This is a genomic window from Luteibacter yeojuensis, from assembly GCF_000964085.1.
GTDB classification, from domain to species: domain Bacteria; phylum Pseudomonadota; class Gammaproteobacteria; order Xanthomonadales; family Rhodanobacteraceae; genus Luteibacter; species Luteibacter yeojuensis_A.
In genome coordinates this window covers 1-48,400 of sequence record NZ_JZRB01000031.1, presented here as the reverse complement: position 1 = coordinate 48,400, position 48,400 = coordinate 1, and the positions used below count along the sequence as shown (strand labels likewise).

47 protein-coding genes and 1 tRNA gene are annotated in these 48,400 nt (G+C 67.2%); 29 read left to right on the top strand and 19 right to left on the bottom strand.

What is annotated here, in order from left to right:
- The first annotated feature begins 170 nt into the window (after nt 1-170).
- Nucleotides 171-2,753, top strand: coding sequence for an ATP-dependent chaperone ClpB (clpB, locus tag VI08_RS14885; RefSeq protein WP_045830388.1), 2,583 nt, complete (start codon nt 171-173; stop codon nt 2,751-2,753).
- Between the two features lie 56 nt (nt 2,754-2,809).
- Here the strand turns inward: clpB and VI08_RS14880 are convergent, their stop codons facing one another.
- Complete coding sequence (locus VI08_RS14880) at nt 2,810-5,236, bottom strand: TonB-dependent receptor plug domain-containing protein (protein WP_045830400.1); 2,427 nt, start codon at nt 5,234-5,236, stop codon at nt 2,810-2,812.
- Nucleotides 5,237-5,628: 392 nt separating this feature from the next.
- Between VI08_RS14880 and VI08_RS14875 the strand changes: the two genes are divergently transcribed.
- From VI08_RS14875 to queC, 18 genes are all read left to right on the top strand, one after another.
- Nucleotides 5,629-5,934 carry an FmdB family zinc ribbon protein gene (locus VI08_RS14875; protein ID WP_045830387.1) on the top strand — a complete coding sequence of 102 codons (306 nt, stop codon included), beginning with the start codon at nt 5,629-5,631 and terminating at the stop codon, nt 5,932-5,934.
- A gap of 97 nt (nt 5,935-6,031) precedes the next feature.
- Entirely contained in the window at nt 6,032-6,574 is a 543-nt protein-coding gene (locus VI08_RS14870; protein ID WP_232309562.1) for a DUF3011 domain-containing protein, read from the top strand.
- Nucleotides 6,575-6,682: 108 nt separating this feature from the next.
- Nucleotides 6,683-8,455 (top strand): aspartate--tRNA ligase, encoded by a 1,773-nt coding sequence (aspS, locus tag VI08_RS14865; RefSeq protein WP_045830386.1) that lies wholly within the window; start codon nt 6,683-6,685, stop codon nt 8,453-8,455.
- 28 nt (nt 8,456-8,483) lie between these two features.
- A complete protein-coding gene (locus VI08_RS14860) occupies nt 8,484-9,110 on the top strand; it encodes an esterase/lipase family protein (RefSeq protein ID WP_045830398.1) in 627 nt (208 codons plus the stop codon).
- Between the two features lie 40 nt (nt 9,111-9,150).
- Nucleotides 9,151-9,897 (top strand): YebC/PmpR family DNA-binding transcriptional regulator, encoded by a 747-nt coding sequence (locus VI08_RS14855; protein WP_045830385.1) that lies wholly within the window; start codon nt 9,151-9,153, stop codon nt 9,895-9,897.
- A gap of 16 nt (nt 9,898-9,913) precedes the next feature.
- Nucleotides 9,914-10,435, top strand: a complete 522-nt coding sequence (gene ruvC, locus VI08_RS14850) for a crossover junction endodeoxyribonuclease RuvC (protein WP_045830384.1) — start codon at nt 9,914-9,916, stop codon at nt 10,433-10,435.
- Entirely contained in the window at nt 10,432-11,028 is a 597-nt protein-coding gene (gene ruvA / locus VI08_RS14845; RefSeq protein WP_045830383.1) for a Holliday junction branch migration protein RuvA, read from the top strand. The genes ruvC and ruvA overlap by 4 nt, the downstream gene beginning before the upstream one ends.
- 8 nt (nt 11,029-11,036) lie before the next feature.
- A complete protein-coding gene (locus VI08_RS14840; RefSeq protein ID WP_157006811.1) occupies nt 11,037-12,929 on the top strand; it encodes a potassium transporter Kup in 1,893 nt (630 codons plus the stop codon).
- A gap of 127 nt (nt 12,930-13,056) precedes the next feature.
- Complete coding sequence (gene ruvB, locus VI08_RS14835) at nt 13,057-14,097, top strand: Holliday junction branch migration DNA helicase RuvB (protein WP_045830397.1); 1,041 nt, start codon at nt 13,057-13,059, stop codon at nt 14,095-14,097.
- Nucleotides 14,094-14,498, top strand: a complete 405-nt coding sequence (gene ybgC / locus VI08_RS14830) for a tol-pal system-associated acyl-CoA thioesterase (RefSeq protein WP_045830381.1) — start codon at nt 14,094-14,096, stop codon at nt 14,496-14,498. The genes ruvB and ybgC overlap by 4 nt, the downstream gene beginning before the upstream one ends.
- Nucleotides 14,499-14,540: 42 nt before the next feature.
- The gene (gene tolQ, locus VI08_RS14825; protein ID WP_045830380.1) at nt 14,541-15,224 is read left to right on the top strand and encodes a protein TolQ; all 684 of its coding nucleotides are present in this window, start codon (nt 14,541-14,543) and stop codon (nt 15,222-15,224) included.
- 9 nt (nt 15,225-15,233) lie between these two features.
- Nucleotides 15,234-15,683 carry a protein TolR gene (gene tolR / locus VI08_RS14820; RefSeq protein ID WP_045830379.1) on the top strand — a complete coding sequence of 150 codons (450 nt, stop codon included), beginning with the start codon at nt 15,234-15,236 and terminating at the stop codon, nt 15,681-15,683.
- A complete protein-coding gene (locus tag VI08_RS14815) occupies nt 15,670-16,608 on the top strand; it encodes a cell envelope integrity protein TolA (RefSeq protein ID WP_045830378.1) in 939 nt (312 codons plus the stop codon). The genes tolR and VI08_RS14815 overlap by 14 nt, the downstream gene beginning before the upstream one ends.
- A 127-nt stretch (nt 16,609-16,735) precedes the next feature.
- Nucleotides 16,736-18,052 (top strand): Tol-Pal system beta propeller repeat protein TolB, encoded by a 1,317-nt coding sequence (gene tolB / locus VI08_RS14810; protein ID WP_045830377.1) that lies wholly within the window; start codon nt 16,736-16,738, stop codon nt 18,050-18,052.
- Nucleotides 18,053-18,304: 252 nt separating this feature from the next.
- Entirely contained in the window at nt 18,305-18,814 is a 510-nt protein-coding gene (gene pal / locus VI08_RS14805) for a peptidoglycan-associated lipoprotein Pal (protein WP_045830376.1), read from the top strand.
- The gene (gene ybgF, locus VI08_RS14800) at nt 18,814-19,674 is read left to right on the top strand and encodes a tol-pal system protein YbgF (RefSeq protein WP_198148961.1); all 861 of its coding nucleotides are present in this window, start codon (nt 18,814-18,816) and stop codon (nt 19,672-19,674) included. Before pal ends, ybgF begins: the two co-directional genes overlap by 1 nt.
- Before the next feature lie 4 nt (nt 19,675-19,678).
- On the top strand, nt 19,679-20,371 hold the full coding sequence (queE, locus tag VI08_RS14795) for a 7-carboxy-7-deazaguanine synthase QueE (protein WP_045830375.1): 693 nt from the start codon (nt 19,679-19,681) through the stop codon (nt 20,369-20,371).
- Nucleotides 20,372-20,387: 16 nt separating this feature from the next.
- Entirely contained in the window at nt 20,388-21,071 is a 684-nt protein-coding gene (gene queC / locus VI08_RS14790; protein WP_045830374.1) for a 7-cyano-7-deazaguanine synthase QueC, read from the top strand.
- Between the two features lie 41 nt (nt 21,072-21,112).
- On the opposite strand, the gene VI08_RS14785 is transcribed toward queC, so the two are convergent.
- The 11 genes from VI08_RS14785 to VI08_RS14735 form a co-directional block, all read right to left on the bottom strand.
- The gene (locus VI08_RS14785) at nt 21,113-21,355 is read right to left on the bottom strand and encodes a hypothetical protein (protein ID WP_045830373.1); all 243 of its coding nucleotides are present in this window, start codon (nt 21,353-21,355) and stop codon (nt 21,113-21,115) included.
- 110 nt (nt 21,356-21,465) lie between these two features.
- Nucleotides 21,466-22,410 carry a lipid II-degrading bacteriocin gene (locus tag VI08_RS20995; RefSeq protein ID WP_052697982.1) on the bottom strand — a complete coding sequence of 315 codons (945 nt, stop codon included), beginning with the start codon at nt 22,408-22,410 and terminating at the stop codon, nt 21,466-21,468.
- Between the two features lie 152 nt (nt 22,411-22,562).
- Nucleotides 22,563-22,916: a hypothetical protein gene (locus VI08_RS14775; protein ID WP_052697981.1), complete on the bottom strand. Its 354-nt coding sequence runs from the start codon at nt 22,914-22,916 to the stop codon at nt 22,563-22,565.
- Nucleotides 22,917-23,141: 225 nt separating this feature from the next.
- Nucleotides 23,142-23,217, bottom strand: a tRNA-Lys gene (locus VI08_RS14770).
- Between the two features lie 60 nt (nt 23,218-23,277).
- Nucleotides 23,278-24,222: a VTT domain-containing protein gene (locus tag VI08_RS14765; RefSeq protein WP_045830393.1), complete on the bottom strand. Its 945-nt coding sequence runs from the start codon at nt 24,220-24,222 to the stop codon at nt 23,278-23,280.
- 82 nt (nt 24,223-24,304) lie between these two features.
- A complete protein-coding gene (locus VI08_RS20990) occupies nt 24,305-25,693 on the bottom strand; it encodes a sensor histidine kinase (protein ID WP_084621541.1) in 1,389 nt (462 codons plus the stop codon).
- 108 nt (nt 25,694-25,801) lie between these two features.
- Nucleotides 25,802-26,758, bottom strand: coding sequence for a phosphate/phosphite/phosphonate ABC transporter substrate-binding protein (gene phnD / locus VI08_RS14755; protein WP_232309561.1), 957 nt, complete (start codon nt 26,756-26,758; stop codon nt 25,802-25,804).
- A 174-nt stretch (nt 26,759-26,932) separates the two neighbouring features.
- A complete protein-coding gene (locus tag VI08_RS14750; protein ID WP_045830372.1) occupies nt 26,933-27,619 on the bottom strand; it encodes a LuxR C-terminal-related transcriptional regulator in 687 nt (228 codons plus the stop codon).
- An 87-nt stretch (nt 27,620-27,706) separates the two neighbouring features.
- On the bottom strand, nt 27,707-29,614 hold the full coding sequence (locus tag VI08_RS14745) for an ATP-binding response regulator (protein ID WP_045830371.1): 1,908 nt from the start codon (nt 29,612-29,614) through the stop codon (nt 27,707-27,709).
- A 99-nt stretch (nt 29,615-29,713) separates the two neighbouring features.
- Nucleotides 29,714-30,271 carry a nucleoside deaminase gene (locus tag VI08_RS14740; RefSeq protein WP_045830370.1) on the bottom strand — a complete coding sequence of 186 codons (558 nt, stop codon included), beginning with the start codon at nt 30,269-30,271 and terminating at the stop codon, nt 29,714-29,716.
- Entirely contained in the window at nt 30,271-31,998 is a 1,728-nt protein-coding gene (locus VI08_RS14735; RefSeq protein ID WP_045830369.1) for a glutamine--tRNA ligase/YqeY domain fusion protein, read from the bottom strand. The genes VI08_RS14740 and VI08_RS14735 overlap by 1 nt, the downstream gene beginning before the upstream one ends.
- A 101-nt stretch (nt 31,999-32,099) precedes the next feature.
- Here VI08_RS14735 and VI08_RS14730 point away from each other — a divergent pair, with 101 nt between their 5' ends.
- Nucleotides 32,100-32,369: a DUF2007 domain-containing protein gene (locus VI08_RS14730; RefSeq protein WP_045830368.1), complete on the top strand. Its 270-nt coding sequence runs from the start codon at nt 32,100-32,102 to the stop codon at nt 32,367-32,369.
- A gap of 26 nt (nt 32,370-32,395) precedes the next feature.
- Complete coding sequence (locus VI08_RS14725; protein ID WP_045830367.1) at nt 32,396-32,914, top strand: adenine phosphoribosyltransferase; 519 nt, start codon at nt 32,396-32,398, stop codon at nt 32,912-32,914.
- Here VI08_RS14725 and VI08_RS14720 read toward each other — a convergent pair.
- Together VI08_RS14720 and oxyR are read right to left on the bottom strand one after the other, a co-directional pair.
- Nucleotides 32,908-33,519: a hypothetical protein gene (locus tag VI08_RS14720; RefSeq protein ID WP_045830366.1), complete on the bottom strand. Its 612-nt coding sequence runs from the start codon at nt 33,517-33,519 to the stop codon at nt 32,908-32,910. The two genes, VI08_RS14725 and VI08_RS14720, sit on opposite strands and share 7 nt — an antisense overlap.
- A gap of 12 nt (nt 33,520-33,531) precedes the next feature.
- Nucleotides 33,532-34,494: a DNA-binding transcriptional regulator OxyR gene (gene oxyR / locus VI08_RS14715; protein ID WP_045830365.1), complete on the bottom strand. Its 963-nt coding sequence runs from the start codon at nt 34,492-34,494 to the stop codon at nt 33,532-33,534.
- A gap of 159 nt (nt 34,495-34,653) precedes the next feature.
- On the opposite strand from oxyR, the gene VI08_RS14710 reads away from it, so the two are divergent.
- The 4 genes from VI08_RS14710 (at nt 34,654) to VI08_RS14695 (ending at nt 39,377) form a co-directional block, all read left to right on the top strand.
- The gene (locus VI08_RS14710; protein WP_045830364.1) at nt 34,654-35,202 is read left to right on the top strand and encodes a peroxiredoxin; all 549 of its coding nucleotides are present in this window, start codon (nt 34,654-34,656) and stop codon (nt 35,200-35,202) included.
- A gap of 298 nt (nt 35,203-35,500) precedes the next feature.
- Nucleotides 35,501-36,043: a carboxymuconolactone decarboxylase family protein gene (locus VI08_RS14705; RefSeq protein ID WP_045830363.1), complete on the top strand. Its 543-nt coding sequence runs from the start codon at nt 35,501-35,503 to the stop codon at nt 36,041-36,043.
- A gap of 198 nt (nt 36,044-36,241) precedes the next feature.
- The gene (locus VI08_RS14700) at nt 36,242-36,601 is read left to right on the top strand and encodes a DUF1428 domain-containing protein (protein WP_045830362.1); all 360 of its coding nucleotides are present in this window, start codon (nt 36,242-36,244) and stop codon (nt 36,599-36,601) included.
- A gap of 97 nt (nt 36,602-36,698) precedes the next feature.
- A complete protein-coding gene (locus VI08_RS14695; protein ID WP_045830361.1) occupies nt 36,699-39,377 on the top strand; it encodes a M1 family metallopeptidase in 2,679 nt (892 codons plus the stop codon).
- A 99-nt stretch (nt 39,378-39,476) separates the two neighbouring features.
- Here the strand turns inward: VI08_RS14695 and VI08_RS14690 are convergent, their stop codons facing one another.
- Entirely contained in the window at nt 39,477-39,890 is a 414-nt protein-coding gene (locus VI08_RS14690; RefSeq protein ID WP_052697978.1) for a DUF4879 domain-containing protein, read from the bottom strand.
- 247 nt (nt 39,891-40,137) lie between these two features.
- Here VI08_RS14690 and VI08_RS14685 point away from each other — a divergent pair, with 247 nt between their 5' ends.
- Together VI08_RS14685 and VI08_RS14680 are read left to right on the top strand one after the other, a co-directional pair.
- Complete coding sequence (locus VI08_RS14685; protein WP_045830360.1) at nt 40,138-40,548, top strand: hypothetical protein; 411 nt, start codon at nt 40,138-40,140, stop codon at nt 40,546-40,548.
- Between the two features lie 35 nt (nt 40,549-40,583).
- Nucleotides 40,584-41,576 carry a LacI family DNA-binding transcriptional regulator gene (locus VI08_RS14680; protein WP_045830359.1) on the top strand — a complete coding sequence of 331 codons (993 nt, stop codon included), beginning with the start codon at nt 40,584-40,586 and terminating at the stop codon, nt 41,574-41,576.
- Between the two features lie 108 nt (nt 41,577-41,684).
- Here VI08_RS14680 and VI08_RS14675 read toward each other — a convergent pair whose 3' ends face one another.
- Nucleotides 41,685-42,800 carry a Gfo/Idh/MocA family protein gene (locus VI08_RS14675; protein ID WP_045830358.1) on the bottom strand — a complete coding sequence of 372 codons (1,116 nt, stop codon included), beginning with the start codon at nt 42,798-42,800 and terminating at the stop codon, nt 41,685-41,687.
- Nucleotides 42,801-42,929: 129 nt separating this feature from the next.
- Here VI08_RS14675 and VI08_RS14670 point away from each other — a divergent pair, with 129 nt between their 5' ends.
- Nucleotides 42,930-43,811 carry a phytanoyl-CoA dioxygenase family protein gene (locus VI08_RS14670; protein WP_084621539.1) on the top strand — a complete coding sequence of 294 codons (882 nt, stop codon included), beginning with the start codon at nt 42,930-42,932 and terminating at the stop codon, nt 43,809-43,811.
- Nucleotides 43,812-43,860: 49 nt separating this feature from the next.
- Here VI08_RS14670 and VI08_RS14665 read toward each other — a convergent pair whose 3' ends face one another.
- The gene (locus VI08_RS14665) at nt 43,861-44,700 is read right to left on the bottom strand and encodes an alpha/beta hydrolase (protein WP_045830357.1); all 840 of its coding nucleotides are present in this window, start codon (nt 44,698-44,700) and stop codon (nt 43,861-43,863) included.
- A 41-nt stretch (nt 44,701-44,741) separates the two neighbouring features.
- Nucleotides 44,742-45,596, bottom strand: a complete 855-nt coding sequence (locus VI08_RS14660; RefSeq protein WP_045830356.1) for an alpha/beta hydrolase — start codon at nt 45,594-45,596, stop codon at nt 44,742-44,744.
- A 39-nt stretch (nt 45,597-45,635) separates the two neighbouring features.
- On the opposite strand from VI08_RS14660, the gene prmC reads away from it, so the two are divergent.
- Nucleotides 45,636-46,457 (top strand): peptide chain release factor N(5)-glutamine methyltransferase, encoded by an 822-nt coding sequence (gene prmC, locus VI08_RS14655; protein ID WP_045830355.1) that lies wholly within the window; start codon nt 45,636-45,638, stop codon nt 46,455-46,457.
- On the opposite strand, the gene dxs is transcribed toward prmC, so the two are convergent.
- Nucleotides 46,444-48,339 carry a 1-deoxy-D-xylulose-5-phosphate synthase gene (gene dxs / locus VI08_RS14650; protein WP_045830354.1) on the bottom strand — a complete coding sequence of 632 codons (1,896 nt, stop codon included), beginning with the start codon at nt 48,337-48,339 and terminating at the stop codon, nt 46,444-46,446. The two genes, prmC and dxs, sit on opposite strands and share 14 nt — an antisense overlap.
- Nucleotides 48,340-48,400: the final 61 nt, after the last annotated feature.

Sequence of the window (48,400 nt, the reverse complement as noted above, 5' to 3'; positions counted from 1 at the left end):
GGTGGGGTGGGTGGGTTGAGGATGGCGGGTTGGGCGTGAAAAGGGGATGGGGGTGCGCCTCCACACCCCCTTCCCCGTTGAAGGCGCATGCTCTCACCCGCATCTGTGACACCAGAGGCGGCTGCGGGGAGGGCCCGGGGCACGCCAAAACCTTTGGGAGACACCTTTCGATGCGAACGGACAAACTCACGTCGCGTTTCCAGCAGGCGCTGGCCGACGCCCAGTCGCTGGCCGTGGGCCGCGACAACAACATCCTCGAACCCGCGCACGTCATGCTGGCGTTGCTCGACCAGCAGGGCGGCAGCACCGGCCCGTTGCTCACGCAGGCGCAGGTGAACGTGCCCGCGCTGCGCCAGCGCGTGGCCGAGATGGTCGACCGCCTGCCGCGCGTCAGTGGGCAGGAAGGCAGCATCAGCGTCGGCAACGACCTCAACCGCGTGCTCAACCTCACCGACAAGCTGGCCCAGCAGCGTGGCGACCAGTTCATCGCCAGCGAGCTGTTCGTGCTCGCGGCGCTGGACGATCGCGGCGAGCTCGGCGGTGCGCTGAAGGGCGCGGGCGCCACGAAAGAGCGGCTCGAAGCCGCCATCGACAAGCTGCGCGGCGGCGAGAAGGTGCAGTCGGAGAACGCCGAGGAACAGCGCCAGGCGCTGGAGAAATACACCATCGACCTCACCGAGCGCGCCGAGAGCGGCAAGCTCGACCCGGTGATCGGCCGCGACGAGGAGATCCGCCGCACCATCCAGGTGCTGCAGCGGCGCACGAAGAACAACCCCGTGCTGATCGGCGAGCCCGGCGTGGGCAAGACGGCCATCGTCGAGGGCCTGGCGCAGCGCATCGTCAATGGCGAAGTGCCCGAGGGCCTGCGCGACAAGCGCGTGCTGTCGCTCGACATGGGCGCGCTCATCGCGGGTGCCAAGTTCCGCGGCGAGTTCGAGGAGCGGCTGAAGGCGGTGCTCAACGACCTGTCGAAGCAGGAGGGGCGCGTCATCCTCTTCATCGACGAGCTGCACACCATGGTCGGGGCGGGCAAGGCCGATGGCGCCATGGATGCCGGCAACATGCTCAAGCCGGCGCTGGCGCGCGGCGAGCTGCACTGCATCGGCGCCACCACGCTCGACGAGTACCGCAAGTACGTGGAAAAGGACGCCGCGCTGGAGCGCCGCTTCCAGAAGGTGTTCGTGGGCGAGCCCAGCGTGGAAGACACCATCGCCATCCTGCGCGGCCTGAAGGAGCGCTATGCCGTGCACCACGGCGTGGAGATCACCGACCCGGCCATCGTCGCCGCGGCCACGCTGTCGTCGCGCTACATCCCCGATCGCCAGCTGCCCGACAAGGCTATCGACCTGATGGACGAGGCCGCATCGCGCATCCGCATGGAGATCGACTCCAAGCCCGAGGAGCTCGACCGCCTGGAGCGCCGCCTCATCCAGCTCAAGATCCAGCGCGAGATGCTGAAGAAGGAGCAGGACGACGAATCGAAGCAGCGCCTGGCCACGCTCGAAGCCGACATCGAGAAGCTGGACCGCGAGTTCTCCGACCTCAACGAGGTGTGGAAGTCGGAGAAGGCCACGCTGCAGGGTGCCACGAAGATCAAGGAACAGATCGAGGCCGCGCGCCTCGAGCTCGAGGCCGCGCAGCGCCGCCAGGATTTCGCGAAGATGAGCGAAATCCAGTACGGCCGCCTGCCTGCGCTGGAGCAGCAGCTCACCGCCGCGCAGCAGGCCGAGCACCAGGATTTCACCTTGCTGCAGGATCGCGTCACGGCCGAGGAGATCGCCGAGGTGGTGGCGCGCTGGACGGGCATCCCGGTCAACAAGATGCTCGAAGGCGAACGCGAGAAACTGCTGCACATGGAAGACGCGCTGCATGGGCGCGTCGTCGGCCAGGACGAGGCCGTGCGCGCGGTCTCCGACGCCATCCGCCGCGCGCGGGCCGGCTTGTCGGACCCGAACCGCCCCTATGGTTCGTTCCTGTTCCTTGGCCCCACGGGCGTGGGCAAGACCGAGCTGTGCAAGGCGCTGGCCGATTTCCTTTTCGATACGCAGGACGCCATGGTGCGCATCGACATGAGCGAGTTCATGGAGAAGCACTCCGTGAGCCGCCTGGTCGGCGCGCCCCCGGGCTACGTGGGTTACGAAGAGGGTGGCTACCTCACCGAGGCCGTCCGCCGCCGGCCGTACAGCGTCATCCTGCTCGACGAGGTGGAGAAGGCGCACCCGGATGTGTTCAACATCCTGTTGCAGGTGCTCGACGATGGCCGCCTCACCGATGGCCAGGGCCGCACCGTCGATTTCCGCAACACCGTCATCGTCATGACCTCGAACCTCGGTTCGAACCTGATCCAGGAGCAGGCCGGCGATAGCGAAGCGGATTACATGCAGATGAAGGCCTCGGTGCTCGGCGTGGTGCAGGCGCATTTCCGCCCCGAGTTCATCAACCGCCTCGACGACCTGGTGGTGTTCCGCCCGCTCGACAAGAAACAGATCCGCAGCATCGCGCGCATCCAGCTCAACAACCTGGCGAAGCGGCTGGGCGAGCGCCAGCTGGGGCTGGAACTCTCCGACGCCGCGCTCGACCTGCTCGGCAGCGCGGGTTTCGATCCGGTCTACGGTGCCCGCCCGCTCAAGCGCGCGATCCAGGTGCAACTGGAGAACCCGCTGGCGCAGGCGATCCTGCGCGGCGAGTTTTCGCCGGGGCAGGTGATCCATGTGGATTCGGATGGGAATCACTTGAGGTTTGCGGCAGCTTAGGCGCATCGCGCGCGAGCGCGCTCCCACATGTAGGAGCGCGCTTGCGCGCGATGGGTTCAGAACTTGAACCCCACCTTGGCGTAGTAATACCGCCCGTTGAACCCAAACGGCGACAGCGCCGAATACTGCAGCCCGCTGAAATAGTCCTCGCCCGCATCGGTCGGGCTCACGCGCGTCGGGTACTGGTTGGTGACGTTGTCGACGCCCAGCGTGAAGGTCCACTGTTCGAGCGCGTAGCCCACCGAGGTGTTGACGATCCAGCGCGCCGAAAAGGTCTGGTCGGTTTCCGGTGTCGTGGTTACGCGGGTCACCGCGCCGTAGCGCGTGACGTCGGCGTGGGCGTTGAAGCCCGACAGCGACCAGTCGCCGCCCACCACGTATTTCGTGCGTGGCGTGGCTTTCGTCAGCAGGCCCTGGCTAGCGCGGCCGAACATCTCGATGGGGCCCGAGGCGTTGGCCTGGAGGATGGGTGGCGTGCCGGCCACGTCCAGGATTTTCACCTTGTTGTAGTTCGCGCTGGCCATGAGGTTGAACTGGCCGGCATCCGTGGTGGGGATGCGGTAGTTCAGCACCAGGTCGGCGCCTCGCGTGCGCGTGGTGGCGGCGTTGGCGAAGTACTGCACGGCGGTCACCTGCTGCCCGGGCACCACGCTGTTGAAATACGCGGCCAGTACCGGGTCGGTCAGGCTGATGGTGTCGGAGTAGAGGATCTGGTGCCAGATGCGGATCTGGTAGATATCCAGCGTGGCGCTGAGGTCGGTGATGGGCTCCCACACCGCGCCGACGCCGTAGTTCGCCGATTTCTCGGGTTTGAGTGCCTTGGCGCCCAGCGCGACGGCGGCGGGGTCGGAGGTGCGGTACGTGCCGGTCTGCGCCAGCTGGCCCGTGCTCGGGTCGATGATCGTCACCACCGACTGGTAGTTCTGCTGCGCGAGCGACGGGGCGCGGAAGCCGTTCGACAGCGTGCCGCGCAGCGCGAACGTGGGCGTGAACTGGTAGCGCGCCGAGAGCTTGCCCGAGCGCGTGGAGCCCGCGTCGCTGTAATGCTCGTAGCGGCCCGCCACGCCGGCCGAGAACTTGTCGGTCACGTCGGTTTCCAGGTCGATGTACGCCGCCTCGCTATGCCGCGTGAAGCTGCCCGCGGCCGATGGCGACAGGCCGGGGAAAACCTGCGCGCCACCCGCGTATGGCGTATCGGTACCGGGGATGAGCGTGGCCTGGTTGAAGTAGTACGAATCCGGGTCACCCGCGTCGATCTGGTATTTCTCGCGGCGGTATTCCGCGCCGAACGCGAGGGTCAGCGGGTTGGGTAGCCAGCCGACGCTGAAGTCCTTGCCGATGTCGATGTTGGCCAGCGCCTGCGAGTTCTTGAACGTGCCCGCGTTGAAGTAGGTGGGCGACGCGCCGGTGGTGTAGTAGAGGTTGGTGTTGATGCTGTTGCCCACGTCGAACACCAGCGAGTTGATGCCGTAGTTGCCCGAGGCATCCCAGCGCCAGCCGCCGTCGGTCACGCCTTTCACGCCGAGGATCGCGGTGCTGTCGTTCGTGTGGTTGATGATCTGCGGCAGGAAGCCGTCGGGGTACACCTCGGGCACGTTGCGCGCGTTGGTGGCGCCGCGGTAGTAACCGTTCGAGGTGACGTCGCGGCGGCTCAGCGCCAGCACGCCGTAGAGGTCGACGTTGTGCGCCACCGCGTACTGGAAGTTCGTCAGCGCCTGGTAGGTCTTCACCGCCGGGTCGCCGTAGCGCTGGTGCGCGACGTTGCCGTCGGCGGCCTCTTCGGGCGTGAACAGGCTCACCGGCGAGGCGCGGTTCGTGTTCATCGAGTTCTGGTAGTTCCACGCCACGCGCAGCCAGCCCTTCGCGTCATCGCCCTTGCCACCCAGGTCGATGCCCATGGAGCCGTCGATGCCGTTGGTGTCGCCGTCGCCCTTGTCCATCGTGCCGCCATTGACGGTGATGCTGTTGCCGCCCTTCGCGGCGCCGTGCTTCAGCACGATGTTGATGACGCCGGCGATGGCATCGGAGCCGTACTGGGCGGCGGCGCCATCGCGCAGCACCTCGATGTGGTCGATGGCCGAGATGGGGATCGAGTTGAGGTCGGCTGGCGCGGAGCCGCGGCCCACCGAGGGGTTGTAATTCACCAGCGCGGAGGTGTGGTACCGCTTGCCGTCCACCAGCACCAGCGTGGCGTCGGGCGAGAGGCCGCGCAGGCTGGCGGGGCGGATCGCGTCGTTGCCGTCGTTGATGGCGGGGCGGGGGAAGTCCAGGGAGGGCAGCAGGCGGCCCAGCGCCGTGGCCAGTTCCGTGCTGCCCGTGGAGGTGAGGTCCTTCGGCGTCAGCACGTCGATGGGTGCCAGCGAGCTGGCTTCGGTGCGGTTCGTGGCGCGCGTGCCCGTTACCACCACCTGGTCGAGCTGGCGGGCGTCGGTCTTGTCAGGTGGTGGCGCGGCGTCCTGCGCGTAGCCGGGTGTGACGATCATCAGCCCGAGGGCGGGCAGCCAGAGGCTGGCGGGCTTGCGTCGGAGGGTCGTGCCTTTCGTCATCGATGGGTCCCCAGGGCGAGCTATGGCTCGCGGGGCGCGGCACACCCCGCGGCACGGCCGGCGGCCGTGCTGGGGATGACGCTAGGCGTGTTTTTTGCGGTGCGTCAATGCGACAGTTTCTTTTGGGCCGCCTTGGGGCAAGTAGGCCTCGCGGAAGCCTTTGAAATAAGGATTGGCACGAAAATGGCTAATTCGGCCTATTTTGGTGCATTGCGAAAATCGTCCGTCCTCGCGTGCGCACGGGGCAGGGTGCCTGCCTTCGCGCGTGGCATTGAAAACCAGCGCGTGGCGCCGATAATGCCCGCCTTGCGCACCACGAAAACCATGCCATGCCCATCTACGAATTCCAGTGCCAGGCCTGCGGCCATCGCTTCGACCGGCTGCAGAAGATGTCCGACCCCGACCCCGAGGTGTGCCCGAACTGCGGCGAGCCGCGGGTGGGCCGGCTGCTGAGCGCCCCGCAGTTCCGCCTCGCCGGCGGTGGCTGGTACGAGACCGACTTCAAGAAGGACGGCGACAAGAAGCGCAACCTCGTCGAGGGCTCCACCGGGGCGCCCGCGCCCGCCCCGGCGGCGTCCCCGTCCCCCGCGCCGGCCCCTGCTCCTGCACCGGCGCCCACCAGCAAGCCGGACTGAAAACGGCGGCAACGTTTTCCTGCGCCCCGTTCAATCAGCGTTGCGACTCCTTTCGCTAGTTTTTGCGCCACCCCACACATCGAAAGGACACACCGCCATGAAACGGCTTATCGGCTTGATCGCGATGCTCACGCTTGGCGCGGGCATCTTCATGGCGGCCCCGCGCGTGGCCCAGGCCCAGCGTGGCGGCGATACCGTCAACTGCTACAGCGACAACGGCCGCCGCTCGTACTGCCGCGTGCCGTGGCGCGATGCGCGCCTTGTCCGCCAGGATTCGAAGACCGACTGCGTCCGTGGGCGCACCTGGGACATGGATCGCGGCGGCCTGTGGGTCGACGACGGCTGCCGCGGCATCTTCCAGGAGGCCGGTGGCTGGGGTGGCGGTGGCCGCCCGGGCTGGGGCGATGACCGCCCGGGTTATGGCGGCGGCCGCCCGGGCTACGGTGGCGGCGGCCAGATCGTCAGCTGCGATTCGAACGACAACAAGCGCGTCTACTGCCGCTGGCCGATCGGCCGCGGTGCCCGCCTGGTGGAGCAGACCTCGAAGAGCGATTGCCGCGAGGGCTACAGCTACGGGTTCACGCGGGATGGCATCTGGGCCGACCGTGGGTGCCGGGGTAAGTTTGATATTGGCAGGTAATACCGGGCTATCGCGCGCAAGCGCGCTCCCACAAGGGCTTTGCGGGCCCCGGCTCGTGCTACGATCCGGGGTCTTTTCTTTTGCATTGCACCGCGGAGCCCCAAGCGCATGCGCACCCATTTTTGCGGCCTCATCGACGAGTCCCTGGTCGGCCAGGAAGTCACCCTGTGTGGCTGGGTCAACACCTTGCGCCTGCAGAGCCACGTGGCCTTCATCGACCTGCGCGACCACGAGGGCCTGGCCCAGGTGGTGGTGGAGCGTGAAAACGCCGCCGCGTTCGCCACCGCCGGCGAGCTGGGTTACGAGTACGTGCTGCGCGTCACGGGCCAGGTCCGCAAGCGCCTGTCGGTCAACGACAAGCTGAAGACGGGCACCGTCGAGCTGCTGGCCGACAAGGTCGAAGTCCTCAACGCCGCGCGCGACCTGCCGTTCGCGCTGCACGAGAACCCGAACGAGGACATGCGGATGGCCTACCGCTACCTCGACATGCGCCGCCCCGAGATGCAGAAGATGATGCGCACGCGCACCGCCCTGGTCCGCGAGCTGCGCCGCTACCTCGATACCGCGGGCTTCCAGGACATCGAGACGCCCATCCTCACCAAGGCCACGCCGGAAGGCGCGCGCGATTACCTGGTGCCCAGCCGCGTGCACCCGGGCCAGTTCTACGCGCTGCCGCAGTCGCCGCAGCTGTTCAAGCAGATCCTGATGATGGCCGGCTTCGATCGCTACTACCAGATCGCGCGCTGCTTCCGCGACGAGGACCTGCGTGCCGACCGCCAGCCGGAATTCACCCAGCTCGACCTCGAGTTCGCGTTCGTCGAAGAGCGCGACGTGCAGGATTTCGTCGAGAACCTCATCCGCCATGTGTTCCGCGAAGTGCGCGGCGTCGAGCTCGATGCCCGCTTCCCGCGCATGACATACGAAGAGGCCATGCGCCGCTTCGGCTCCGACAAGCCCGACCTGCGCAACCCGATGGAGCTCACCGACATCGCCGAGGCGGTGAAGCACGTGGAGTTCAAGGTGTTCGCCGACCCGGCCAACGACCCGGCCGGCCGCGTGGCCGCCCTGCGCGTGCCGGGTGCCGCTGATCTGTCGCGCAAGGAGATCGACGGCCTCACCGAGTATGCGGGCCGTTACGGCGCCAAGGGCCTCGCATGGCTCAAGGTCGATGACCTGGCCAAGGGCCGCGAGGGCATCACTTCGCCGGTGGCCAAGTTCCTCGACGACGCCGCGCTCGGCAAGGTGCTCGAACTCACGGGCGCCGCCAGTGGCGACATCGTGTTCTTCGGCGCGGGCCGCTGGAAGGTCGTCACCGATTTCATGGGCGCCCTGCGCCTGAAGCTCGGCCGCGACCGCGGCCTGGTGGAAAACAGCTGGAAGCCGCTGTGGGTCACCGACTTCCCCATGTTCGAATGGGACGAGGAAGAAGGCCGCTTCGTGGCGCTGCACCACCCGTTCACCGCGCCGAACATCGACGATATCGCCGACCTGCGCGCCAATGCGGCCGTGGCGCTCAGCCGTGGCTACGACATGGTGCTCAACGGCAACGAGATCGGTGGCGGCTCCATCCGTATCCACCGGCCGGAAATGCAAAGCGCCGTGTTCGAGCTGCTCGGCATCGGCCCCGACGAGGCCGAGGCCAAGTTCGGCTTCCTGCTCAAGGCGCTGCGCCTCGGCGCGCCGCCCCACGGCGGCCTGGCCTTCGGCATCGACCGCATCGCGGCCCTCATGGCGGGCACCGAATCCATCCGCGACGTCATCGCGTTCCCCAAGACCACCAGCGCGCAAGACCTGATGACCGACGCCCCGTCGCCGGTCTCGGCCCCGCAGCTGAAGGAACTGCATGTCCGCGTCGATGCCGCGGAGCCGTTGAAGTCCTGATCCCGCCGCCGGCCAGCCGATGAATGCCATGCCCACCGACGTCATTCTTCTCCACGGCCTGTGGATGAAGGGTTTCGCCATGGCCATGCTCAACCGCCGGCTGCGCGAGGAGGGCTTCCGGGTCCACCAGTTCGAGTACATGAGCGTGGTGGCACCGCCCGAGCAGGCCATCGCCCGGCTGCGCAAGCGCATCCGCGGCCTGGCGCCGGGGCCGGTGCATGTCGTGGGCCACAGCCTGGGCGGCATCCTGGCCCTGCTGGCCTGCCAGGACCTCGACGAGCCGGGCGGGCGCATCGTCTGCCTGGGTTCCCCGTTGAACGGCAGCAGCGCCGCCCGCGGCCTCACCCACCATTGGGGCGGCGACGTGCTGCTAGGCCGCTCGCGCGAGCTGCTCTCGCACGGGCTCGACCACTGGGAAGGCCCGCGCGAGGTCGGCATGATCGCCGGGCGCCAGCAGGTGGGCCTGGGCGCGCTGGTGGGCGACGTGGGCTCCGAGCACGACGGCTCGGTGGGTGTCGAGGAAACCCGCCTGCCGGGCCTCACCGCCCACTGCATCCTCGAAACCAGCCACACCGGCATGCTCGTCTCCGCCGACGTGGCGCGCCAGGCCGCGTATTTCCTGCGGGAAGGGCGCTTCGATACCCCGCTCGTGTAGAATCCCGCCCCTGTCCATCCGGTAGCACCAGGAAACGCACATGGGTAGAGGCCCGTCCATCGAAGGTCGCAAGAATGCCGAAGACGCCAAGCGCGCCAAGGTGTTCACCAAGCTGATCCGCGAAATCACCATCGCCACCCGTGGCGGCGTGCCCGACCCCAACGGCAACCCGCGCCTGCGCGCCGCCGTCGACAAGGCCCTGGCCGCCAACATGACCAAGGACACCATCGAGCGCGCCATCAAGCGCGGCTCGGGTGCCGATGGCGGCGCCGACATGCACGAGATCCGCTACGAGGGCTACGGCCCGGCGGGCACGGCGCTCATCATCGATTGCGTCACCGACAACCAGACCCGCACCGTGGCCGACGTGCGCGCGGCGCTCAACAAGCTCGGTGGCAACATGGGCACCACCAACTCGGTGGCGTTCCAGTTCACGCGCGTGGGCCAGGTGGTGGTCCACACCGGCGGCGATGCCGACGTGGAGGCGAAGCTCGAGGAAGCCGCCATCGAGAACAACGCCGAGGATATCGTGATCGAGAACGGCATCGGCACGGTGCTGCTCGCGGCCGACCCCATCGCGGTTGAGGATATGCGCAAGGCCCTGGCCGGCGCCGGTTTCGACATCGACGGTTCCGACGTGGTCATGCGCCCGAACGGCCCGCTGGTCACGCCCACGGGCGAGGCCCTGGAGCAGTTCGAGAAGCTCCTCGAGCGCCTCAACGGCCTCGACGACGTCGACGAGGTCTACCACAACGCGGTGCTCCCGCAGGAAGCCGGCGGCGAGTAAAGCTCGCCACCACGCCATGACACGCATCCTCGGCATCGATCCGGGCAGCCAGCGCACGGGTGTCGGGGTCATCGACGTCGGCGACAACGGCGCCCTGGCCCACGTGTGGCACGGGGCGCTCGTCATCGGCGGCGAGGCCACGTTCCCGTTGCGGCTGAAACGCATCTTTGACGAGCTGTGCGCCATCATTGGCGCGCACGGTCCGGCCGAAGCCGCGATCGAGCGCGTGTTCATGGCGCGCAACGCCGATTCCGCCCTGAAGCTGGGGCAGGCGCGCGGGGCCGCCGTGTGTGCCGTGGTCAGCCAGGGAATCGTCGTGCACGAATACGCAGCGACCGAGGTCAAGCAGGCGGTGGTCGGTACCGGCCGCGCCGACAAGGCCCAGGTCCAGCACATGATCGGGATGATCCTCGGCCTCAAGGGGCCGCTGCAGGCCGACGCGGCCGACGCGCTGGCGATCGCCATCGCCCATGCGCACACCCGGTCCAGTATCGAACGCGTGGGTATCCCGCGCACGGCATGGAGACGTCGCCGATGATCGGCCGCCTGCGTGGCACCCTCGTGAGCAAGCAGCCCCCGTCCCTCCTCGTCGAGGTGGGTGGCGTGGGCTATGACGTCGACGCGCCCATGTCGACCATCTACGACCTGCCCGCCACGGGCCAGGAAGTCACCCTGCTCACCCATTACGCGGTGCGCGAGGATGGCGTCTCGCTCTATGGTTTCCTCCGTGAAACCGAGCGGGCCATGTTCCGCAACCTGCTCAAGGTGAGCGGCATCGGCGCGAAGATCGCGCTGGCCGTGCTCTCCGGCGTCTCCACCGAGGAACTCTCGCGCCTGGTCCACGGCGGCGACGTGGTGGCGCTGACCAAGATCCCCGGCATCGGCAAGAAAACGGCCGAGCGCATGGTGGTCGAGCTGCGCGACCGCGTGGACGCCACCGGCGTGCGCCTGCCAGCCGCCGCCGCGGGCATCGCGGCACCGGTCGATCCGGTGGGCGAGGCCACGGTGGCCCTGCAACAACTCGGCTACAAGCCGCCCGAGGCCACGCGCCTCGTCAACAAGGTGGCCGCCGATGGCGATACCGCCGAAGCCATCATCCGCAAGGCGCTCCGCGCCGCGCTGGGAAGCTGACCATGGGCATGTCCCACGCTGAAGAACTGCGCAACGCGCACGGCAAGAAACTCGCGGCACTGGCGCTGGGCGCCATCGGCGTCGTGTTCGGCGACATCGGCACGAGCCCGCTCTACACCATGAAGGAAACCCTGGGCACGCACGGCATGACGCCGCAGCCCGCGGCCGTGCTGGGCGTGCTCTCGCTCATCTTCTGGTCGCTGCTCATGGTGATCTCGCTGAAATACGTCACCTTCGTGATGCGCGCGGACAACAAGGGCGAAGGCGGCATCATGGCGCTCATGGCGCTGGCCCAGCGCAGCGTCAGCGGTTCGCCACGCGCGCGCTGGGTGCTCGCGGCCATCGGCATCTTTGGTGCCTCGCTGTTCTACGGCGATGGCGTCATCACCCCGGCCATGTCGGTGCTCTCGGCGGTGGAGGGCCTGGAAGTGGCCGCGCCCGAGCTCGATACCTACGTGCTGCCCATCTGCCTGGTCATCCTGTTCGTGCTGTTCGCCATCCAGCGCCATGGCACCGATATCGTCGGCAAGGCGTTCGCCCCGGTCATGGTGGTGTGGTTCCTCGTGCTGGCATGGCTGGGCGTCCGCCAGATCGTGCAGCACCCGCAGGTGCTGTGGGCGCTCAACCCGAAGTACGCCGTGTCGTTCTTCATGGAGCACGGCAAGCAGGCGTTCATCGCCCTCGGTGGCGTGGTGCTGGCGCTCACGGGTGGCGAGGCGCTCTACGCCGACATGGGCCACTTCGGCAAGAAGCCCATCCGCTTCGCGTGGTTCTTCTTCGTGCTGCCGGCCCTGCTCATCAACTACTTCGGCCAGGGCGCGCTGCTGCTGCACGACCAGAGCGCCATCGAGAACCCGTTCTACAAGCTGGTGCCGGAAAACCTGCTTTACCCGATGATCGCGCTGTCCACCGCCGCGGCCGTCATCGCGTCGCAGGCGGTCATCTCGGGCGCGTTCTCGATGACCCGCGAGGCCATGTCGCTGGGCTACTCGCCGCGCATGGCGGTGGTGCACACCTCGCGCGAGATGTCGGGCCAGATCTTCGTGCCGTGGATCAACCGCCTGCTGCTGGTGCTGGTGTTCCTCGCCGTGCTGGGCTTCCGTTCCTCCAACAACCTGGGTGCGGCCTACGGCATCGCCGTGACCGGCACCATGACCATGACCACCCTGCTGGCGCTGGTCGTCGCCCGGCGCCGCTGGAACTGGCATTGGTCGGCGGTCATCACCGTGGGCATCATCTTCCTGGTCACCGACCTGTCGTTCTTCGGCGCCAACGCGCTGAAGATCGCCCACGGCGGCTGGTTCCCGCTGGTGCTCGGCGTCGTCATCTTCACCATGATGACCACGTGGCGCCGGGGCAGGGACCTGGTCGTCCGCGAAATCAAGCAGAGCGGCCTGGCGCTGGAGCCCTTCGTGGCCAACATCGCCGACCACCCGCCGCTGATCGTGCCGGGCACTGCGGTGTTCCTCACCGCCAACCAGAACGCCGTGCCGCACGCCATGCTGCACAACCTCAAGCACAACAAGGTGCTGCACGAGCGCAACGTGCTGCTCACCGTCGAGATGCTCGAGACCCCGGTGGCGGATTACGAAGAACGCATGGAAGTCATCGAGTACGGCAACGGCTTCTTCGGCCTGCAGCTGCGCTACGGTTTCGCCGAGGACCCCAACATCCCGCAGTCGCTATCCCGCGCCAGCAGCCGCGGCCTCGATTTCGACATGATGGACACCACGTTCTTCCTCTCGCGCGAAAACATCGTCGCCGACGCCCGCCGCCCCGGCATGGCCCTGTGGCGCGACAAGCTGTTCGCGTTCCTGGCCCGCAACGCGCTACCCGCCACGGCGTTCTTCCAGATCCCGGGCAATCGCCTGATCGAGCTGGGTGCCCAGGTAGAGATCTGACGGGGTAAATCGTGAAGGGTGAAGGGTGAAGCGCAAATCGCGCTTACTTGCCATTCGCAGGCCACGCAGTGGCCGACTGACAGGGCGCGGAGCGCCCGACTGACGGACGCATGCCATAATGCCCGCCATGTCCGAGCACCGCATCATTTCCTCCGCCGCCGCCATGGACGACGAGGCGCTGGAAGCCAGCATCCGCCCCAAGCGCCTTGCCGAGTACCTCGGCCAGCAGGCGGTGCGCGAGCAGATGGCCATCTATATCGAGGCGGCGCGCCGCCGTGGTGGTGCGCTCGACCACGTGTTGATCTTCGGGCCCCCGGGCCTGGGCAAGACCACGCTTTCGCACGTCATCGCCAACGAGCTGGGGGTGAACGTCCGTTCCACCTCGGGCCCGGTGCTCGAGCGCGCCGGCGACCTGGCCGCGCTGCTTACCAACCTCGAGGCCAACGACGTCCTGTTCGTGGACGAGATCCACCGCCTCTCGCCCGTGGTCGAGGAAGTGCTTTACCCGGCGATGGAGGATTTCCAGATCGACATCATGATCGGCGAGGGCCCCGCGGCCCGCTCGATCAAGCTCGACCTGCCCCCATTCACGCTGATTGGCGCCACCACCCGCGCCGGCCTGCTCACGGGCCCGCTGCGCGACCGCTTCGGCATCATCCAGCGCCTGGAGTTCTACAGCGTGGACGAGCTGGCGGCCATCGTGCGCCGCGCGGCGCGCATCTTCGGCATCGAGTGCGAGGTCGAGGGCGCGCTGGAGATCGCGCGCCGGTCCCGCGGCACCCCGCGTATCGCCAACCGCCTGCTGCGCCGCGTGCGCGATTACGCCGACGTGCGTGGCGATGGCCGCATCACCCACGAGGTGGCCCGTGCCGCCACCGACATGCTGAAGGTGGATGCCGAGGGCTTCGACGACCTCGACCGCCGCCTGCTCGGCATCATCATCGAGAACTTCGACGGTGGCCCGGTCGGTGTCGAATCGCTTGCGGCCGCCCTCAGCGAGGATCGCGGCACGCTCGAGGACGTGGTGGAGCCCTACCTCATCCAGCAGGGCTTCCTGGTCCGCACGGCGCGGGGCCGCATGGCCTCGGCCAAGGCCTGGCGGCACCTGGGGCTTACCCCGCCGCCGCGGCAGGCGGCCACGCCCGATCTCTTTTCGGACACCCCATGAGCGTCTTTTCGTGGCCGGTCCGCATTTATTGGGAAGATACCGACGCCGGCGGCGTGGTGTACCACGCCAACTACGTGCGCTTCATGGAGCGGGCCCGCACCGAGTGGCTGCGGGCCCAGGGCATCGACCAGCTGTCCCTGCGCCAGTCTACGGGCCTGGGCTTCGTCGTCCGGGACATGACCCTCGACTTCCTGCGCCCGGCCCGTCTGGATGATGAACTAACGGTGACCCTGGCCGTCAAAGAGCGGCGTTCAGCAAGTATGCTGTTCGGTCAGGAGATCGTGCGCGGGGACACGACGCTGGTGCGCGCCACGGTGCGCGCGGCGTGCGTCGACCTCGACTCGATGCGACCGGCCCAGATCCCCCCAGGTCTGTTCCGCCCCGAATCCCCCCTTACCTAATTCTTTAAAAGCCAACAGATACCTGGCGGAGAGCTGCAAGCGATGAACGGTGGACTCAACATTTTCAAGCTGGTGACGGAAGCCAGCCTGCCCGTGCAGCTCGTCATGCTGCTCCTGCTGGCGTTTTCCTTCATGTCGTGGGTCATCATCTTCCGCAAGTACGGCCAGCTGAAAGAAGCCCACACCAACGCCGAGACCTTCGAGGACCGCTTCTGGTCCGGTGGCGACCTCGCCGCCCTGTTCCGCGAAGTGGGCAACCGCGAGGGCCAGCACGGCATCGAGAACATCTTCGAGGCCGGTTTCCGCGAGTTCGCCCGCCAGCGCCAGCGCCGCGTGGCCGATGGCGACCGCATCATGGAGGGCACCGAGCGCGCCATGCGCGTGGCCGGTACCCGCGAGATCGGCAAGCTCGAGCAGAACCTCGAGTTCCTGGCCAACGTCGGCTCCATCAGCCCTTATATCGGCCTGTTCGGCACCGTGTGGGGCATCATGGGCGCCTTCCAGGGCCTCGGCGAAATGAAGGACGTCACCATTTCGGTCGTGGCCCCGCACATCTCCGAGGCGCTCATCGCCACGGCCATGGGCCTGTTCGCCGCCATCCCGGCCGTGTGGGCCTACAACCGCTTCGCCACCCGCGTCGAGCGCGTCGCGTCGCGCTACGAGGTATTCCAGGAAGAATTCTCCTCGGTGCTGCAGCGCCAGATCCACGCCGACGACGTCGCCTGAGCCGTCGCCATGGCCACCCGCAACGTCTACCGCCGCCACAAGCGGAAGCTGAAATCCGAGATCAACGTCGTGCCGTACATCGACGTCATGCTCGTGCTGCTCATCATCTTCATGGTCACCACGCCCATGATGAACCTCGGCGTCGACATCCAGCTGCCGCAGACCAACGCCAAGTCCTTGAAGGATAAGAAAGACCCCATCGTCGTCTCCGTCGACGAGCAGGGCCAGGTCTACCTCACGGCCAACGGCGCCAAGCGCGAGCAGGTGAGCATCGACGACTTCAAGAGGAAGATCACGGCGTTCCACGACGCCAACCCCGAGCTGCAGGTGCTGCTCGCGGGCGACGACCGCGTGGGCTACGGCAAGGTGTACCAGATCCTCCCGATCCTCCAGGAAGCGGGCATCTCCAAGATTGGCCTCATGAGCCAGCCGCAGTCCGCACAGAATGGAAAACCGTAACGGTACGCCCCGCGCGGTCGTCCTGGCCGCGCTTCTCCACCTGGGCATCGTGGCCTTCCTGGCCATCGCGGTGATCCCCTGCTCGGACTACGAAAAGTGGGCCGACGCCCTCGGCGTGCCCGCGGAATGGAACCCGATGAAGTGCCCGGCGCCCATCCAGCTCCCCGGCGAGGTCATCGAGGCGACGCTCGTGGGCCCCACGGGTGCCCCGCCACCGAAGTCGACCAAGGCAAAGCCGGTGCCGGATACCGTGCCGCCGCCGCCGGTCACGCCGCCACCGACCCCGCCCCAGGAAAAGGTCCCGGTCCCGACCTTGCCGCCGCCGCCCAAGCAGCCTGACCTGAAAGACCAGCAACAGGTCGTGGATGATGCCGTGCAGAAGGCCGAGGACGCCAAGCAGCTGCAGGAAGAAAAGCAGCGCCAGCGCCAGGCCGAACTCGACGCCCAGCAGCAGGAGAAGAAGAAAGAGCAGCAGAAGAAGATCGACGACATCTTCAAGCAGCTCGACGCGGCGTCCCAGAACACGAAGAAGGCCGATTCGGCGAAGAAGCAGGCCGAGCAGCAACTCAAGGATCTGCAGAACGCAAAGGACGACGGCCGTGAAAACCTGCCGTTCGCCGAGAAGCCGCAGACCGGCCAGAACGGCAAGGACGACAGCAAGAAGGCCGCCTATATCGCCGCGATCCAGAACGCGGTGACGCAGAACTGGTTGCGCCCGGAGAATATTGGCAACGGCGCCTGTATCGTCCACGTGGTACAGATCCCGGGCGGCCAGGTGCTGAGCGCCAAGGTCGATTCCAGTTGCCCGTTCGACGGCCCGGGCCGGGCATCGCTGGAAAACGCGGTACTGCGCGCCCAGCCGCTTCCGTACCAGGGCTTCGAGGACGTCTTCGAGCGAAACCTCACCTTCACGTTCAGGCCGTAATGATGTTCCAGCCCCCATGGCCGCCATGCGCCACGGGGGTGGTTCAGATGCGGGTCATTCAGGTTCACCGGGGCCCGCTTACCATGCGGGCGCCACTCCATTTCCACAGGTCGCAATGAATCAGCCCATGCGCAAGACGATCCTTCGCTTCGCCGCCGCCCTCGTGGCGATAGCCGCCCTCGTGGCCGGCCCAGCCGCCGCCCAGTCGCTCAACGTGGAGATCGCCAAGGGCGTGGCCACGGCAACCCCCATCGCAGTGGTGCCGTTCGCCCAGGCCGGCGGGGCCCCGCTGCCCACCGACGTCGCCGACGTCATCCGCGCCGATTTCAACCGCTCGGGCAAGTTCCGGTCGCTGGAAAAGAACGATATCGTCGAGACCCCGTCGCAGGGCTCGGACATCAAGTTCGCCACCTGGCGCCTGCTGAAGCAGGATTACCTCACCATCGGCCGCATCAGCGATGCCGGCGGTGGCATGGTCAAGGTGGAATACGAGCTGTGGGACGTGAACCGCCAGCAGAGCCTGCTGGCCCAGTCGTTCACGGCCCCCACGGGTGACCTGCGTGGCGTGGCCCACCAGATCGCCGACCAGATCTACGAAAAGATCACCGGCGTCCGCGGTGCCTTCTGGACCCGCATCGCCTATGTCACGGCCGTGGGTACGGGCAACAACACCACGTATTCGCTCATCGTGGCCGATTCGGATGGCTTCAACCCGCAGGTGGTGGCCCGCTCCCGCGAGTCGCTGCTCTCGCCGGCCTGGTCGCCGGATGGCAGCAAGCTGGCCTACGTCTCGTTCGAAAGCGGCAATTCGGCCGTGTATGTGCAGAACATCTCCACCGGCTCGCGTAGCCTCGTGGCCTCGCACCCCAAGGGCATCAACTCTGCCCCGGCCTGGTCGCCGGACGGCAGCAAGCTCGCGGTGAGCCTGTCCTACGTGGGTAACCCGGAGATTTTCGTCATCGACGTCGGCAGCCGCACCGAAACCCGGGTGACCAACAACTTCGCGATCGATACGGAACCCACCTTCACCCCGGATGGCCAGAGCATCATTTTCACCTCCGACCGCTCCGGCAAGCCCCAGCTCTACCAGACCTCGGTCTCGGGTGGGAACGCCCAGCGCCTCACGTTCCAGGGCGGCTTCAACGCCAGCGCCTCGGTCAGCTTCGATGGCAAGCAGATTGCGATGGTGCAGGGCAACGGGAACGTGTATCGTATCGCTATCATGGACCGCAGTCTGGGCGGGCAGGTGCGTTTCGTTTCCCCGGGTAACGTGGACGATTCGCCCAGCTTCGCGCCCAACGCCAGCATGCTGCTTTATGCCGCATCGCAGGGTACGCGTGGCGTCCTGTATGCGGTTTCGGCGGACGGCCTTGTGCGCCAGCGTCTCGTCCTTTCGGACGGCGACGTGCGCGAGCCGTCCTGGGGACCGTACCGACAGCGTTGATGGCGCGCCCGTCAGGGCTGCGACATCGACAACGTCCCGGGAGGGCGCGGCTGGTCCGCGCCTTTCCTGCGGGCGAATGAATGAAGGAACTCCCGGCGGTTCGCCCACAAGCGGCTGACGGAGCGAAGGCGTAGGGTGCGGGACAGCGCCCCGTCAACGTGGAAGCAAGTAGAAAAACAGCCGGACAACCGGCGGTGTCTGTCCCGAAACCGTAAAACGACTGTCGGAACTCAACTGTTGAAGGAACGTCCCATGAATAAGACCGTTACCGTCACCCTGGCTGCGCTGCTCTGCGTTGGCGCCGCCGCGTGCTCGAAGAAGAACACCAAGCCGGCTCCCATGCCGGAACAGCAGCCGGTCGCCCAGACCCAGGCCCCGATGAACGATGGCAAGTACAAGCCGGAAGACCTCGACACCGACGCGTGCCTGCGTCAGCGCGTCGTGTACTTCGACTTCGACAAGAACGACGTGAAGCCGGAATTCCAGCAGATCATCGCTTGCCACGCCAAGTACCTGCAGGATCGTCCGCAGTCGGCCATGACCCTCGAGGGTAACACCGACGAGCGCGGCACCCGCGAGTACAACCTGGGCCTCGGCGAGCGCCGTGGCAATGCCGTCTCCAGCGCCCTCCAGGCCGCTGGCGGTTCGGCTGGCCAGGTCAACGTCACCTCGTACGGCAAGGAAAAGCCGACGTGCAAAGAGCACAACGAAGACTGCTGGGCCAAGAACCGTCGCGTTGAGATCGTCTACACCGCGAAGTAATGAAGAAGTCTCTGGCTAACAGCTACATGGCCAGGCTTGGCGTGGCGGGCGCAATCGCGTCCGCCACGCTTTTTGCGTTTACGGCCAGCGCCCAGGATCGCCTCAGCCTCGCCGACCGCGTCGCGCGGCTCGAGCAGCAGAACCAGGCCAACTCCGGCACCACGCAACTGGTGAACCAGGTCAACGACCTGCAGCAGCAGGTGGCCCAGCTCCAGGGCCAGATCGAAGAGCTGCAGCACCAGAACCAGCAACTCCAGGATTCCCAGAAGGCACAGTACGCAGATGTCGATTCGCGCCTGGGCCGTCTCGAAAAGGGTGGCGCGCCCGCCGGGCAGCCCACCGCGGCCGCCGGCGGCGGCCAGCCCCCGGCGCCTGCCGCCGCGAACACCCCGGCGCCCCCGCAGCAGGCCGCCGCGGGCCCCGCGCCCGCCGGCACGGCCGCCGGTGGTGGCAACCCGGGCGCCGCGTCCCCGGCCGAGCAGGCCGCGTACGATGCCGCCTTCAAGTCACTGCGCGGCGGCGACTACGTCACGGCCAGCCGTGGCTTCCGCGACTTCCTCGTGAAGTACCCGGATAGCGCGCTGGCGCCCAACGCCTATTACTGGCTGGGCGAGTCGTACTACGTCACCATGAACTACCAGGTGGCCATCGAGGCCTTCCAGCGGCTGGTCAAGAATTTCCCGCAGAGCGACAAGGTCTCCGACGGCCTGCTCAAGGTGGGTTACTGCCAGATCGAACTGAAGCAGCAGGACGCGGCCATCGCCACCCTGAAGCAGGTTTCCGCCAAGTATCCCGGCACGAAGGCCGCTGGCCTCGCACAGGAACGCCTGCGCCGCCTGCAGCGCCAGACGGCCAACTAAGCGTATGAACGGCAACACCGCAACGCCGGCGGATGTTTCGCCGGCCGCCCCCGTCCGGGAACGCCTGCGGATCACCGAGATCTTCCACTCCGTGCAGGGCGAGGCCGATGCCATCGGCTGGCCCACGGTGTTCGTGCGCCTCACCGGCTGCCCGCTGCGCTGCGTGTGGTGCGATACCGAATATTCCTTCCACGGTGGCCAGTGGCACGACATCGACGCCATCGTGGCCGAGGTGGCCAGCCACGGCGCGAAGCACGTCTGCGTCACGGGCGGCGAGCCCCTGTCGCAGAAGCGCTGCCATATCCTGCTGCGCAAGCTGTGCGATGCCGGCCACGAGGTCTCGCTGGAAACCTCCGGCGCGCTCGATGTCTCGCAGGTCGATCCGCGCGTCCGCAAGGTCATGGACCTGAAGGCGCCGGATTCGGGCGAAAGCGCCCGCAACCTCTGGAGCAACCTCGACCACCTGCTGCCGCATGACCAGGTGAAGTTCGTGATCGCCAGCCGCGGCGATTTCGAATGGTCGCGCGATGTCGTGCGCGAGCACGGCCTGGCCGAAAAATCGATGGTGCTGTTCTCCCCGGTGTGGGGCAAGGTCGAGCCGCGCGCGCTCGCCGAATGGATCCTCGCCGAACGCCTGCCGGTGCGCTTCCAGCTGCAGCTGCACAAGCTGCTGTGGAACGACGCCCAGGGCCACTGATACCCAAGGTACCCGCATGAACGCTCCGAACCCCACCCCCAAGGCCGTCATCCTCGTTTCGGGCGGCATGGATTCCGCCGTGACGATCGCCATGGCGCGCGAACAGGGCTTCGAGGTCTATGCGCTCAGCGTGGCCTATGGCCAGCGCCACAGCTCCGAACTGGAGGCCTCCGAGCGCGTCTCGAAGCTGCTGGGCGCCGTGGCGCACAAGACCGTGCACGTTGACCTGCGCAGCATCGGCGGCTCGGCCCTCACCGCCGATATCGACGTGCCGGAGGATGGCGGCGAAGGCATCCCCGTCACCTACGTGCCCGCGCGCAACACGATCATGCTGTCGATCGCGCTGGGTTGGGCCGAAGTGCTCGGCTCGAACGACATCTTCTGCGGCGTCAACGCCGTGGACTACTCCGGCTACCCCGATTGCCGCCCGGCCTTCATCGAGGCCTTTGAAACGCTGGCAAATGTAGCGACGAAGGCCGGCGTGGAAGGCGCGGGCATCCGCATCCACGCGCCGCTGATGAAGATGGGCAAGGGCGATATCGTGACCGAAGGCGTGCGCCTGGGCGTGGATTTCGCGGAGACGGTCAGCTGCTACCAGGCCGACGCGCAAGGCCGCGCCTGCGGCCACTGCGATGCCTGCCGCCTGCGCGCGGAGGGCTTCGCCAAGGCAGGCGTGCCGGACGTTACGCGCTACGTCTGAGGTCGCGGGGCGGCTGCCAGCCCGGTGCGCTGGCAACCCTTTCAATGCTTGATCGAAGAACTCGGCGGGACAGGCACGCCGGTCAATTCCGTGTAACCCTCGCAATCCACCAGCGCGTTGTAGTCGCGGGTGCCCTCAACACGGAAGGGGAATGTCCAGAGCCCGCTTGCCTTGCCAAGCGACACGGGCCCGATGGCGATGACGTCATCGGCGGTCAGTGCGCCCGGGTTTTTGGTGCCGAACTCGTTCTTTCGTCGAAGATGGTTGAGGACGTGCTGCCTCACGTCCGCAGGTGTCCACGCCCTGCATTCCGCCGTAACCGGCGGGGTCGGGTGGCATCCACCGAGAAGCCATGCCAACACGACGATGGTGGCACGCGCGAGCACATGGACCTTCACCACCGCACCCCCGAGCCCTCGACAGCCTGCTCGCCGACGAATTCGATATCGTAATCTTTGTACCCGAGTGTGTTCCCGATTCCTGCGAGAAAGCTCGTAAGGGCCTCCTGTGCAAAAGGACGATTGCCAGCGCCTGCGTCGTAGGTGTCAGGCGCGAGCGTAAAACTGCCGTTGAACTGATAGCTATGGTCCGCTCGGATCTCCAGTTTGCCGGTTACCCATCCCTTGACACGCCCGATCAATCCAGCGGCCCAGACGTCCTGAATTCCGTGATCAAACGTGTTGTGCTCGAATGGGCCCGAAATCTCGTAGAGGCCGGGGCCATTCAGCGCATTCTGAAGAATGTCTTGCACCGGTTCGAAGTCGCGCGGAACGAGGTGCAGCCCCAGCGAAGCAATGCGGACGCGGCGCGACTTTCCGCCACCCGCAACCCAATAGTAGATGCCCGCAATGGACATCAAGGGCGTGCCCCAGAAGTCGAATGCAGGGTTCTTGATTTCAACTGGTGCGTTGCCAGCGCGTGTAACGTAAAGACCCGCAAGATGGGTGATGGCCAAGCGCCCGTTCGGAGCGAGTAGGCCGGCCTCGTTGGCGGCGATAGGCCGGTTGTACCCTTCCCCGAGGACAACCTGGAGGTTGTTCCAGATGAAGAGTTGGCCGAGTGCGAAGTGGCCGTCTCGTGCGCTGAGTCCTTCGAAGAAAGCGGTGAGGGTGCCGAGCGGATCACCGCGCAGTGCCGCCTCGAAGACCTTCTCGCCGTTGGTCATCGCACATTTTCCGTAGAACTCGTGGTTCATGGGCGGCAGCCCGGCCATGCTGGGAGGCATGATCGGCCCAGGTTGGACTCGGGTGCCGTTGTACGCCGCGTTGTTTCCAAGCCCGTAGAAAGGATCACTGGTGTAGCCGAAGACCGGCACAGGAGCGAGTGGGGTGACCGACATGGCGCATCTCCTTGGTTCGTGAACGAAGGTGAGATGCTAGGTTTTGCGTAGTGGCGCCAGAAGCGGCGAAGGACTACACGCCCTGACGGTGCAATGCAGCGCGCTGTGTAGTCCTTCGATGACGTGCCGGATGTGACCCGGTACGCCTGACGTTAAAGGCCGGCGGACTGCAGCCCCGCGAACAACTGCCCGCGGCTAAGCCAGCCGAGTAGGCCGACGAGCGCGCAGACGGCACCACTGAGCACCCACGAACGCGTCGCGCCGTGCCGCGAGCGATCTTCGAGCGTGGCCAACGTGGCCGTCATCTGATCCATCCGCGTTTCGACGCGATCAAGCCGCGCCTCCACCTGTACGAAGCGCTTATCGACTTGCTCGAAGCGCTTATCGACCTGCTCGAAGCGATCATCGACACGCGCGGAGAGCGCCTGCAACTCGCTTCGGGTCGCGACTTTTTCCAGGACGGTGTTGAGTTCACTCAACCGGTAAAACGACTCACGTGCCTGCATGACGGCCTCCTTTCGTGCACGGTGAAGGGAGACCAGCGTACTCGGAATGCCAGTGCAGGTTTGTGAGAATGTCGCCCGATGGCATGACGTGAATGCCGACACGTCGTGTAGGCGAACCGGAAGTCGCGCGAATATCCATGGCCTGGAAAAGGCGACGCCACCGGCTAGGCGGTGGCGTGCGACCCGGCCGGGAACGGCACGGGGAATGGCTGGCCTTGGGCAAAATGGTGGGTCGTGACGGATTCGAACCGTCGACCTACGGATTAAAAGTCCGCTGCTCTACCGACTGAGCTAACGACCCATGCGCAAGTAGCCGACTAGTTTAGTGCCCCCGCCGGGGTGGCACAACCCAAGGCAAGGCTCAGGTGGCCAGCACGATGGCCTCGACGTCGCGGCCCGCGTCGCGCCATGCCGTGATACCGCCCGTGAGCGGGCGTACGTTGGCGAAGCCCAGCTTGGTCAGGCGCTCGGCCACCTTGGCGGCCGATACTTCGTTTGGGCATGAGCAATAGATCACCACCGCGGTGTTGCGGGGCAGGGTGGCCAGGTCGGCGCTGGCGCTGGCCAGGTCGAACAGCCGCGAGCCGGGGATGACGAAGGGGTCGTCGCGGCGATTGGACAGGCTGCGGACGTCGACGATGAGCGCACCGGGGTCGCTGGCCAGCAGCACGGCCAGCTCGTCGACCGAAATGCGACTTTTGCGCAGGCGCGCGATGAGCAGAGCGCGGCGCAGGTAGCGGAACGCCACCCACAGCGCCAGGCCGATGACGGCAAGGGTCGCCAGCCCGAACCCAAACTCCTTCAGCACCGCGAGCACGGCGTCGATCTGCCGGTAGAACAGCATGCCGGCCGAGAGCCCGACGACGATCCAAAGCGCCGCGCCGGCCAGGTCGTAGAGGGTGAAGCGGCTGAAGCGTGTATCGCCTGCGCCGGCGATGGGGATGGCCACCAGGGAAAGACCCGGGATGAACCGCGACACCAGCAGCAGCTTCACGCCCCGTTTCTCGAAGAAGCCGCTGGCGCGGCGCACGCAGGTATCGGGCGACAGGGAGATGCGGCAGAGGCTGTCGAGCACGCGGTAGCCGAAGCGGCGGCCGGTGAGGAACCATGCCGTATCGCCCGCGAAGGCGCCGGCCAGGGCGGCGATGAACGTGGCGAGGATGAGCATCGGGTCGCGGGCCGCCACCAGCGTGCTACCCACCACGATCAACGTGGGCATGGCGGGGACGGGCAGGCCGATCGCGCCGGCGAACACGCCGAGGAACGCCACCACGGGCGCGGTGTCCGACCAGTTGACGCTCGCCACGACCTTGCCTCCGACGGCTGCTGCCCAGTGCCGCAAGCGTACGCCGACGGCCGTGCCGCGCACAGGGGCGCGGTCGGCGTTTTTACAGCGCGGCGTGGTGGCTGAGCAGGTCGGCGACGCGGTGCGCACCGCCCACGGCGGCGCCTTCCAGCTCGACCCAGAACAACGTGCCGCGGCCCGGGCTGGAGCGCACGCCGATGGTGCCGCCCAGCAGGTCGGTGATGCGTCGCGCCACGGCCAGCCCAAGCCCGTAGCCGGGGTGGCCCGGCAGCCGGGTGAACTCGTCGAAGAGCCGCTCCTGCTGCCGTGGTTCCAGGCCCATGCCGTTGTCGCGCACCTCGATGCGCACGGCATCGCCGCGGCGGCGCATGGCCACCAGCACGCGGCCGTGGGGCGTGCTGATGACCGCGTTGGATACCAGCCGGTGGATCAGCTCGGCAAGCAGGTTGGGGTCGCCGCGCAAGGGCAGGCGGCCACCGCGCCAGCGGATATCGACGCTGAGCCGCTCGGCGTCGTTGGCGATCGCGTCGCGCTCGCGGATGAAGAGGTCGGCCGCCACCAGCTCATGGCTCGACGGCTCGATGGCACCCGCATCGAACCTGGCCAGGTCGAGCAGCCCCTCGAGCAGTTCATTGAGCCGCGTGACGTTCGTGCGCATCTGGCCCTGCACCGCACGCTGGCGCAGGTCGTCACCCGGCTGCATGCCGCCGACGAAAAGCGACAAGGCCTGCAGCGGCTGGCGGAAATGGTCGCCCACCTGTTCGATGAAGCGCGTCTGCCGCGCCATTTCCTGCATGCGCTGGCGGAACGCTTCGCCCAGCGCGGCGTCGTGGCGCGCGCGCAGCTCGCGCAGTTCGCCGAGCAGCCGGCCAACGGCCAGCTCCAGCGACTCGCCATCACCCAGGCCGCGATCGTTCCGGGCCCGGAGTTCTTCGTCGATCCGCGCCTTCACCGCCTCGACCGAATCGACCAGCTCACGCTCCATCACGCGTTTGCAGGCCAGGTACACGGCGACGATGCCCACGCCCAGCAGCATCATCATCAGCAATGCGGCAAGGCGCCGCTCGCGCAAGGCCGAGGTGTCGGTGATGGTTTCCAGTTCACCTAGCGGCGTGGCCACGCGTACGTGCACCTGGTGGCCCGCGCGCAGCGGGCGGCCACTGTCGATGACGAGGTCGGTGCCCTCGTTGCGGTGGAGGATGGCCAGCGCGGTTGGCGAGCTGCGCGACAGGGTACGCGCCAGCGCGTCCCGCGTCGCATCGTCCCCGTTGGTCGCCGTGATGGCACCCGCCAGGCGCACGGCCTGGATCCGCGCGATGCTGCGCGTCTCCTGCGTGATGCCACGCAGCAGCATCACGCCCATGGTGGCCGTGAGCGCGAGGGCGACGGCCACCAACGGCAGCAGGCCCTTGCGGACCCGCCGCTCACTGGTCGGCGGCAACCGGCCAAGCGGTGGGGATGACGCTTTCATGCAGCGGCCTTGGGCGTAGTCTCATGACGAATCTATGAAACGGCCGCGCGCTACGCGATAGACAAGGGGAGCTAAGACAAGCGGCCTATGCCTTCTGGCTAGTGCGGGCTATTTCCCGCGCAATCGGCCGACCAGTGCGTCGTGGTCGGCCTCGATCTTCTTGAAGCGCGCCTCGCGGGCGCTCTCGCTGACCCACTGCGCCGTCGTGGCGCGGCGCTTTTCAAGCGTGTATTCGATGTCGGAAAAGGGGATGAGGCACGCGTTGGTCGCTGGCGCGAAGCCGCTGATATCGTGGATGAGCTTGAGGTTGGCCTCCTCCCGGGCGCCATCCTTGCCCTTGCCGTAGCCCGTGATGAACGCGGCCACTTTCTCCCGCAGCGCCAGCGGCAGGTCGTTGCGGATGACGATCACCGCATGCGGTATCAGGGCCGATTTCCACAGCACGCGCAGGCGCGCGAACTGCTCGGGGAAGTGCTGCTGGAAGCGCTCGAGGTCGGCGCTGTTGTTGGTCGCCACGTCCACCTCGCCGTTGGCCACGGCCAGGGCGTTGTTCTGGTGGTTGTCGACATGCACCTTGGCGAAGAACGTATCGGAGTCGACGCCGCGCGCCGCGAACAGCTGCGTCTCCGGCACGAGGTAGCCCGAGACCGACAGCGCCTCGCCCCGGGCGAAGCGCCACTGGCCCGGCCGGGCGAACAACTGGTCGAGGTTGGTGATCCGCGAATCGGCCGCCACCAGCAGCACGGCGTAATAGCCGCGCGAGCCATCGCCACGGGTGAGCTGCCCGATCACCTGCATGTTCTGGCCCACGACGGCGTCCAGCGCCAGACGGCCGGAAAGGAAGGCGATATCCACCCGTTGTTCGCTGATGGCCTGCGCGATGCCTTCGTACGTGGTGACGGAAACCGCGCGCACGGGGCGGTCGAGCGCCTTGTGCAGGTCGTCGAGCATGGGCCGCCAGGCCTCGAGCGATTCGGCGGGGCCGCCGATGGGCAGGATGCCAAAGGTGAGGGGCGCATTGGGGTCGATGTCGGTGCCACCGGCACCGGCATGGGGGGAAACCACCAGGAATATCAGGAAGAGTGCCGGGGCCAGCCAGCCCCCGTGACGCACCCGTGCCGTGCCAGCCCTGCCTGCCCGCATGCGACAGCCTCGCGTGGTGTGACGTGTCGTCCCCCGGCGCTCCCTGCCGCCCCGGCACCAGCGTACGCCGGCACCAGGACAAAACCGTGTCGCGTGTCAGTCCCCGAGATGCTGCGCGGCCACGAGGGCCTCGAGGCGGTTGCGCACGTGCAGTGCGCGGAAAATGGCGGCCAGGTGGATCTTGACCGTGCCTTCGCTGATGCCCAGTTCGCGCGCGATCAACTTGTTGGGCCGGCCCTTCGCCAGCAGTTTCAACACGTCGATCTGCCGGTCGGTGAGCACCGTGGCCAGGCGTTCCTTCGTGGTGAGCCCGTCGCCGCCGACCGTGGCGAACGCCGGCGTCACGGGCGCGGTCGAGGCGGCCTTCATGGCCTCCGGCGGCACGTAGATGCCGCCGCCCACGACGAGGCGCACCGCGTTCAGGATGACATCGGGTGGCGACGATTTCGGGATATAGCCCTGGACGCCAAGATCGAGCACATGGCGGATGGCCGATGGATCCTCCGTGCCGGAAAGCACCACCACCGGGCGTGCCGGCGATGCGCCATCATCGGAGGGGTCGCGCAAGGTCGCCACGGCCTCCTTGATGTGCTCGACGCCATCGGCGCCGGGCATGGCCATGTCGATGAGGGCGACATCCGGGAGCGGTGTCTTTGCCAGGAGGCTGCGCAACTGCGCCACCGTTTCTGCCTCGACGAATTCGACCGAATCGCCAAGCTCGCGAAGCTTCAGCTTCACGCCCTCGATGATCAGCCGATGATCGTCCGCGATCAAAACTCGCATGCCACTCCTCCGCTCGCACTGCCACGAGCATCCCCGTTCCAACGACCATAGCCCTCCCGGCACCCGGCGGCAAGCAGGCCATTTGCCTCAGACGGCTGCATGATGGACAGACCACGCGGAAACCATTACATCGTGGAGCCGTTCGGGGGATACCGGCTTGTACAAGACCTTCGTGGTGGTATCCACGCTGGCCAGGAAATCGCCCCGGGTCTCGCCCGTGATCAGCACCCGGGCGAAGGGCGGCGGGTCGCCGGGACGGCGCCGGTAATAGCGATCGAGCAGGGCCAGCACGTCCAGCCCGGTGCCCTCGCGCAGCCGCAGGTCGGAAATGACCAGGTCGGGCGGCTGCATCCACATGTGCACCGCCTCCATGGCCTGCTGTGCGTCTTCGGCGGTCATCACCTCGCACCCCCAGCTGCCCAGCAGGAAGCTGATGCCGGCCAGGATGCTGGGCTCGTCGTCGATCACCAGCACGCGCATGCCCGCCACGTCGCGCGGGACGCCCGGCTCGGGCGCGGCCACGGGGGGCGCCTCGGGCAGCGGGTTGGGCAGCACCTCGGGCAGGGTGAGGGAGAAGACGCTGCCCCGACCGGGCTTCGACGTGACGGTGGCCCGCGTACCCAGTAGGCCCGCCAGGCGCTGCACGGTGGACAGGCCCAGGCCCAGGCCGCGGCGCGTGCCCTCGGGGCGGCCGGCCTCGGGCCCGCTTTCCACCCGGTAGAACTCGTCGAAGATGTGGTCGACATGCTCCTTTGGGATGCCCAGGCCGGTATCCCACACGTCGATGCGCACCTGGCCATCCTCGCGGCGGCGGGCGCCGACGAGCACGCCGCCGCAGCGGGTGTAGCGCAGGGCGTTGCTCACCAGGTTGTTGAGGATGCGGGCCAGCATCGTGCGGTCGGTGTTCACCCACAGGTCGGTGGTGCGGACCACCAGGCGCAGGTCGTGCTGCTCGGCCACCATGCGGAAGTTGACGCTTACTTCTTCGAATACCTCGTCCAGCGAAAGGTCGCGGGGCGCGGCCTTCATGGCGCCGGTATCGAGGCGGGAGAGGTCGAGCAGCTCGCTGAACAGGTGGTCGAGCGACTCGACGCACTCCTGGATGTGCGCGATGCGGTTCAGGCGCACCGGGTCGAACTCGTCCACGGCCAGGCCGGACGAGAACAGCGTGAGCGCGTAGAGCGGCTGGCGCAGGTCGTGCGAGGCGGCGGCGAGGAACCGCGCCTTGGCCACGCTGGCGGCCTCCAGCGCCGCGTTCTTGCGGGCCAGCTCGTCGGTGGCGGTGGCGATCTCGCGCTCCATGCCGATCTGGGCGTGCAGCAGCTTCGAGGCGGCGCCATTGAAGCCGCGCTGCAGGTCGCCGATCTCGGTGTCGTCGGTGACCGGCACCACCACCGTGCGGTCGCCCAGGCCGAGCTGGCGCACGGCGATGGCGAGGTTGCGCAGCGGGGCGCTCATCCATCGCGCGGCCGACCAGCCGATCATCACGGCGATAAGCAGGCTGAGGGTGAGCCAGACCAGGGCGTTGTGGACGCTGGCGCGCTGGGCGGCCACGGCATCCTCCACGCTGACATCGACCGTGACGGCACCGACGACGCGCTGGGTCACCGGGTCGAGCACGTCGCGCGAGACGGTGAGGCTGTCGTCGTCCTCCACCGAGCCGTTCACGCGGTCGGCCAGGATCTCGCCATCGCGGTCGGCGATGCGGACGCGGGAGACCTGCGGCAGCTGCACGATGGATTGGGCGATGCGGCCCAGCTCGCGGCGCTGCTCGCTGCGCAGGGCATCGCCGGAGACCGTGGCGGCCTGCTGCGCGATGGCGTCCGCCGTGGAACGGCCCATCTCGTGGAGCGTATCCATCTGGTGGCGGGTGAGCAGGGTGACGAGCAGGACGGCGCTGATGGCCGTCGGGGCAAGGGCGACGCAGGTCAGGCGCTGCACCAGCGAGGTGCGACGCCATACCTTTTCAAGCCACGAAGCCGAACCGTCGCGCATGCCATCCCCCGGGCGCCTTACCCCCCCTGGGCCGGCGCGAGGCCTAAGCCTAGCGCAGTTACCGGGCGGGCGTGCCACCGCGCCCGGTGGCCTTGCGGCCTAGTACGCGGCGCCGATCTCGCCGTAGTGGCGCAGCACGGCCCGGGCCTCGTCGCGCAGGATATCGGTACGCACCGCGATGCCGCGGCGGGTGAGCTCGCCCACCCAGTCGGCAGGGAGGGGGCCTTCGTCGAAGGTGGTGAGTTCTTCCACGTCCGCCGCGCGGGCGCCGATGAGCAGCGTATCGATGCCGGCCCACACGGTGGCGCCGAAGCACTGGCAGCAGGGCTGCGAGCTGGTGGCCAGGGTGACGTGGCCGCCGCCCTCGTTGAGGCGGAAACGCTGCGTGCGCTGCTGCGCGAGCATGTAGGCCATCATCTCGGCGTGCGCCACGGAGCAGCTCTGCGGCACCACGCGGTTGACGCCGACGCTGATGATGCGGTCATTGCCATCGAACACCGCGGCGCCGAAGGGCCCGCCCGAGACCGCCTCGACGTTGCGCGCCGAGAGATCGATGGCGAGCTGCACCTTCGCCGCGTCGCCCTCGTACGCCTTGCCCGTGTCGACGTGCTCATGCACCCACGCGGGCAGGGTGAGGTGCACCTGGGCGTAAAGCATCACGCCTGCTTCGCCCACGAATCGCGCAGCGTCACCACGCGGTTGAACACCGGTGCGGCGTGCGTGTGGTCGTGCATGTCGGCGACGAAGAAACCCAGGCGCTCGAACTGCACCCGGTCTTCGCGTTCCAGCCCGGCGGCGGCCGGCTCCACGTAGCCGTGCACCACGCGGCGCGAGCCCGGGTTGAGGTGGTCCTTGTAGGTCTTGCCGTCGCTGTCGTCGTCCGGGTCGTTGACGTCGAAGAGGCGATCGTACAGGCGCACCACGGCCGGCACGGCATCGCGCGCGCTCACCCAGTGGATGGTGCCCTTCACCTTGCGATCGGAACCCGGCATGCCGGTGCGCGACTCGAGGTCGAGGGTGCAGCGCAGCTCGACGACCTCGCCCGCGGCATCCTTGACCAGTTCGTCGCAGCGGACGATGCCGACGCCGCGCAGGCGCACTTCGCCGTCCGGCTTCAGCCGGTGGAAGCCCTTCGGCGGTACCTCGGCGAAATCCTCGCGCTCGATCCATAGCGAGGGCGAGAACGGCACGCTGCGCGAGCCGAAGGTGTCGTCCTTTGGGTGGTTCGCGAACGTGAGCGTCTCGGCGTGGTCGGCCGGCAGGTTGGTGATGGTGAGCTTGAGCGGATCGATGACGGCGAGCCGGCGCGGGGCCTTCGCATCCAGGTCTTCGCGGATGCAGCCCTCGAGCACGCCCATGTCGATGGTGCTGTTCTGCTTGCTGACGCCGATGCGCTCCCAGAACAGGCGGATGCCCGCGGGCGTGAAGCCGCGGCGGCGCATGCCGGCGATGGTGGGCATGCGCGGGTCGTCCCAGCCATCGACCAGGTTCTCGGAGACCAGCGTGATGAGCTTGCGCTTGCTCATCACCGTGTAGTTGATGTTGCCGCGCGAGAATTCGATCTGGCGGGGCTTGCTCGGCGTGGTGGGCAGGCCCGCGGCGACGAGCGACTGCCACAGCGCCGGGTCGTTGGCGAGGTCGACCTTGTCGACGCACCAGTCGTACAGCGGGCGGTGGTCCTCGAACTCGAGCGTGCACAGCGAATGCGTGATGCCTTCCACCGCATCGGAGAGCGAATGCGCGAAGTCGTACATCGGGTAGATGGGCCAGGCATCGCCGGTGTTCTGGTGGTGCACCTTGCGCACGCGGTAAAGCGCCGGGTCGCGCAGGTTGATGTTGCCCGAGGCCATGTCGAGCTTCGCGCGCAGGGTCTTGCTGCCGTCGGCGAACTCGCCGGCGCGCATGCGCTGGAACAGGTCGAGGTTTTCTTCCACCGTGCGCTCGCGGTAGGGCGAGTTGCGGCCCGGCTCGGTCAGCGTGCCGCGGTACTCGCGCACCTCGTCGGCCGAGAGGTCGTCCACGTAGGCCAGGCCGCCGCGGATGAGCTTGAGCGCGGCCTGGTAGAACACCTCGAAGTAATCGGAGGCGTGGCGCAGCTCGGCCCACTCGAAGCCCAGCCATTTCACGTCGCGCTGGATGGCCTCGACGTATTCCACGTCTTCCTTCGACGGGTTGGTGTCGTCGAAGCGCAGGTTGCACGTGCCGGCGAACTCGCCGGCCAGCCCGAAGTTCAGGCAGATGGACTTGGCGTGGCCCAGGTGCAGGTAGCCATTCGGCTCCGGCGGGAAGCGCGTGTGGATGACGCTGTGCTTGCCGGCGGCCAGGTCGTCGCGGACGATCTGGCGGATGAAGTGCTGCTGCAGGAGGGGTGTTTCGGTCGACATCGTGGGGTGGCCCTGGCGTGGGTGCGGCGCAAACCGCCAAGTTTACCTTTCCCGCGCGGCCGATGCTTGCCGCGGGGCCGTGGGCCGGGTAGCTTGCCCGCATGCGGATCGTCTACCACGCGCAGAACCTCATCGACGCCCACCTGGTGCGTGATGCGCTCGCGCAGGCGGAGATCCCCGCGTTCATTTCCGGCGAGTACCTCACCGGTGCCATGGGTGAGCTGCCCGTCATGGGCCTCGTCGCCGTCATGGTGCCCGAGGCCGCGCGCGATACCGCCGAGGCCATCGTCCGCGACGTGGACGCGCGCCTGGCCGAGGCCCGCGCGGCCGCCGCCGAGGACGGCTTCGACCCCGGCATCCTGCCGGCCTGAGCCGGCACACCCCACAGGACCCCCCCATGCAGGCCATTTTCGACCTTGTCCGCGATGTGCCGGATTTCCCGCGCCCGGGCATCATGTTCAAGGACATCACGCCGTTGCTGGCCGATCCGGCCGCCTTCGCCGAATGCATCGACGCGCTGTGCGCCCCGTGGCGCGAGCAGGGCATCGGCGCCGTGTGCGGCATCGAATCGCGCGGCTTCATCTTCGGCGCGGCCATGGCCCAGGCGCTCAGCGCCGGCTTCGTGCCCCTGCGCAAGGCCGGCAAGCTGCCGCCGCCGGTGGTGGGCATGGATTACGGCCTGGAATACGGGCTCGACCGGCTCGAGATCGGCACCAACGCGCTGGCGCCGGGCGAGCGCGTCATCATCGTCGATGACGTGCTGGCCACGGGCGGTACCCTCGATGCCGCGCGCCGCCTGGTCGAGCGCCTGGGCGCCGAGGTGGTGGGCGCCAGCGTGGCCATCGAGCTGCCGGGCCTCAACGGGCGCGCGCGCTGGGGTGGCACCGCGCCGTTGCACGCCCTCGCCAGTTACTGAGCGGGGCGCGGGCGTTCCTCGGCCAGGCTCTCTACCAGCACGATCTCGCAGCCACCCGCGCCGGTGTCCTCGCGCGTCAGCGAGGTATCCCAGTGCCAGCCATCGTCGCGCTTGATGTCGACGAGGAAGCCCTCGAAGTGGATGACCTCGCCCGGGCGCACGTCGCGCAGCTGCCGGGCGGCGGAATCGTTCGCGGGGATCATGTGCATGTTGGCGCTGCTGTCCTCGATCTCGTGGCGCGGGATCGGGAAGTTATCGGTGTACCAGAAGTAAAACCGGTTCGACTGCGAGATGCGGATCTTGTCCAGCACCGCCGAATCCGACATCCGGCCCCAGCCCATGGCGAGGTCGGTGGGCGCGATGGGCGCCAGGTCGTCCAGCTGGTAATCCTCGCGCGAGAGCACGCGGCCGGTCATGGCGAACCTGGCCCGGGGCTCCAGCTTGAAATGGCCGCGCGACAGCTCCGTGCCGCGGCTCAGGTCTTCCTGGTCGGGCACGTCGCCCGCGACGATGCCCGGCGCGTTATGCACCGGCCGGTGGCGGTACCAGTGGTAGCCGCCCCAGCTGCAGAGCACGACCAGCAGGGCGACAAGCCAGGGACGCATCAGTGGGAACCGTCAGGGAATCGAGTGGGCAACGGCTGACGGGCCGGACGGTTGACCGGTGGCGCACCCCTGGGCGTTGAAAAGCTCACCGGGCACGCCGCGCACCACCTCGGCCAGCGCCTCGAAGAACGGGGTCATGGCCGAGCTCTTGCGCCACAACATGGCGATGCGGCGGCTGGGTGCCGGCTCCTCGAACTCGATGAGCTGCACGTTGGTCGACTGCGCCACGGGCGGCTTCACCGCCAGCGTGGGTAGCAGGGTGATGCCCACGTTGGCCGAGACCATCTGGCGCAGCGTTTCCAGGCTGGTGGCGCGGAACCCCGATTTCTCGCCGGCGCCGGCGAGGTGGCACACCTCCAGCGCCTGGTCGCGCAGGCAGTGGCCATCCTCCAGCAGCAGCAGGTTCTGCTCGGCCAGGTCGTCCATGCGCAGCCGGCCATGCCGGGTGGCCAGCTCGTGGCCGCTTGGCACGGCCAGCACGAAGGGCTCCTCGAACAGGAACTCGGTGTGCAGCGAATCGTCGTGCACGGGCAGGGCGAGGATGCCGGCATCCAGCGTGCCCTCGCGCAGCATGTGCAGCACCTGCTCGGTCTTCTCCTCGCGCAGCAGCAGCTCCAGCCGGGGGAAGCGGTCGCGCAGGCGGGGGATGACATGCGGCAGCAGGTAGGGCCCCAGGGTGGGGAAGATGCCGAGCCGGATGGTGCCCGATTCCGGGTCGCGGGTGCGCTGCGCGATGGCCTTGATCTCGTCCACCTGCGACAGCACCCCGCGCGCGCGGCGGGCGATCTCGCGGCCGGTTTCGGTCAGCAGCACCTTGCGGGGGGTTCGCTCCACCAGGGCCACGCCCAGCTCGTCCTCGAGCTTGCGGATCTGGGTGGACAGCGTGGGCTGGCTGACGAAGCTGGCCTCGGCGGCACGGCCGAAGTGACGGTGCTCGGCCAGGGCCACCAGGTAAGAAAGGTCTCGAAGGTTCATCTGCACGATCCCGAGAGGCGTTGCGATAGCCACAGTCTATCACATTGATGCCTACAATCGATTTGAGATATATGTCCGGCTTCGTTAACCTCTCTCTATCGCTCGCTTCCCCAGGCGGGCAACCCCTTTACACCCACCCTCACTCTGGAGAGTCGAATCATGCTGACCATTGGCGATAAGTTCCCCGAATTCAACCTGCTGGCCGTCGACGGTGGCCCGCTGGCCAACAAGATCGAAGACGCCTTCACCACGATCTCCGACAAGTCGTACGAGGGTAAGTGGAAGCTCGTGTTCTTCTACCCGAAGGATTTCACCTTCGTCTGCCCGACCGAGATCAAGGGCTTCAGCGACCTCAACGAGCAGTTCGCCGACCGTGACTGCCAGATCCTGGCCGCCTCGACCGACAGCGAATTCGTCCACCGCGCCTGGCGCATGGACCACGCCGACCTGAAGGACCTCAAGTTCCCGATGCTGGCGGACATCAAGAAGGAGCTCACCTCGGCCCTCGGCATCCTCACCAACGACGGCGTCGCCCAGCGCGCTACCTTCCTGGTCGATCCGAACGGCGAAATCCAGTTCGCCTACGTCACCGCCGGTTCGGTCGGCCGTAACCCGGACGAAGTGCTGCGCGTCCTCGACGCCCTGCAGACCGACGAGCTGTGCGCCTGCAACTGGAAGGCCGGCGAAGAGACCCTGAAGGTCGCCTAAGGCACTTTGAGCAGTCAAAGTCCCGCGCCGCATAGCTCCCTCCCCCGCGCGGCGCGGGCAATCTGTAGGAGCGCACCCTGTGCGCGACATCTTTTGCGGTAACGCCCCAGGGCCCTCGGCTCTTCCGCAAAAGGCGTCGCCCACAGGGTGGGCTCCTACAACCCTGAGTCACCCTTGCAACACCCCCGCATTCCCACGGCACGCCAACCGGCGGGCCTTCGCGTGAACCGGCGCCTGTGCGCCGAGCCATTCCGCGACACTTTCCCTTCATCCTTAACCAGTTACCAGGAGCACACCGATGAGCCTCGCCGACCTTCGCAGCCAGCTGCCCGACTACGCCAAGGACCTCAAGCTCAACCTCGATTCCGTGCTCAGCGAAGCCGGCGCGCCGGGCCTGAACAAGGCGCAGATCGCCATGATCGCCATGGGCTCCGCCTATGCCGCCCGCTTCAAGCCGCTGACGGAAGCCGTCGCCGCGTTCGCCGCCGAGCACGCCAGCGCCGAGCAGCTCACCGCCGCCAAGGGTTCGGCCGCGATCATGGGCATGAACAACATCTACTACCGCTTCCAGCACCTGGTCTCGCACCCCGAGTACGACACCATGCCGGCCAAGCTGCGCATGAACGTCATCGGCGCCTACAAGGGCGAGGCGAAGAACGACTTCGAACTCGTTTCGCTGGCGGTGTCGGCCGTGAATGGTTGCGGCATGTGCATCGACTCGCACGACAAGGTGCTGCGCGATGGCGGCGTCAGCGTCCAAGGCATCCAGAGCGCCGTGCGCATCGCCTCGGTGATCCACGCGGTGGCCGTGGTGCTCGAGCAGGCCGACGCCGCGGGCTGAGAAATTCCGCAACACGGGGTCGGCTCCCTGTAGGAGCCCACCCTGTGGGCGACATCTCCTCGCCCCAATCCACACCCCTGCGGCGCCGCCTTAAAAGCATCGCTCACAGGGTGAGCTCCTACAAAAGGCCGCGGTTTAACGCGGCCTTTCGTTTTTCCGGCACATGCTCCGCCCACCTAACCAAGCGGAGGGTGTGCCATGAGCTATGTCGATGGTTTCGTTCTGCCGGTGCCCGAGGCCAACCTGGCCGAGTACAAGAAGATGGCGCGGCTCGGCGCCAAAGTCTGGATGGAGCACGGGGCGCTCGCCTACACCGAATGCGTCGCTGACGATGTCCAGCCCGGCAAGGTCACGTCCTTCCCGCAGGCCGTGAAGCTCAAGCCGGGTGAGATCGTTGTCTTCGCCTGGGTCGTCTACAAAAGCCGCCGGGACCGCGACCGGATCATGAAAAAAGTCATGGAAGATCCGAGGTTTGACAAGTACAAGGACCCCAAGGCCATGCCCTTCGACGGCAAGCGGATGTTCTGGGGCGGGTTCAAGCCCATCGTCGAGGCGTGACGCGGTGCGGTAAGGGAGGGGTGCCTTCCGGCACTGTGTCGAAGGTCACCCCGCTCCGCAGGATGTAAGGGATTACCTACAGGGAGTCCCACCTGCCATGCGTCGTATCGTCCGTCCCCTCATCCTCACCGCGCTCGCCGCCTGCTGTGGCGCCGCGCTCGCCGCCGGCACGGACGCCGCGCCGCCGCTTGGCCACCTCCCCGAGTGGGCCCAGCCGGAAAGCTACAAGCTCGCCTTCAAGGTGGACCCGAAGCAGGAAGATTATTCCGGCTCGACCACCATCAAGCTCAAGCTCACCCAGCCGTCGGACTTCGTCTGGATCCACGGCAAGGAGCTGAAGGTGTCCAAGGTCGTCGTCACCGACGCCGCCGGCAAGAAGCACACCGGCAAGTACACCGTCGCCGCCGAGAAGGAAGGCGTGGCCCGCCTCGACCTGGGCGGCAAGCTCGAGGGCGAGATCACCGTCGCCATCGACTTCACCGCGCCGCTGAACAAGCAGCTGCAGGGCCTGTACAAGGTCTCGCACGAGGGCATCCCCTACGCGATGACGCAGATGGAGCCGGTATCGGCCCGCTATGCGTTCCCGGGCTTCGACGAGCCGCGTTTCAAGACCCCGTACGACATCAGTCTCACCATCCCCGCCGATGACCAGGGCGTGGCCAACACCGCGCAGGTGAAGGAAGAGAAGGCCGGCGCCGGCTGGAAGACGCTGACGTTCTCCACCACCAAGCCGCTGCCGACCTACCTGGTCGCGTTCGCCGTCGGCCCGTGGGACGTGGTGAAGGGCCCGGATATCACGCCGACCCAGTACCGCGCCACCGCCACCCCGCTGCGCGGCATCGCCGCCAAGGGCGAAGGCCACCGCATGCAGCACGTGTTGGGCGAGACGAACTCGATCATCCACACGCTCGAGGATTACTACGGCTTCGGCTACCCGTTCGACAAGCTCGACCTGCTCGCCGCGCCCGACTTCAGCGCAGGCGCGATGGAGAACGCCGGCCTTGTCACCTTCCGTGACTGGCTGCTGCTGATCGACCCGGATTCGGCCGCCAACTACGTGCGCGGCTCGTTCAACGTCAACGCGCATGAGCTGGCCCACCAGTGGACGGGCGATACCGTCACCATGGCGTGGTGGAACGACCTGTGGCTCAACGAAGCCTTCGCCACCTGGATGCAGCAGAAGGTGACGCAGAAGGTGCACCCGGAATACCGCGCCGACCTCGACCGCGTGCGTGGCGCCCAGGGTGCCATGGGCAATGACAGCCTCGTCAGCGCCCGCAAGATCCGCCAGGAAATCACCGGCAACGGCGACATCGAAACCGCGTTCGACGGCATCACCTACCAGAAGGGTGCGGCGGTGCTGGGCATGTTCGAAGGCTTCGTCTCCGAGCCCGTGTTCCAGAAGGGCATGCGCGCCTATATCCAGAAGCACAAGTTCGCCAACGCCACGGCCGACGACCTCGTCGATTCGATCGCCGAAGCCGCGGGCCAGGGCGATGACTTCAAGAAGGCCTTCAACTCGTTCCTCGACCAGTCGGGCGTGCCCTACGTGGTCACCGAGGTGAAGACCGACGGTGGCAAGACCGTGCTGCACATGAAGCAGAGCCGCTACCTGCCGCTGGGCAGCACCGGTGATGCGAACCGCGTGTGGGGCGTGCCCATGTGCGTCCGCTACGGCGTGGCCGGCGGCGACAAGGTGAAGTGCGAAATCTTCAACACCGCCGAAGGCAGCATGGTGCTCGACGGCGCCGCCAAGGGCACGTGGGTGATGCCGAACGCCAACGGCCGCGGCTACTACCGCTTCGCCGAAGGCAAGGCCGACCTGGCCAACCTGGCCAAGGTGGTGGGCAAGCTGAGCGATGCCGAGCAGCTGGCCTACGCCGACGCCGTGCGCGCCGGCTTCCAGCACGGCGACCTCGACGCGGGCGACGTGCTCGCCGCGCTGAAGCCGATCACGGCGTCGGGCACCCGCGAGGTGTTCACCGCGCCGATGAACACCTTCACCTGGATCATGGACCACGAGGCCAGCACCGATGCCCAGCGCGCCACGCTGCGCAAGTGGGCCATCGACGCCTACAAGCCGAAGCTGGCCCCGCTTGGCTACCGCAAGAAGGCCGGCGAGAAGGATAACGACACGCTGACCCGCAACGTGCTGGTGGCCTTCCTTGCCGACAAGGATATCGGTGACAAGGATGTGCGCGCCGAGATGCTGAAGCAGGGCGATGCCGCGCTGAAGACGAAGGACGGCCACCTCGACCTCGAAGCCGCCGACTCCGACCTGCTCGCCACCGCCCTTGGCGTGTCGGTGCAGGAGCATGGTGCCCCGGCCGTCGATGCGCTGATCGCCGAGATCCCGAAGACCTCCGACCCGGCCAAGCGCAACGCCATGCTGGTGGCCTTGTCGGAAGCAACCGACCCGGCCGTGGCCAACAAGGCGCGTGACTTCGCCCTGGGCAAGGACGTGAAGGTTGGCGAGATGGCGATGGTGCTCATGGGCGGCCGCGACAGCGAATCCACCCGCAACGACCAGTGGAAGTGGTTCACCACGAACTACGACAAGATCGTCGCACGCACCGGCAGCTTCGCCGGCGGCAAGCTGCCCTCGCTCGCCGCGGGCGGTGGTTGCTCGAAGGCCGAGGCCGACCGCCTCAGCGAGTTCTTCAAGCCCCGCCTGGCCCAGGTGAGCGGCGCCGAACGCGGCCTGGCCCAGACCAGCGAAGCGATCCTGCTGTGCTCGGCCCTGAAGGACAAGCAGGATCCGAAGACCATCAAATAACCGACGGTCTGGACTATCTTTGCTGTTTGTGGGAGCGCGCTTGCGCGCGATGCTCCTAAAGGCCGGGCGACGAAAGTCGCCCGGCCTTTTTCATGCAAGCTACCGCACCTGGAAATTCAACCGCACGGGGCCACCCGTGCCGTTCGGAATCACCATGTACTCGAAGTTGCCTCCCTGGTGCCCACTGGCATCCCACGTGCGGCGGTAGCCGACGACCGTGCCGCGGTTGCACGGCGCCAGCGAACCATGGCTGTTGCACAACGGCTCGGTTTTGATCTCGCGAAGCGCGTTGCCCAGGAGGCGCGCCTGCGGGTTGTTGCCGTAACCGACATCGTCGGTCTGGATCCGCATCCAGGCACCGCCGTGGTCACGCGTGGTGCTGCTACGCCCGGTGATGATTTCCGAGCCAGCCAAAGCGGAGTCAACCCTGTAAACGTACGCGCGACTGAGGGAGTTGGCATTCACGGGAACGAACGGGAGAACAGCGAGCAACGAAAGGAACATGATCTTCATTTCAGGAATCTCCTTGGGCGGCCCCATGGCCGCGAATCATGCTGATGCAGGAAGGGCGTCGCGTGGATTGGGCGGAGGCCGTCAATTCCTGTAGGGGATTTGCTCGACGTGATCCGATGCCTTGGCGATGCACCTTTGTAGGCGCTCGCTGCAATGTGTGAAGGGGAATGCCAACCGTCGTGTCCTCCCGCCTTCCGCAACGGGTCATTACGTGCTGCCATCGATGTCCCCACCACGGAGCACTCGCATGGAAGTTTCGACGCTGTCCGCCGTACCTAAGTCCATTGCCATGATGTTCGCGAAGCCGAGTGCGTCGTCGCCCGGCGCGCCTGCGCGTACCGACCAGTCCATGGGGTCGGGCCTGTCGAAAAAGATCGACTTCTCGCACGTCACGCCTCGCCAGCTCGAGGCCTATATCAACGAGCGGATCTTTTCGAACACGATCGAGCCGGACGATGTCACAGGAATCATGAACCAGCTCGGCGCCACCCAGATGGATGACGCCCCCGATGTCCCCTTCAACCTCCGCGCCCAGCTCAACGGCTGCCGCCAGTACAGCGAACAAACCGGCAGCCCCCTCGCCGCGTGGTACGCACACCTCGGCAAGCAGCTCGACATCATGCAGGCCCAGTCCGTCCACCTCTCCGTCGTGGCCTAGCGCCGCCGGGCCGGGCTTGGGTTACGCTACGGCCCATGCATAGCCGCACCACCACCGCTCGCGATGTCGCCGAAATGGCCGGGGTTTCCATCTCGGCCGTGTCGCGCACGTTCACGCCCGGTGCCAGCGTATCGGCGAAGACGAAGGAACGGGTGCTGGCCGCGGCCGAGTCGCTGGGCTACCGGCCGAACCAGCTGGCGCGCAGCCTCATGACCGGGCGCACCGCGCTTATCGGCCTGGTCTCCAACCACTTCGCGAACCCCACCTTCATGGAGGTGTTCGACCTGTTCACCCGCGAGCTGCAGGCGCGCGGGCTGCGGCCGCTGCTGGCGAACCTGGGCGAGGACGAGGATGGCAGCCACGCGCTCGACATGATGCGCCAGTACAGCGTCGATGCAGTGCTCATCGCCACGTCAGCGCCGCCCGCGGGGTTCGCGGCCTCGTGCCGCGCGGTGGGCATGCCCGTCATCCATGTGTTCGGCCGGGCGGGGCGGGGCTCACCCGTGCCCGTCGCCACCGTCGACAACATCGCCGGTGGGCGCATGGTCGGCGAGGCGATGCGCCAGCGTGGGCTGAAGAAGCTCGCCTACCTGGGCGGGTCCCCGCACGATGCGTCGTCCATCGATCGCGCCAACGGGTTCGCCGAGGCCGCGGGCAAGGCCTTGCGCCGCACGGTGTTCGCCGGCAACTACACGCACGACCACGGCCGCGACGCCATGCTGGCGCTGCTCGACGACGACGCCACCATCGATGGCGTGTTCTGCGGCGACGACGTGTTGGCCATGGGTGCCATCGATGCCTGCCGCGAACGCGGCGTGGACGTGCCGGGCCAGGTCAGCATCGTGGGGTTCGACGACATGCCCCTCGCGGCGTGGGCATCCTATTCGCTCACCACCATCCGCCAACCCATCCGCGCGATGGTGCTCCACGCCATCGAACGCATCGCAGCGTGGGTGGAAGATGCGAATGCGGTGCCGCGCAGCAAGCTGTTTCCTTGCGAGCTGGTTGAGCGCTCAAGCCTGCGCTAACACGCCACCCTCTGTGCTGCTGATATTCTGTGGGAGCGCACTTGCGCGCGATGGGTCGTGCCGCAAGCACATCGCGCGCAAGCGCGCTCCCACATTCGGGTCCTCTATTTAGAGATCGACCCAGCGGCGCTCCCGCGCGGAAACCAACGCCGCATCGACGATCCGGTCCACCTCATACCCATCACGGAAGGTCGGCCACACGGCGTTGCCGCTCTCCACCGCACGCAGGAAATCGCGCATCTCGATCACGATCTGGTCGTTGTAGCCGGTGCCGTGGCCGAAGCCCATGTTGAAGGCGAGGTAATCCGGGTGCGGCGGGCCCATCAGCAGCTTCTGGAAGCCTCGCCGTGCCGGTTCGCGCGCGGCGTCGTAGAGCCATAGCGCGTTCTGGTCTTCCTGGTCGAAGTACAGGGCTCCTTGGGTTCCGGTGATGCGGTACGTGTAGCCCATCTTTCTTCCCGCGGCCACGCGGCTGAAGCTGAGGCTGCCGCTGGCGCCGTTGGCGAAGCGCAGCAGCATCTGCCCCTGGTCGTCGTTCTCGATGGCCTCCGGGCCATCCGGGCCGGGGCGGGTGGCGTGGACGATCTGCGTGTCGGCGACGAGGCTGCTGATGGGCCCGACGAGGCGCAGGCACGCGTTGACGATATGCGGGGCGACATCGGCCAGCGCGCCGGCCTCGGTACCCGTGCTGATGCGCGTGCGCCACGAGGCGGGCAGGGCGGGGTCGTGCAGGTAGTCCTCGACGTGCTCGGCGGTCACCTGGATCACGTCGCCGATCTCGCCCGAAGCGATGACCTGCTTCGCCAACTGGCTGGCCGGCGTGCGGATGTAGTTGAAGCCCACCATGTTGGCGAGGCCGGCCTGCTCGACGGCCTCGACCATGCGCAGGGATTCGGCGGGGTCGCAGCCCAGCGGCTTCTCGCAGAGGACCGGTTTGCCGGCCGCGACGCAGGCCAGCACCATGGCCAGGTGCGTGCGCGGGGGCGTGGCGATGATGATGGCGTCGACGTGCGGATCGGCGATGAGCGCCCGCCAGTCGCCGGTGGAGCGGTTCCAGCCCCACCGGGCGGCGTGCTCAGCGGCGCCTTCAGCGGTGGAGGTGGCAATCATCTCGCACACCGGTTTGAGCCCCGTCTCAAAAACGGCCCCGACCGATTGCAGCGCGATGGTATGCGCCTTGCCCATGTACCCCGCGCCAATCAACCCGATCCGAACCAAAGCCATATCCAGCCCCGCCTTTTGTGGGAGCGTGCTTGCACGCGATACCCCCGATACTGCCGATGCTGCACCGCAATTTGCAAGCGCTTGCAAATGGGCATAGCGTAAGCCTCGCCACCGCCCGGAGACCCCGCCATGAACGCCGTACGCCAGCCTGCCGTCGTGCCACCCGTCTTCACCGAAGCGAACCTCGATACCGACGCCATCGTGCACGAACTACTGGACGGCATCGGCGCGGTGACCTTGCGCGGGCTGTTCACCAAGGCGGAGATCGCGCAGGCGCGCGACATCGTCATGCGCGAATCCAACGCCGACGACCGTGGAGCCAAGGTCACCCATTTCCAGGGCGATGCGGAAAAAGCGGGGCGCATCAACCTGCAGCGCCGCGTGTGGAACCTGCTGGCGAAGGGTGACATCTTCTCGCGCATGGCCGCGCACCCGGCCATCATGACAGTGATGCGCGCCTTCCTGGGCAGCGAATTCATCATGGGCTCGATCGCCGCCAACCGTATCCTGCCGGGTGGCCCCGGGCAGGAGCCGCATATCGATTACCCGTACTGGGATTTCCATTCGCCGGAAACCCACCCGGCGCGCATCAGCTCGGCGTTCCCGTTGAACGGCCAGGTGACGATCATGCTGGACCCCTTCACCGAAGAAACCGGCGCCACGGCCTACGTGCCCGGCACGCAGCGCGAGCTGCGCTACCCCGACGAGGACGACCGCTTCTTCGACCGATGCGAACGCATGCTCGGTGAAGCCGGCGACACCGTCGTGTTCTTTGGCGCCGTGTGGCATTGCGCGATGCCCAACCGCAGCACCATCGACCGCTCGGCCATCATCACCCAGTACCTGCCCAAGTTCATCAAGCCGATGGAAGACCTGCCGGCGGCGCTGCCCGAGGCGTTCGTGAAAGCGGCAAGCCCCGACATCAAGCAGCTGCTTGGGCTCAACTACCCGTACCCGGAAGTGCTTGATGCCGCGCGCGGCGGCAACGCCGAAGGGCGCAAGCGTTACTGAAACGCATGGCTAAACCGGCTCGTCTGTGGGAGCGCGCTCCTACATGGTCTTAATTTGCGTTGATGAAGGTGACCACATCCTCGAGCACCGGCGCCTTGCCCTTCGAAGGCCCCAACGCCAGCAAGATGCCGATGTGCTTCACGCCGGGGTACATCTTCAGCGCCACGGCCTCGCCCCGCGCCCGGTAGCGGTCCGCCAGCGAGGTCGCGTTCGACGGCTTCACGGTGGTGTCCGCATCACCTTGCAGAAGCAAGGCAGGCGGTTCATCGCCATCGACGAAGTTCACCGGCTGCGACCGCGCCTGCTCCGCGGGCGTCTTGCCGAACATGTCGATGAAGCTGTCGTCCGTCAGCGGCAGGAAGTCGTACGGCCCCGCCAGACCGATGAACCCCGATAGGTCGCGCGGCCGCATGCCGACGGCTTCAAGCCAATGCTTATCCGTGGCGAGCAGCGCCGCGATGTGCGCACCCGCCGAATGCCCCATCACGAACAGGTGCGACGCATCGCCGCCGTAGGCTGCCGCATGCCCGCGCGACCATGCCACCGCGTGCGCGGCATCGTCCATGAAACCATCGAGCTTCGCTTTCGGCCAAGTGCGGTAGTCCGGCACCACCACGACCATGCCACGTGCGGCCAGCGCCTCGCCCACCCATCGGTACCACTGCCGCTTGCCGCTCTTCCAGCTGCCGCCATAGAAGAACACCACGACGGGTGCATGCGTGGCATCGGGCGGCGAATACACGTCGAGCGAGAGGCCGTTGTCGAACGGGATGTCGCGATGCGCGACCACGCCCGCCGAGGGCTGGCGCGCGTTGACGACGGTGAAGAGGGCGGCCTGGCAGCCAGTGAGGAGCAGGGCGATGAGTGACGTAAGCAGGAGTCGGGTCATACCCAACGTTTACGTACGCCGCGTGAAGACGGATGCAGCGGTCAGTGCGCGGGGTGGCGACGGATGAAGTCGACGGTATCCGCCAGCGCGGTGGCGCGGTGCTTCATGGGCCCGAACGACAGCAGCAGGCCTTCGTGGCCCACCCCCGGATAGAGCTTCAGCTCGGCTGGATCGCCGGCATCGTTGTAGCGCGCCGCCATCGACAGCGCCTCCGTCGGGTACACCTCGGTGTCCTTCTCGCCCTGCAGCAGCAGCGCGGGCGGCTCGTCGCCATCGACGAAGTTCACCGGCTGCGATGCGGCCTGTTCCGTGGGCGTGTTCCCGAACATGCCCACGTAATCGGGGTCTTCGTCGATCGGCAGGAAATCGTAGGCGCCCGCGATGCCAATCCACCCGGCGAGGTCGCGCGGCTGCATGCCCACCGCCCCCAGCCACTGTTTGTCCGTGGCCAGCATCGCGGCGATATGGCCCCCGGAGGAATGCCCCATGAGGAACACGTCGCCCGGCGCGCCGCCGAACTCACCGATATGGTCGTGCACCCAGCGCACCGCGTGCGCGGCATCGACGAGGAACCCCGCCATGGGCACGACCGGCCACAGGCGGATATCCGGCACCACGGCCACGATGCCATCGCGCGCCAGCGCCTCGCCCATCCAGCGATCCCACTGCCGCTTCCCTTCCTGCCAGTCGCCGCCGTAAAAGTAGACGACCACGGGCGCATGGTCCGCGTGGGCGGGGGTGTACACGTCCAGCGCGAGCTGGTGCGCAGGGTCGTAGACCAGGCCGGGGTGGGCCACGACGCCTTCGGCCGGCTGGCTGGCATTGAGGCTGGCGAAGAACGTGGCCCGGCATGCCGTCAGGCAGAGGAGGGCGACGGCGATGAGGAGGGGGCGCATCGGCGCATTGTAGGCGGGGCGGCCCGCTAGAATGCGCCGATGACCGATATCCGCACGATCCTGCGCTCCGCCAGCCACGCCCTCGGCGACCGCCTCGAGGCCGAGGCGTTGCTCGCGCATGCGCTGGGCGTGAACCGGGCCTGGTTCTTCGCCCATGCCGACGACGCGCTCGACCCGGCGCGCGAAGCCGGCTTCCAGGCCCTCGTGGCGCGCCGCGCCGCAGGGGAGCCCGTCGCCTACATCACCGGCCGCCGCGATTTCTGGTCGTTGCCGCTGGAGGTGACGCCGGCCACGCTGATACCGCGACCGGAGACCGAGCTGCTTGTCGAACTGGTACTCGCCCGCTTGCCGGCCGGCGGCCGCGTGCTCGATCTCGGCACCGGAAGTGGCGCCATTGCCCTGGCCATCGCCAAGGAACGCCCGGATGCCACGGTGCACGCCGTGGATGCCAGCGAAGCCGCCCTCGAGGTCGCGACACGCAACGCGCGCACGCTCGGCCTGCGCGTCGCGTTCCACCATGGCGACTGGTTCGCGCCGGTCAGCGGCGAACGCTACGACGTGATCGCCAGCAACCCGCCGTACATCGAGGACACGGACGAACACCTCACGCAGGGTGATCTTCGCTTCGAGCCACGCAGTGCGCTGGCATCCGGCGCCGATGGCTTCGACGATATCCGTCGCATCATCGGTAGTGCGCCGGCACACCTTGTCGATAATGGCTGGCTGCTTTTCGAACACGGATACAACCAGGGCGCGGTCGCCCGCGCCCTGTTCGATGCATCGCATTGGATCGACGTGGCCACGACGCGCGATCTCGAAGACCGCGACCGCGTGACCAGCGCGGGACTTAGCCCGCGCTAGCCACGGCCGTAGCAACAAACTGCGGGAACCGCCCACGCACCGCGGCGCGGATCTGCGGCAGATCCAGCCCCGCCATGGTCAGCACTTCCTCGCGGCTGCCGTGTTCCAGGTACTCGTCCGGCAGGCCGAGGTGGAAGATGGGCAGCGTGATGCCCTTCGCCGCGAGGAACTCCGCCACGCCCGCGCCGGCACCACCGGCGATGGCGTTGTCTTCGATGGTGACGAACGCCTGGTGCGTGCGCGCCATCTCGAGGATCAGTTCCTCGTCGAGCGGCTTGACGAAGCGCATGTTCACCAGCGTGGCGTCCACTTCGGCGGCGATGACCGCGGCGGGCGCGAGCATGGTGCCGAACGAGAGGATGGCCAGGCCGTGGTGGCCGCGGCGGCGCACTTCGCCCTTGCCGATGGGCAGGGTTTCCAACGATTCGGAAAGCTTGGCGCCCGGGCCGGTGCCGCGCGGGTAGCGCACGGCGGCGGGGCCGTTGTAGGCGAAGCCGGTGCTCAACATCATGCGGCACTCGTTCTCGTCGGCCGGCGCCATGATCACCATGTTGGGCAGGCAGCGCATGAACGAGAGATCGAACGTGCCCGAGTGCGTGGCGCCATCGGGGCCGACGACGCCGGCGCGGTCGATCGCGAACGTGACATCGAGGTTCTGCAGGGCCACGTCGTGGATGGCCTGGTCGTACGCGCGCTGCAGGAACGTCGAGTAGATGGCGACCACGGGCTTGGCGCCTTCCACCGCCATGCCGGCGGCGAGGGTGACGGCATGCTGCTCGGCGATGGCCACGTCGAAGTAGCGCTGCGGGTAGGCCTTCGAGAACCGCACCAGGCCCGAGCCCTCGCGCATGGCGGGGGTGATGCCGAGCAGGCGCTCGTCGGCGGCCGCCTGGTCACAGAGCCAGTCGCTGAAGATGTCGGTGTAGGTGGGCTTGGCGGGCGCGCCCTTCTTCACGAGGCCGGCCACCGGATCGAATGGGCCCACCGCGTGGTATTCGATCTGCGCCTTTTCGGCCGGTTCGTAGCCCTTGCCCTTGGTCGTCATGACATGGAGCAGCTGCGGGCCGGGGAGATCCTTGACGGTTTCCAGCGCCTGCACCAGCGCGGCCATGTTGTGGCCGTCGATGGGGCCGGTGTAGTGGAAGCCCAGCTCCTCGAACAGCGTGCTCGGCACGAACATGCCCTTGGCGTGTTCCTCCCAGCGCTTGAAGAAGCGGCCGAAGAAGGATTCGCGGGGCATGGCTTTCTTGGCGCGCTCGCGCCACGCGTTGAGCGTGCGGCTGGAGAGCGCCCGGGCCATCATCTTGGTCATGCCGCCGACGTTCTCGCTGATCGACATGCCGTTGTCGTTGAGGATGACGAGCATGTTGGGCTCGACATCGCCACCGTGGTTCAGGGCCTCGAACGCCATGCCGGCCGTCATGGCGCCATCGCCGATGACGGCGACGACCTTGCGCTGGTCGCCACGGCGCTGCAGGGCGATGGCCATGCCCAGCGCGGCCGAGATGGAGGTGGACGAGTGGCCGACGCCGAAGGTGTCGTACTCGCTCTCCTCGCGGCGCGGGAAGGGGGCCAGGCCATCCTTCTTCTTGATGGTGGTGATGCGGTCGCGGCGGCCCGTCAGGATCTTGTGCGGGTAGCACTGGTGGCCCACATCCCACACCAGGCGGTCGCGCGGGGTTTCGAACACGTGGTGCAGGGCCACGGTGAGCTCGACCACGCCCAGCCCCGCGCCGAAATGGCCGCCCGACGAGGCCACGGCCTCGATGAGGTAGCGGCGCAGTTCATCGGCGATGGCCGGTAGCTCGTCCACCGGGAAACGGCGGAGATCCTCCGGCGATTCGATCTGCGCCAGATAGGGGTACGGGGAAAGGTCGTTCATCCGCCTATTGTTCGCTTACGGGAGGGGCGGGGCAAGGGATGTTGTGTGAACAAGCGGGGGC

Bases quoted from the DNA above. Each gene is read 5' to 3' on its own strand.
- ybgF (WP_198148961.1), top strand. From the start codon at position 18,814: ATGAAGAAGTCTCTGGCTAACAGCTACATGGCCAGGCTTGGCGTGGCG.
- aspS (WP_045830386.1), top strand. From the start codon at position 6,683: ATGCGCACCCATTTTTGCGGCCTCATCGACGAGTCCCTGGTCGGCCAG.
- VI08_RS14680 (WP_045830359.1), top strand. From the start codon at position 40,584: ATGCATAGCCGCACCACCACCGCTCGCGATGTCGCCGAAATGGCCGGG.
- VI08_RS14660 (WP_045830356.1), bottom strand. From the start codon at position 45,596: ATGCGCCCCCTCCTCATCGCCGTCGCCCTCCTCTGCCTGACGGCATGC.
- VI08_RS14675 (WP_045830358.1), bottom strand. From the start codon at position 42,800: ATGGCTTTGGTTCGGATCGGGTTGATTGGCGCGGGGTACATGGGCAAG.
- VI08_RS14775 (WP_052697981.1), bottom strand. From the start codon at position 22,916: ATGCAGGCACGTGAGTCGTTTTACCGGTTGAGTGAACTCAACACCGTC.
- ruvA (WP_045830383.1), top strand. From the start codon at position 10,432: ATGATCGGCCGCCTGCGTGGCACCCTCGTGAGCAAGCAGCCCCCGTCC.
- VI08_RS14855 (WP_045830385.1), top strand. From the start codon at position 9,151: ATGGGTAGAGGCCCGTCCATCGAAGGTCGCAAGAATGCCGAAGACGCC.
- pal (WP_045830376.1), top strand. From the start codon at position 18,305: ATGAATAAGACCGTTACCGTCACCCTGGCTGCGCTGCTCTGCGTTGGC.
- queE (WP_045830375.1), top strand. From the start codon at position 19,679: ATGAACGGCAACACCGCAACGCCGGCGGATGTTTCGCCGGCCGCCCCC.
- VI08_RS14860 (WP_045830398.1), top strand. From the start codon at position 8,484: ATGCCCACCGACGTCATTCTTCTCCACGGCCTGTGGATGAAGGGTTTC.
- VI08_RS20995 (WP_052697982.1), bottom strand. From the start codon at position 22,410: ATGTCGGTCACCCCACTCGCTCCTGTGCCGGTCTTCGGCTACACCAGT.
- tolB (WP_045830377.1), top strand. From the start codon at position 16,736: ATGCGCAAGACGATCCTTCGCTTCGCCGCCGCCCTCGTGGCGATAGCC.
- VI08_RS14705 (WP_045830363.1), top strand. From the start codon at position 35,501: ATGAGCCTCGCCGACCTTCGCAGCCAGCTGCCCGACTACGCCAAGGAC.
- VI08_RS14685 (WP_045830360.1), top strand. From the start codon at position 40,138: ATGGAAGTTTCGACGCTGTCCGCCGTACCTAAGTCCATTGCCATGATG.
- VI08_RS14870 (WP_232309562.1), top strand. From the start codon at position 6,032: ATGAAACGGCTTATCGGCTTGATCGCGATGCTCACGCTTGGCGCGGGC.
- ybgC (WP_045830381.1), top strand. From the start codon at position 14,094: ATGAGCGTCTTTTCGTGGCCGGTCCGCATTTATTGGGAAGATACCGAC.
- queC (WP_045830374.1), top strand. From the start codon at position 20,388: ATGAACGCTCCGAACCCCACCCCCAAGGCCGTCATCCTCGTTTCGGGC.
- VI08_RS14720 (WP_045830366.1), bottom strand. From the start codon at position 33,519: ATGCGTCCCTGGCTTGTCGCCCTGCTGGTCGTGCTCTGCAGCTGGGGC.
- VI08_RS14665 (WP_045830357.1), bottom strand. From the start codon at position 44,700: ATGACCCGACTCCTGCTTACGTCACTCATCGCCCTGCTCCTCACTGGC.
- VI08_RS14710 (WP_045830364.1), top strand. From the start codon at position 34,654: ATGCTGACCATTGGCGATAAGTTCCCCGAATTCAACCTGCTGGCCGTC.
- VI08_RS14700 (WP_045830362.1), top strand. From the start codon at position 36,242: ATGAGCTATGTCGATGGTTTCGTTCTGCCGGTGCCCGAGGCCAACCTG.
- VI08_RS14730 (WP_045830368.1), top strand. From the start codon at position 32,100: ATGCGGATCGTCTACCACGCGCAGAACCTCATCGACGCCCACCTGGTG.
- VI08_RS14735 (WP_045830369.1), bottom strand. From the start codon at position 31,998: ATGTCGACCGAAACACCCCTCCTGCAGCAGCACTTCATCCGCCAGATC.
- VI08_RS14880 (WP_045830400.1), bottom strand. From the start codon at position 5,236: ATGATCGTCACACCCGGCTACGCGCAGGACGCCGCGCCACCACCTGAC.
- prmC (WP_045830355.1), top strand. From the start codon at position 45,636: ATGACCGATATCCGCACGATCCTGCGCTCCGCCAGCCACGCCCTCGGC.
- ruvB (WP_045830397.1), top strand. From the start codon at position 13,057: ATGTCCGAGCACCGCATCATTTCCTCCGCCGCCGCCATGGACGACGAG.
- clpB (WP_045830388.1), top strand. From the start codon at position 171: ATGCGAACGGACAAACTCACGTCGCGTTTCCAGCAGGCGCTGGCCGAC.
- VI08_RS14815 (WP_045830378.1), top strand. From the start codon at position 15,670: ATGGAAAACCGTAACGGTACGCCCCGCGCGGTCGTCCTGGCCGCGCTT.
- oxyR (WP_045830365.1), bottom strand. From the start codon at position 34,494: ATGAACCTTCGAGACCTTTCTTACCTGGTGGCCCTGGCCGAGCACCGT.
- VI08_RS14670 (WP_084621539.1), top strand. From the start codon at position 42,930: ATGAACGCCGTACGCCAGCCTGCCGTCGTGCCACCCGTCTTCACCGAA.
- VI08_RS14725 (WP_045830367.1), top strand. From the start codon at position 32,396: ATGCAGGCCATTTTCGACCTTGTCCGCGATGTGCCGGATTTCCCGCGC.
- VI08_RS14745 (WP_045830371.1), bottom strand. From the start codon at position 29,614: ATGCGCGACGGTTCGGCTTCGTGGCTTGAAAAGGTATGGCGTCGCACC.
- VI08_RS20990 (WP_084621541.1), bottom strand. From the start codon at position 25,693: ATGAAAGCGTCATCCCCACCGCTTGGCCGGTTGCCGCCGACCAGTGAG.
- VI08_RS14695 (WP_045830361.1), top strand. From the start codon at position 36,699: ATGCGTCGTATCGTCCGTCCCCTCATCCTCACCGCGCTCGCCGCCTGC.
- tolQ (WP_045830380.1), top strand. From the start codon at position 14,541: ATGAACGGTGGACTCAACATTTTCAAGCTGGTGACGGAAGCCAGCCTG.
- VI08_RS14840 (WP_157006811.1), top strand. From the start codon at position 11,037: ATGTCCCACGCTGAAGAACTGCGCAACGCGCACGGCAAGAAACTCGCG.
- dxs (WP_045830354.1), bottom strand. From the start codon at position 48,339: ATGAACGACCTTTCCCCGTACCCCTATCTGGCGCAGATCGAATCGCCG.
- VI08_RS14750 (WP_045830372.1), bottom strand. From the start codon at position 27,619: ATGCGAGTTTTGATCGCGGACGATCATCGGCTGATCATCGAGGGCGTG.
- VI08_RS14690 (WP_052697978.1), bottom strand. From the start codon at position 39,890: ATGAAGATCATGTTCCTTTCGTTGCTCGCTGTTCTCCCGTTCGTTCCC.
- tolR (WP_045830379.1), top strand. From the start codon at position 15,234: ATGGCCACCCGCAACGTCTACCGCCGCCACAAGCGGAAGCTGAAATCC.
- VI08_RS14740 (WP_045830370.1), bottom strand. From the start codon at position 30,271: ATGCTTTACGCCCAGGTGCACCTCACCCTGCCCGCGTGGGTGCATGAG.
- VI08_RS14875 (WP_045830387.1), top strand. From the start codon at position 5,629: ATGCCCATCTACGAATTCCAGTGCCAGGCCTGCGGCCATCGCTTCGAC.
- ruvC (WP_045830384.1), top strand. From the start codon at position 9,914: ATGACACGCATCCTCGGCATCGATCCGGGCAGCCAGCGCACGGGTGTC.